Origin of the sequence: Halomonas sp. IOP_14, from assembly GCF_021021315.1 — a bacterium.
GTDB lineage: Bacteria > Pseudomonadota > Gammaproteobacteria > Pseudomonadales > Halomonadaceae > Vreelandella > Vreelandella titanicae.
The window spans coordinates 1-57,671 of record NZ_JAINWD010000028.1 but is presented as its reverse complement, the minus strand read 5'-3'; the positions used below and the strand labels follow the sequence as shown (position 1 = coordinate 57,671).

Below are 57,671 nucleotides of genomic sequence, written 5' to 3'. Positions count from 1 at the left end.
TATCTGATTGGCGATGTGGCTCCCTATGCCAAGCGACTGGTCGATAAAACCTACGAGGCCATGTGGCAAGGAATACAAGTGGTTAAGCCCGGTGCCACGTTGGGTGATGTAGGCTACGCAATTCAGCAATATGCCGAAAAACACGGATACTCTGTCGTTCGTGAGTATTGTGGCCATGGCATTGGTCGCGAAATGCATGAAGAGCCGCAGGTGCTGCATTACGGGAAGAGAGGCAGAGGCCTGGCGTTGAAAGAAGGGATGGTGTTTACCATCGAGCCTATGATTAATCAGGGCAGGGCCAAGATAAAAACCAAGCGGGATGGCTGGACGGTGGTGACCAGTGACAAGAAATTGTCTGCTCAGTGGGAGCATACGGTAGCGGTCACATCCTCTGGTTTCGAAGTGCTAACACTCCGCGATGACGAGTGCCTCCCTACTGAGATTAACCCATAACGGCCATGATCTATCCTCCTTCGTTTAAGCGCCCTGTATGTTTAAGGGCCGTAGCCTGAAATCGATCTGGCGAAGCATATCAGGTGCGTTAAGCTGAAATGGTGGATGTGGCATAGCTAGGCATGCTTTCCCTTGCATGGTGTCTATGATTCACCTATTCCATATCGCTTACCAGCTAAATGAAAAGGATGTCTACGATGGCGAAAAAACCGACAGGTAACGGAAAAGGCAGTACGCCAGCGGGTGAGTTACTCGCCACTGTTTCATGCGGCACCGATAAATTGCTATTGGCAGCCTTAGAGCGGGGCGGCAATTGCCTTGAAACCGGGCGCTTTCTGATTAGCTATCGTGAGGGGCGGGTAGAAGAGGGCATTAAGTCGCTAAAAGCCCAGAAATTTCGCATCGCTGATGCGCGGGATTTCACCGATCAAGCCGTTAGCCTGGAAGATGCCGGAGATGCTGAGGCAATGGTATTTCCGGAGATTGGAGTAGCGCTGGTAGGCGGCGATGCCCTACAGCAGCATGGCATGAGTGCGCTGGGTAAAGTAGCCGCGGATAGTCCCATCGAAATTATTGAGCCAGAGTATTTCGCCTTTTCTGAAAATTCTGAATATCTACGGGGTTTTTTGCGGGCAGGCAGCACCATCGCTCGTGATCTTGGCGTTGAGCTGGATTTGGAAGAAGGCGAAGAGAACCTTGAAGAGGACGCCCTTCGGCCAACTTGGGGGCTAAAACGCTGTAAGGTGCCGCAAAGTAGCTGGAGTGGCGCGGGTATAAAAGTCGCCGTTCTGGATACCGGGATGGATCTTGGCCACCCGGATTTCGAGGGTAGGGAGTTCGTTACCCGCTCATTCGTCGGGGAGCCGGTGCAGGATATTAACGGGCACGGTACTCACTGTATCGGCACGGCCTGTGGCCCCCAGGCGCCCGGTGAAAACACTCAGCGTTACGGGATCGCGTATGAGGCGCAGGTCTTCGTCGGCAAGGTGCTGACCAACTCGGGCAGCAGTACCGGGGCGGGCGTTCTCGCTGGCCTGAACTGGGCCATCGCCAACCGCTGTGAGGTGATCTCGATGTCGCTTGGCAGCCAGAGCCCGGTGCAGGCCGCTTACACCCATGCTGGTGAAGCGGCACTGCGTAATGGGTGTCTCGTTATCGCTGCAGCGGGTAATTCAGCTACCAATACAGGGGCGCCTGCCAACTCGCCTACCGTGATGTCGGTGGCGTCTCTCGACCCGAACCTGAAGCCTTCCAGCTTTTCCAATCATGGCAAGATCGAAATTGCCGCGCCTGGGCGCGATATCTTCTCCTCATGGCCCCGGCCCACTCGCCATAAACCGATCAGTGGCACCAGCATGGCGGCACCACACGTGGCAGGCTGCGCGGCACTGTGGGCACAGTCTGATGCCTCATTACGGGGAAGGAAACTGTGGCAACAGCTAGTGGCTTCGGTGCAAGAGCTGCCATCGCCTGAATCCCGCGTGGGAGCTGGGTTGGTACAAGCGCCTTGATGTTGGGCGACGCACTGGGCAGGCGCTCCTTTCAGGCCGCCCAGTGCACTTACTAGGGGGGTACGCCAGATGCCAGCGGTAGCGCTATGGTTGATCACTATTTCCAGCGATCAACCGATAAATGAAATGGCCACACGTCTCAGCGCTGAAGGATTAAATATCCAGGAGGTGCTGGAGGAGATCGGTTGCATTACCGGCTCGGCTGACGATGCCACGGCGGAACGGCTGAAAAAGATCAAAGGCGTAGTGGATATAGCGCCTGATATGCAGATCGATATGGGGCCACCGGGCTCTGAGGAGACTTGGTAAGCTCGGTAAATATTTCACTGGGCTTAATGACGCTATGGTTTTAGTGGAGATGTGATATGGCAACCCCCGCAAAGAACACTGTTTGCCTTTGGTACGATGGTGGTGCAGAAGAGGCAGCACGCTTTTACGCTGATACCTTTCCTGATTCGTTTGTCAGGGCGGTTCATCACGCACCGGGAGACTTTCCATCGGGTAAGCAAGGGGATGTATTGACCGTAGAGTTTACCGTGATGGGCATTCCGTGCCTTGGGCTCAACGGCGGGCCTGGGGTTACGCACAATGAGTCGTTCTCTTTTCAGGTATCAACGAATGACCAAGCCGAAACGGATCGCTATTGGAATGCCATTGTTAGCAATGGTGGCGAGGAAAGTGCCTGTGGCTGGTGCAAGGATAAATGGGGAATATCGTGGCAGATAACGCCTGCTGTACTGATTAACGCCATTACCGACCCTGACCCTGCCGCCGCTAAACGCGCATTCGACGCAATGATGCAGATGAGAAAAATCAACGTCGCGGAAATAGAGGCGGCGCTTCACGGTTGAGACAGGGTGGGTGATACTGTTTTTACGTTATTCGACCGCTTAGTGTTGGTCATTGTTGTACGTACTTCTGCCGATTGTTTGTTCAAACTCATAGAGCATCTAACACATCAAAGTGATCGCAATTAGCTATATCCACGAGCTCGACTTGGATATGGCTAGTTTTTAACGCTGCAACAAAATCGTGTGTTTGTTGGCGAAAAGCGGGCGGATCGCTTTCGGCGATCACCACTTGGCATGAGGGTAGTTTGCTGGAATCGGCAAATATAGGACTTAACGCAAGCGCTTGGGGTGGAGTGAGCTCCAGCGCTTCGTTAACGTAGGTATCCACCAATGGTGTTAGGTCATAAACGCCGCTAACCAGTATCAACTTATCAATGGATATATCACCACTGGTGGCTACCCAGTAGGCTAGCTGGGCACCGGCGCTATGGCCGCCTAATACAATAGACCACACGCCACCGTTATCCGCGAGGGCGTTGCATGCCGCCCCAATCCCCTCAATGCATTGGCTCACCATGGTGTTAATGGAGGTTTCCGGTGCTAAGCCGTAACCCAGGGAGGCGAAGGCCATACCACGGGCCAGGTAGCGTTCAGCCAGAAAGTCCGTCGCGGTGTTATCCAGCGCCTGCCAGTAGCCGCCGTGAATAAATAGCATCAGCGGCCAGGGGCCCGCGGTACTTTCCGGAACAAACAGGTTGAGGCGGGCCGCCGGATCTTCACCGTAGCGCAGGGTAATCGGCTGGTGGCGTGCCACTAGGTCACTACCTAAAGCTGCCTGACGCGTTAAAGTGGCTTCGAAATCCCGAGCGAAATGGCTCGGCGAGTAGGCGAGGTTCAGGGGTATCTCAGTCATCACGTACCTCTATTAGGTAACGGCACCACGTACATGAAACTGCGGATCCTGGTACTCACCGCTTTCCATTACCTCGCGGAAGTGCTGGGCGGCCTGCCAAACATCTTTAAAACTGAGATAGAGCGGAGTAAAACCAAAACGCATTAAGCCGGGTTCCCGGTAGTCGCCGATCACACCGCGGGCAATCAAGGCTTGAACGATAGCGTAACCGTTTTGACTATCCATCAGTGATACCTGGCTGCCGCGCTCACTGGCTGACGGGGTTATATCGTCAATATTATGAGTGGTAAAAATATCGCTTAAACACTCTCGAAACAGGTCGCTCATGGCCAGACTTTTTTCTCTCAGCGCCTGCATGTCCACCTCGCTCCATAGGGCGAGTGAGGCTTCCAGAGCGGCGTAGGCCAGTGCCGAATGGGTGCCAGTGCGAAAGCGGGAAATATCCCCCGCTGGGGTGTAATCCGCTTCAAAAGCGAAGGGCGATGCATGGCCGTGCCAGCCGGAAAGCGGCTGCCAACCTTTGTCTTGGTGATCGCTATGCACGTATAAAAAAGCTGGCGCGCCAGGGCCGCCGTTAAGGTACTTGTACGTACAGCCTACGGCGTAGCGAGCACCGCAACCGTTTAGATCAATGGGCAGTGCGCCTGCGGAATGGGCCAAATCCCAGATGACTTCCGCGCCGTGGTCGTGCACCAGTTTCGTGGTGGTGGCTATATCGCGTAATTTGCCAGTACGGTAATTAACTTGGCTCAGTACCACCACGGCTACACCGTCGAGGTGTTCGGCCAAGTTGCCTCCTTCGGGCAGGAAGCGGTGCTCGGCGCCACTCACGCGGCAATAGCCTTGGGCGATGTAGCCATCAGTCGGGAAGTTGCCGCCTTCGCTAAGAACCGCCTGGCGACCCTCCTTGCCTTGGCCGAGGATATACCCCAGCAGCTTGAAGATATTTAGCGTGATATTGTCAGTAACGCTCACCTCACCGCGTTGCGCACCAATCACCGGGGCTAGTAGATTGCCCAGGCGTTCCGGGGCATCGAACCAGCCCTGGTTCCAGCCTTTGATCAGTTGGTCGCGCCACTGATCCAGAGTCTCATCGACCGCCTGTTTGGCGGCCTTAGGTTGAGCGCCCAGTGAGTTCCCATCAAGATAAAGCACGCCTTCGGGCAGAGCGAAATGGCTTTTAAAGTCTGCCAATGGGTCTTGGCGGTCACGCTCACGAACACTATCCAGGCTTACAGGCATATGGCTGCTCCGAAAAATTGTATGTCGCTGTTTTGAATATCATGACGGTAGTTAAACTGGGTGCGCAGTAGTGCGCCAAGTGCTTATATCGTCGTCCGAACACTCCACAGTTCCGGGAAGAATTGAAGATCCAGCGCTTTGACCAGATAGTTCACCCCAGCCGTTCCCCCTGTGCCGCGTCTATAACCAATGATACGTTCGACTGTTTTCATGTGGCTGAATCGCCAGCGCTGAAAGTTGAATTCGACATCCACCAGTTTTTCAGCAAGCTCGTATAGATCCCAGTGTTGTTCGCTGTTGCGGTAGATTTCCGTCCAGACCGCTTCCACCTCGCTACTGGCGGTGTAGGGAATACTCCAATCGCGTTGGGTTTTGCTTTCCGGAATGCTGAAGCCGCGTTTGGCAAGCAGCTGCAGCACGATATCGTACAGACTGGGTGAGTGGAGGGATTCCTGAAGTTTTTGGTAGTGTTTGGGTTTTGATCGGTGGGCTTCGATTAGCTTGGCGTTCTTGTTACCCAACAGGAATTCCATTTCCCGATATTGATAGGACTGAAACCCAGAGCTTTGGCCAAGGCTGTCTCGGAAGCTGGCATAGTCGGCGGGGGTCATGGTGACCAACACTTCCCAGGCCTTGATAAGCTGTTCTTGAATTCTGGAAACCCGCGCTAGCATCTTGAAAGCAGGGCGCAGGTTATCTTCTTGAATATGCGCTGCGGCACCATGAGCTTCGTGAAGGCACAGTTTGATCCATAGCTCCGATACTTGATGGATAACGATAAAGAGTAATTCATCGTGTTCATCAGAAGCGGGATTTTGGCAAGCAAGCAAGGGTTCCAGATCCAGGTACTGGCCGTAGCTAATATCCTGATCCCAATGAATGGCTTCATTATCGACGCTGTTTTCTTCAGGAGTCGTCATTTTATTCTGCCTTGGTTGCTGTGCAATGTGTGGTTGTTGTCGTTTGTTTGCAAGCCTGTTCTTTAGGTTCACCTAAGTCCCAGAGTATACCGGCGGCGAGCTTCAGGCCCTGCTCGATAATCGTTTCGAGCAGGTACCGATACGATCACAGTGTTTTATGAGAAAGGTGATCTTGAGCAATGCTATGTCGACATTCCCTTTCTCCCTAAGCTTGCAAAGTGATGTGTGAACGTCGGATATTGAACTTGGTGGCTACTTTTTTCACTAGCTAGGCATTCATTGTCTAGCTTTTCATAGACCGGCTTTTACTGACGAATGCCTACTATAAGGAAGAACCATAGTGCTCACTATCATCATCACTGTGGCGATCATCGCCGTTATCGCGTTTTACGTCATCGGTATCTACAACCGACTTGTGTCTTTGAAAAATCGCTTTGAGAACGCCTTTGCGCAAATTGAAGTGCAACTTAAGCGTCGGCATGACCTGATTCCTAATCTGGTAGAGACCGCAAAAGGTTACCTCAGCCATGAACGGGAGACGCTGCAGTCGGTCATCGAGGCTCGTAATACAGCCGCCGCTGGGCTAAAAGCGGCCGCGGCAAACCCAGGCAGTGCCAAAGCCATGGCAGACCTGGGCGGTGCAGAGGGCGTGCTGACACAGGCGATGGGGCGGCTCAATGTGGTCATGGAAGCCTACCCGGATCTAAAAGCCTCAGAAAATATGCAGCAATTGTCAGAAGAGCTAACCAGCACTGAAAACAAAGTGGCCTTTGCGCGGCAGTCATTTAATGATGCGGTGATGCACTACAACACCTATCGGCAGAGCTTCCCGCCGGTAGCAGTGGCGGGCATGTTCGGCCATGGGCAGGATGCCTCGTTGTTAGAGTTTGAAGACAGCGCCCAGATTCAAGCGGCGCCGACGGTGTCGTTCTAAGCTCAGGGAAAACGCGACATGGATTTTTTTACCGCGCAGGATAACGCTCGTCGTAAAACCGGGCGTCTGGTCGTTTTGATGGTACTGGCAGTACTTGCCCTAATTGCTGTTACCACGCTGGCAATTACCATCGCGCTGCATTTAATGGGGGAGCAATCCGCTACACAAACCAATCTTTCTGCTCAGGGAATGTGGTCGGCACTCTCGATTGAACTGGTCACTGGCGTTGCTATTGCAGTGTTGGCCGTCGTGGTGCTGGGCGGGCTATTCAAACGCAGTCAGCTAAGGCGTGGTGGCCGGGTAGTGGCAGAAGCCCTTGGTGGACGCGAGATCAATCTTAATACCCGTGATGCTGATGAGCGGCGTATTCTCAATGTGGTCGAAGAGATGGCGATTGCCTCTGGTACGCCAGTGCCCTCCGTGTATGTGCTGGAGGAGGAGAGCATCAATGCCTTCGCCGCCGGTTATCAAACCAATGATGCAGTGATCGGGATTACTCGTGGCACGATCCGTAACCTGACGCGGGATGAGCTGCAGGGCGTCGTAGCTCATGAGTTTAGCCATATTCTGCATGGTGACATGCGGTTGAATATGCGCCTGATCAGCATACTGCATGGCATCCTAATCATTGGCTTATTGGGCGGAACAGTGCTGCGTAGTATGCGCTTTCGGCGGGTCGGCGGTGGAAAACGCGACAACTCAGGAGCAGTCGTTTTAGCGCTCGGGGCGGCGCTAATGCTGATCGGTTATGCAGGTACCTTCTTTGGTAACTTGATCAAGTCGGCGGTTAGTCGGCAGCGTGAATATCTGGCGGATGCCTCTGCGGTGCAGTTTACCCGTAACCCTAAGGGGATTGGTAATGCGCTGGTTAAAATCGGCTCGCACAGCCAGGGTTCTCACCTGCAAGCGACACAGGCGGCGGAATTCAGCCACCTGTTCTTCGGTCAAGGCGTACGGCAGGGCTTTAGCCAAATGATGGCCACCCATCCGCCGATTAAAGATCGTATCAAGCGGGTCATGCCAGACTGGAATGGCCGCTTCGAAGTCACTTGGCCCATCCAGCAAGCCGAGAATGACGCAACAGAACCAGAAGGCAACGGTGAGCGGTCTGAAGCGGAGCCCAGATTCGGCTCGGGAACAGCCACGGGAACGGGGGCAATGGCCGCTGTGTTAACCGGTGCCTCTGCTCAAACCGCCATTAACACCATGGGCCAGCCTGACCAGCGCCATCTTAACCAGGCTAGAGCGACACTAGATGCGCTACCTGAGCGGATTAAAATCGCCGCCCATGAGCCCCATACCGCTCGTGCTCTGATCCATTCACTGCTGCTTAGCCAGGATAAGACAATGCGTAGGCATCAGCTTAAGGCGTTGCATCAAGTTGCACTGCCAGATGTTTACCGAGCGCTGATGGATTATGGCCCGGAAATGTTGAGGCTGGATGTACAGTTATGCTTGCCTCTAATAGAACTGACGCTGCCAGCGTTACGGTCGCTCTCGATGGAGCAGGCCCAGCACTTTCGCCTCTGTATGGAACGGTTGATTGAGGCGGATGGTCAGGTCAGTCTGTTGGAGTGGACGCTATATCAGTTGGTGTTGAATAACATCAGCAAGCAAGGCAGTGGGCTTGCAAACCTCAAGATAAACGACCTGCAGCGGGAGTGTCAGATGCTACTGACGGTGCTTGCCACCGCCGGTCAAGATGACCCGGCTGAGATAAGCGCCGCGCTCGATGCCGCTGAGAGTGAGCTGCCGTTCTCATTGAGGGCCACTGACGATATAAGTGATATGCATGCGCTTAGCCTGGCCGTTGAGCGTTTGCGGCGCTTAAAGCCTCTGCATAAGCCTGCGCTGTTGCAAGCGATGGCGCGCTGTATTGAGCACAGTGGACGTATTCTGCCTGCCGAAGCCGAACTGTTCCGTGCCATGGCCGATATTCTCGATTGCCCCATGCCGCCACTGTTATCAGATGAAGCATAGGCAACAATTTTCGATACAGGGGAGCCTCAGCCATGGATGAAACGGAATCTTTAAATCGAGCCATCCATGAGGAGGTCGCGCTATTTCCATATGATATGGCTTGGCCAGCTCTATTCGAGAAGGAGCGAGACAGGCTGCTGGATTTATTTCCAGATGAATTTCTAGCCATTGAGCACATCGGAAGTACCGCTGTTCATGGTCTCTCGGCCAAGCCAATCATCGATATCCTGGCAGGCGTAGAGTCAATGCACCAGGCTGATGACTTGCTGGAGCCGTTGTGCCGTGCCAAATATGCGACATCATTAGCGTACAACGCTTCCTTGGTCGGGCGGCGTTGGTTAATGCGATGGGCCGAGGGGCGTAGGACGCATCATCTGCATCTTATGGTGTATGGCGGTGAAGAGTGGCATCGGCGATTGGCTTTTCGCAATAGACTGCGCGCTGATACTGAACTGGCGCAACGTTATGAGAAAAAGAAGCGTCTGTGGGCGGCGGAATTTACGTCAGACCGAGAAGCCTATACGGCGGCGAAAGGGGATTTCATTAAACAGGCGCTCAAGAATGCCTCTTAACCACAGCAGTCAATGTCGCGTCTGTTTTGCAGACCTTTCTACAGTAACGCTTAGCGCGTCAAATGAAATGGGAGGTTAAAGTGAAGACTATCAAAACATCTTTAATGTTTGTGGGGGATCAGGCCGGTAAAGCCGAAGAAGCTATCAAGTTTTACACTTCGCTATTTGAGAACTCGAAAATCATCGATATCGAGCGTGTCGAAGCTGGGGGGCATGATCCCGAAGGGGCAGTTAAGCTCGCCCGCTTCTCGATAAACGGCACTCTCTTCCTGGCAATGGATAGCTATTACGACCATCAGTTCAGTTTTACGCCAACAATGTCATTACACGTTGAGTGCGGCTCAGAGAAAGAAATAGAAGACGTATTTAAAGCATTGAGCGATGGAGGTAAGGTTTTGATGCCTCTAGATAATTACGGCTTTAGTGAAAAATTCGGATGGTTGAATGATAAATACGGCGTTTCCTGGCAGCTGAACCTTTCCAACTAGCACGTTAACATTCTTTTAGCTTGGCAAAGGAAAAATACAAGAGAGCGCTTATGTTTGAGTATACATTGCTGCACTGGATGACTTTTTTATCAGCGGCCGTGCTTTTGAACCTATCGCCGGGGCCAGATATTGCCTACATACTGGGGCAAACATTACGTAGCGGGCGACGACAAGGGTTTGCCGCTATGTTTGGGATTTGGACAGGAGCGGCGCTCCATGTAGTAATGGCTGCAGTTGGTCTTTCGGCTATTTTAGCCACCTCTGCATTGGCGTTTTCGATTGTTAAATGGGTAGGGGCCGCCTACCTGATATGGCTCGGTATTAAAATGTTGCTGTCTCAAGGGGATCAGTTTGTCGCTGCAGAAAAGCCGGGTAACAAGAACCTCTCCACTGTTTATTGGCAGGGCATGCTGGTATCTGCGCTAAACCCCAAAGTCGCTATCTTCTTTCTGGCTTTCCTGCCGCAATTTATCGTGGAAGGCGCTGGCCCAGCCGAGGCACAGCTTTTATTGCATGGCAGCCTTATTATTGCAGTTGCTGCCGTAATAGAGCCCCCTTTGGTTTTGGCTGGTGCTAAGTTGGGTGCTGACTTAAAGAGAAAACCACACGTTGGTTTATGGATGGATAGATCCCTTGGAGCACTTTTCGTCGCGTTGGGTGCACGGTTGGCTGCGAGTGCAAGGTAGGCTACGTAATGCTATTTTTGTTTTTGAAGTGCTGGGGAGGAGGTCTCTTTTCGTTTAAATGAAGGATGGTGATAATGTCTGCTTACGCCGTTGCTCTTATCCGCGAAACCCGATTCGATCCTGAAATTAAACAATATTTAGAAGGCATTGATGCAACCCTCGCGCCGTTCTCGGGCAAATACCTCGTGCATGGTGGGCCATACATTCCGCTTGAGGGAGGGTGGACAGGGGATATGGTGGTGATTGAATTTCCTTCCATGGAGCATGCGCAAGGTTGGTATGACTCGGCTGCTTATAAAGCGATCCGCCCATTGCGTACCCGGAATACAGAGGGCGATGTGCTATTAGTTCAAGGTGTACCAGAAGGGCATAAAGGAGCGGACATCCTTGGGTAGCGATAGCCGCTCCTTATACTTCAGCGTATTTACGATGAAAGACCATTAACTATAATTTAGGCCGGTTGAGGTGATGGCGTGCTTTCCAACGCTACCTGCAACTCTTCAACAAGCGTTTCAACTTTCTGTATCGCGGCAGCAACCGATTTGGCCAATACCTCGCCGCCCACTTCCTGTCCTTCGATCGCGATGTAGTGAACGCGAGTGATGCCGATAAATGCCAGTGCTGTGGCCAAGTGTGGCTCAAGGTGGTTCATATGGGCCATTTCTTCACCTGGCGCCATATTTACGCCGCCTCTAGCGGTGAGCACAACGGCATGCCTTTTTCGGTCTGTGAGCTTGGGTATGTAAGGGTCTATCGGGTTGGTGTCATCGAACTCTACCGTTCGACCGGGCCGTACTACTTGGTCGACCCACGCCTTGAGGGCGGCAGGCATACCGAAGTTGTATAGCGGCGTTCCGATTACCACAATATCAGCAGCAATTAACTCATCAATCAGATGGTCGCTCTCTGTCAGTGCGTCCTTCATCCAGCTTTCTCGGTGCTCTTCGGGGGCGAAGGCAGACGCAATCCAGTCGTGGCTGATAATCGACGGTGGGTTTTGACCAATATCGCGATAGGTAACCGTGTCTTGCGGTCGGCTTGATTGCCACTGGCTGACAAACTGATAGGTTAAATGGCGACTATGCGAGCCGTGGTTATCTGTGCCAGCAATACCGGGGCGGGCGCTAGCGTCTATATGCAGGATGTGTGTCATGGTGGCCTCCTAATCTGAGTTGAACTCATCTATGATTAACAACAGGCTTAGCTTAGACTGTGCCTTTCAGCCTGAACAAACGATCTTTTCTTGCAGCTATAGATGAGTGAAACTCATTCATGAACCATCGCCGATTACCCTCGCTTTCAGCACTACGAGCTTTCGAAGCCGCTGCCCGCCATGAAAGTGCCAAGCAGGCGGCGCAGGAATTATCCGTTACTGCCACTGCCATTAGCCATCAGGTTCGGGGTCTTGAAGAGGCGCTAGGCGTTACCCTATTTTTACGTAAACCCCGACAGTTGGCGCTGACACCTCAGGGCCGTGAGCTACTGCAGGTTCTGGAGACTGCGTTTGATAGCATTAGTCATGTTGTCGAGCGGTTGAGTGCTGTACCTGTTCGCCAAACCGTTACGCTCTCTACAACGCCAGCGGTTGCGGTGCGCTGGTTGCTGCCCTGGGTGTGTATGCTGCGTGACTCCCATCCAGATATAGATCTGCGTATTCATGCTTCGCATGAGTCGGTTCCTCTGGATGGGGTAACGGCAGACATTGCCATTCGCTATGGCGATGGCCGTTGGCCAGGGTTGGTCGCCGAGAAGCTGTTTGATAACACCTTTATCCCGACCTGTAGCCCACGCCTTGGTCTACACGAGGTAGAACAGCTACCTTTGCACCCATTGATTCACTTCAGCAGTCAGGGGGCCATATCATCACCACTGGATTGGGCGACGTGGCAGAAAGAAGCAAGGGTACCTGGGCTGGACGTGAGTGCCGGGCTGGTCTTTTCTGATGAGACCCACGCTATCTCGGCTGCCGTTGGGGAGCAGGGTGTAGCGCTGATGAGCCGCCAGTTGATTCAGGATGAGTTGGAAGAGGGGCGTTTGGTGCAACCTTTCGGCCCCGAATTTGAAGGTAAGCCGTTCTTTCTGGTCTACCCAGAAAGCCGACGGCATGACCCAACCATTCAAGCGATCAGTGATTGGGTTTTGGCGGTGCCGGGTGGGTTGTGTACGTTGATGAATTGATAGTGGAGGACTTTTATACCGTTATCTTATAGGCAAGCTACCCATCCACCTTACTGACTTGGTTAACAGGCCACGCTGCTGGATGACCTTCGAAGCTTCGCTGTTGTTCAAGGAGCTTCTAAAGTGTATCTCCGAGCTGATGCTCGTCCTACTGCAGGTGAGAAATGCTGTTCCCCTGAATTCAACTCATAGTATTTAAGAGCCGTCGCTCTGGCAATCAAGGAACGAAACGATGGAAGTAATTATTAATACTATAATATCCGAGTTTTCAGATTTTAATGACCTGAGTGAATTCATCATTGTTGTGATTCGCTTGCTATTGGCGGCTGTACTAGGCGGTCTATTGGGGCTCGAGCGAGAGCAGAGAGGCAAGGCCGCTGGAATACGCACCCATATGCTGGTCTGTATGGGGGCGGCTTTGTTTATATTTATACCTCAGCAAACGGGTATCTCTGATGCGGAAATGAGCCGGGTCATCCAAGGCGTGATTGCAGGCATCGGTTTTCTGTGTGCCGGCACCATTATCACCCGTAAAGATGAAAAAGGTACGTCCGGGCTTACCACGGCGGCAGGGGTTTGGTTAACGGCGGCAATTGGCATAGCCGTCGGCCTGGGACGCGAGCAGACGGCGGTTCTGTGTACGCTGCTGGCCTGGGTAGTCCTCTACGTAGTGCCTTTCTTTTCCGGTTCAATCAGCAACAAAAAGTCTTCGTCCTTGGGCGATGACGAAGACAATACCGATATTTGATGGGAGCCGAATGCAAAAACTAGAGGGCGTGAATGAACAGAGAGTTAAATCCTCTGGTAAGGCCTCGCCTTTTTATAATCAGGGAACTACATCCAGACGGTATAATTGTTATTTGTTGGAAGCCTTCTTTCTCCCACTGGGGCTTTTCCTTCTTGCATAGCTCTTTCTCGGCTTACCCGTGCGTTTCGGCGGGCCACCGGCCTCACCCTGGGCGGTTTGCAGGCTCTGCCTGAGCTTGGCAGCGTCACTGTGGGTGAGCAGGCCGCGTAAATCATCCAACAGCGCTTGCTGAAACGCGCCAGGGTCGTCCTGCTGTTCGGAAATTGCGCGCAGGCGCTGCTCCCATAATGCGGTGCGCTCCGGCGTGCTTACCGCGCTGGGCAGGGCGGCGATTAGGGCGCTACCCAGTTTGGTGGCACGCAGGGCTTTTTGCTGGCGTACCAGGTAGCCGCGCTGTACCAGGGTTTCGATAATGCCCGCCCGGGTGGCTTCGGTGCCCAGGCCATCGGTGTCGCGAAGCGTACGGCGCACTTCCGGGTCGTCCACGTAGCGGCCAATGTTCATCATGGCCTTGATCAGGCTGGCATCAGTGAATGGTTCCGGTGGGCGGGTTTCCTTCTCCTCTACGCCTGCTCCCAGCGCCTGGCAGGGCTCGCCTTGGGTCAGCGGCGGCAGCGGTGGTGTTTCATCCCGAGTAGTGAATAGCGGTTTCCAGCCGGGGTCGAGAATGCTTTGCCCGCGGGCGCGGAAGGCTTCATTAAGCAGCGTAAATTCGGCTTTGACTTCGAAGGTGCGCAGAGGACGGTAGAACTGCGCCATCACGTTGCGCACGATCAACCGAAACACATGGCCTTCGGTAGCGGAGAGCTGGCTGAAATCAGCGGGTTTTCCGGTCGGTGCGATTGCGTGGTGGGCACCGACCTGCTTATCGTTCCACGCCTTGGAGCGCAGGGTAAAGTCTGCTCCATTCAGCCACTGCTGAAGCGCTTCATCGTTCTGGCAGGCACTGGTGAGGCTGCGCTGAGCAAGCTGAAGATGCTCCTCGGGTAGGTAGCGGCAGTCTGAACGGGGGTAGGTGATCAACTTGTGGCGCTCGTAGAGCCGCTGGCAAATATCCAGCACCATCTGCGCAGAGAGCCCGTGGCGGCGGGCGGCGTCTACCTGAAGAGCAGAGAGCGAGTAGGGCAGTGGCGGTGCCTGGCGTTTCTCCTGCTGGTCGAGCTTGGTGAGTTGCCCTGATGCGCCGGGTAACTGAGCCGCCAGGGCATCGGCGGGCCTGCGGTCAATCAAACGGCCTTGATCGTCAAGGGGTTGGTGCTCTTTGGGCGCCCACCAGGCGCGCAGTTGACCTTGGGCAACCTTGAGATCCACCCATAGTGGATAAAACGGATGAGGCACAAAATCACGGATGGCGTTATCGCGGCGCACGATTAATCCCAGTACCGGGGTTTGCACACGGCCGACAGAAAGCACACCGTCGTGCCCCGCTTGTCGGCCGGTGAGTGTCCAGGCACGGGTTAGGTTAATGCCATACAGCCAGTCGGCGCGAGAGCGGGCCTGGGCTGCCTGAAACAGCGGCTGGTAATCGGCGTTGGAGCGTAGCTTGGCAAGCGCCCGGCTCACTGCAGGTTTATTAAGGTCGCTGATCAGCAGCCGTTGTACCGGGCCACGGTACTTCATGTACTCGATCACTTCCTGCACCAGCAGCTGACCTTCGTCGTTACTATTACAAGTACTAATTTGTGAAAAAGTGTAATTGTCTGATTTTTCGGATATTTCCAACATTTCACAATTTCCATGCTTTTTCACAAAAAAAACCATTGCCCACTGCCAGCAAAATTTTGGCGTTTACTCATTAAAATACAATACTTTAACTACAACTGTTACTCAATATAGTATTCAGACTCGCTGTGAAAATGTAAATTTAAGTGAGTTGCAAGCGAGTCGAGCTAATTTTTATTTTTAGTTATACGGTGTACATATATAGTTAATATTATGCTTGCGATAACGGGCAAAGCCATTAAAATATATTGATATTGCATGTGATTTCCCCCCTTTCTCCCCAAGCTGAGTATAAGCTCAATTATAGTCATGACTGGGTGCTATTTCTATTAATTTGTAAAATTATAGGGCTTTAAAAAAACTAGCCTAATTTATAAAGGCTGGCAGGCTTTAATTATTTTTCAAATCAGTTGATATGGCTTAATAGAGTGCTTGCTTCTTTTACTTCATCATGTGGTATCAGCAGATATCACCACTCTCTACTACCACTTGCTTGCAGGTTTTTTAAGCAATTGGGATACTAGGTATTGTAAAGTATGTAATTATATGATTTTATATTTTTCATGATTTAAGAGTTTCAATATTTACATAATCCCCTCTTAAATTTTACAAATGCCGATGCGTCAGGTTTAGCGACCGAGGCTTTGCCCAACTTCTCATTGAAATTACTCAAACAGAATATACTCACCACCATCTGCGGCTTGCTGCTGAACAAAATTCCATTTAGCAACAAATGGAGATATATCAACCTGATCTAAGGTAGAGAACAGCTTCTGAAACCAAAATGCCCACTCTTTTCGTTTTAAAGTATTAATGGAATTGGGGCGTGCTTCGTCGCTTATTCTGCTTGCAAGGTGTATTGAATCTCTTGGGCAAATTTCATCTTCAATGATAGCTTCTAAAGAGCGGAATTGACCTTCAACACGGCTGCGAATTTCGTAGATTTCATTCCATGTATTGAGTTTGTCCAATAATGCATCATTCTGTGTATTCCATTTTATCTTTATCCTTGGTTCTGGGTCACGTAAGTTTTCGATTTCAATAACAATCAGGCCTTTCGCTTCTTCATTATATGGATAAAACGCTAGGCGATTCGTTCCATTTTTATGTCTGAATAGATCTTTTGCCTTTTTTGCATCTTGATTGCATACGTCACAAAGCGGTACGAGGTTATCTGGATGTACTGAAAAAATGGGATATTTCGATTTGCATAGCTGATGATCATAATCTGCACGCCACTGGTCACCCTCCGGTATTCCTGCTCTGAACGCCGCAAGCTCTTTCATGCCGCAAGCTTTGCAGATCTTGCCGTTAACTGCCGGCGAACTGTAGGCATTGAAGTGATCAGTGATGTTTGTACCACCCGAAGCTCTAACAACAGGAGCTAAATCTTTCGTTGAGCAATACAGGTGTGTACACAATGACTTTAGGGTTACTTGGCAAGTCTCATTCATAAAATCAAACAAGTCTCTTTGGGGTGCCCAAAAAAATGCCTCTAGATTTTGATTATCCAGCACCGCTTGAAATAATTGCCGTTTTGTATCATTACCAGCAGCTTGTAGGGCGTTAAATAGCCTTTCAGATTTCTCACGAGTCGGAGAGTTTGTCCAGCAAGCCTGTCCAACAGCTCCTTGAGTGAAGAGAGCTCGACTAAAGGTATTGGTGCTAACGGATTGCTCCAGAAAATGTAAAAGCTCTTCATTAAGCAAGTTAAACACTTCAAATCTGGGCGTATTTGGGGCTAAACGAAATAACATTACTGACTTAACTTCCTTATTAAATAGGCTTTTTCGGCCGATAAGCCAAGGTTTTCTTCAATCCATTCTCTGGCATGGTCATCACCTAGTTTTAACTGCTCGCGAATTTCATCTATAACGCTTTGCGATATCAGTGAACGAAGGTCAAATAAGTCTTTAATTAACACATCAAATGACGCACCATAGGTTTCATTTTGCGCCACTTTCATATCAATTAAACCGTTATCGCCCCGGCGGAACTGGTACACATTATTTCGCTTTAGGGAAGAAACCATAAAAGGTGAATGGGTAGATATAAAAAGCTGGGCTTTCTTGTTGTCTATATCGATAGCACTTTCAACAAAGGAGTGAAAGTAGGTGCGCCACGATGGATTGAGATGGGTTTCTGGCTCATCAAGTAAAAACAATGCCCTGCTGTCTTTGTAGATTGCAGCCATAGATAGAATTTGAATCAGTTGAGCTTCGCCGTCGGATAAATCATCAAATTCAATACACTGCTGACCATCCGTTAATTTTAGCGACAGAACATGAATTGGCGATTTCCACTTTTGAGGTCTTTTGGTCGAACGGTCGAAATTGTCCTGTCTGAGTTGGCGCTTGGTTTCGCCCAGCCAAAAATCGGCAGCGAGTAGCTGCAAGCGGTAGAGTTTCTCGAACAAAACTTGTGGTGTAAAAAAGCTGCTCTCCAGAATGTTCCGCACGCGACGATCACTAAAATCTATGGTGATTTCGCCCGCTAAATAATCCAATTCAAACTGATTAAAGAACTCTTCTGAAGTTTTGCTCACCCTCGGCAACGCTTGAAAGCTACAAGTAGGTATATTAACCAAACATTCGATCAATTTGGCAATATCTAGCAAGGCGCCCGCATCATGAATGAACTTACGCAGGTCATAACGAAGTGTAACTGAGTGAATTTTATTAAAGCGCTGTTTCCCCTGCCAGATTGACTGTTGGTCTTTACCTGAAAGCATTCCCATACTCGCCAACATGAGTGCTGTCGTATCTTGATCAAAGTACTTGAGCCTTGGCAGTGATGTAGGTCTCAAACCAATATCGGCATTGTCCGAAAGTGAAGATTCTTCAGGTAGTTCCGGAAACAACGCTGGGTGACGAGTTCGATAATAGTGGTAAGCTTCATTGAATTGCCGATCAAGCAATTCGATGTCTATTTCAGTTAGACGCTTACCTTTTTCATTTCTCGCCTCATTTATCACTGCTATTCGCTGTTCCCATTGGCGCTTTACATTCATTACATCCAGATACTGGATCGTGTTTTTCATAAATGCGCGTTGTAAGTTTTCATTTAAGCCAGACGAATATCCAATGATCTGACTTGGCAGAATTTCTTCTTCAATACCTAAATGTTCACGCGCTGCAACATCGATTAAGGTGCCATCACGATAGACGGTCACAACACCCGTTTGGTCAATTTGAACAGTATATGCTTTGGTTTGATCTTCTGTATCGTAAGCTTGATTACTGTATCGAATTTCAATTACTAGATTAGGGAACCAGTTGCGACGCTTAAAGTCTCTACGCAGACGCCGTTCTAAATAGCCAAAGCATTCAGCAATCAGTTCTAACAGTTGAGATTTTCCGGAGCCATTTAAACCGATAAAGGCAATGATGTTGCCTTGCGCGGCATCAAAACTAAAGGTTTGATCCTTCAAACCTTTGTATTGCCCGCTTAGAGTGAGTGACAGCAAGCGCATTAGGCTTTTTCCCTTGCGGCTATTTTCTTTTTAGTCTGTTTTTTATTCGAAGGTGTCTCACGCCCCGCGTGAATCTTCTGCAACAATGCTACGGCGCTGTTGTCACCTTTGATTAGCTCTGGGTTTGCAATTCGCCAATCTGCTGTGAGTTCACCTCTGAATGCCTTTACTAAAATTGATTGGGTAAGGTTGTTAACCCGGGCAAGTCCTGTGATGGCTTGTTGCTCGATACGGTCGGCAAAAGCAAAGAGTTCTTCGACGCGGCGGACTATTTCCTGTTGTTCGTGAAGTGGAGGGAGCGGAAACTCCAGCGATTGGACAAAGCCTTTATTCAAGGCTTGCTGGTTGTTTCCACCACCAATTCCTCTTGTCTCTTCATATTGCTTTGTTAAATAGAAATACAAGTATTCCGAGATCACAAAGCCTTCTGGTACTCGTAAGGCAGCAGTATTTTGATTGTGGCAAGCTTCAATATCGAGGATTGCAGCTTGTCCCCTAGTTTTACCTTGACCAATCATAGCCAACATAACTGTGCCAGGAGGATGAATACTAGTGGATGTTTTCGAGAGCCCAAGCTTTGTTATGCTCTCTTTTGTCGAGTTTATTCGGCAAAAAGCAACTTCTGAGCTGCTAACCCATGGCACGTCACCATTCCAGTAATCTTCAACACTGCGACTTGGTGTTGCTCCTACATAAACATCAAAGACATAACCAATACTTGTGTTCAGCCATTTCTCAGGAGTTTGGTTCAATGAGACAGGCTGAAAAAGATCTAAACGTGCTCGCTTTTTACCTGCGTTTAGATATCTTGAAGCCCAGTAAGAATCGATTTCGGCTAGGGATATTGCCTCAAGCGGAGGTTTTTTCTCCCTCCACTCCTCCGTCAACTTGCCACTCATGGCGGCTGCTAGGATGGATTGGCGGAAATTTTTTAGAATTTCGGGGATGCGTTGGAGGCGGGCTTTGGTGTTGTCCACCTGTGCTAATAGGGTATCGAGTTTGTCTGCTATGACTTTTTGTTCGACGAAGGGGGGAATCGCAAGTACTAATTCTTCAATATCGCCTTTACGTACCGACGGAACAGTAGTTGATCGCGAAACATCGCCTAAATCGACTGTTCGCATAAAGCAATATATAAATCTGTTGGATTCTTTCATGTCTGGTAAAACAGCCATGACATTATTGTCAGCCAAACCAGGTTTCAGTATAAAAGCTCTTCGGTTTAATTTAACGGCTTCACCAATTTTTGCGAATAGGGTAGTTCCTATTGGAAAAATTTCTCCTTTTAGCTCGACAGCTTCTTTGCTATCTACGAAGTGGCCTGCGGTATTCAGATACCCATTATTTGCTGAAACTGCTTTAGATACGTCGCCAACTTTATATACAGGGTAATCCCCAGTAGATTTTCCTTGAAATTTTTTTGGGAAGCCTACACCGCTGCATACTCTAACAAGCTCACCAAGTTTTCCTTCTATCCAGCCTTCCGGTAAGTCTATTAGTTGCATTATTTAGTTCCCTCTAATGCCGCCAATAATCCATCCAGCTCACTCAGTGCCGCTTGCAGTTCTTCTTTTGCTTCCAACGCTAACACGCTTGGTTCGGGTAGGTCGGCAGCATCGATACTATCTTTGTTTTTCAGCCAAGTGATGTCTAGTGAGTCGCCTTTGGTGTTGGCAATCCAGTCACGGCTGAAGCAACGCCAGCGGCTGTGCAGTAGTTTCTCATCCACGTTTCTATTTTCTACAGCGGCTTCTTTATCTACAGCAATTTCTTCCGCTCCAAAGCTGTACTCTCCTTCGCTACGAGCGCTGGTACCATCGGCTTTGTCGCCATAGACCGCTTCAAAAGGTGCAAGGTACTCATCACAAAAGGGGGTGCGCTTTCCAAAGCTGGGCATATTAATACGTAGATCATACACCCAGACATTTTCGGTGCAATTCTCTTGCTGGTGTTTATCTTTGACCGACCCTTTGGTGAAAAACAGCACATTTGTTTTTACGCCTTGGGCGTAAAAAATACCGGTCGGCAGGCGCAAGATGGTGTGCAGGTTGCATTTGTTCATTAAGTCCCGACGTACGTCAGTGCCCACGCCTGCTTCAAACAAGACATTATCCGGCAATACCACTGCGGCACGGCCACCGGGTTTGAGGTTGCGGTAAATATGCTGCAAAAACCCCAGTTGCTTGTTACTGGTTTTATGGGTGAACTCTCTTGTTACCGACTTGTCCCCGCCTTTAGCAGTGCCAAAAGGCGGGTTGGCAAGAATTACATCCGCAGGGCGTAAACGATTACCAAATTCTTCACTGAGTGTATTGCCAAGATGTACCACACCTTCGTCATCCCCTTCCATGCCGTGTAGTAGGCAGTTCATTAACGCTAAACGGCGGGTGTTAGGTACCAGTTCTACGCCGACAAAGGCTTTATCTTTCTGGAATTCCGCGTCTTTAGCACTTAAATCCATGTAGTCATCGGTTTGTTCGCGCATGTATTGATCTGCGGCCACCAAGAAGCCAGCAGTCCCTGCTGCTGGGTCTTGGATGACTTCGCCAATTTGCGGATTGATACAGCGCACCATGCTATTGATCAGTGTACGTGGTGTGAAGTACTGCCCTGCACCGGATTTAGTCTCAGAGGCGTTCTTTTCCAGCAGGCCTTCGTATAGGTCACCAAGGCCGTCTTTGGCCGCGCTGAACCAGTCAATTTGATCGAGGGTTTTAATCATTTGCTCAAGATGTCGCGGCTCACGCAAGCGGGTTTGCGCATCAGCGTAAATGGCGCTGATCAATGGGTCTTCGTGCACTAATATGCCGTCTGCGTCCTTGCCGGTTGAAAGGCTTAATAAAATACGTTTGTAATCGTTGAGCAGGTTGATGCCCGATTTGTCATTGATGTCGGTCCAGCGGCAGCCTTCTGGCAACGGGTGCTTCTTTAACGTGCCCGCTTCAGTGTTTTCGTGCACCATTTTTATAAACAGCAGCAGCACCAGCTCAGTAACGTAATCGCTGTAGTTGATGCCATCGTCACGCAACACATCACACAGGTTCCAGAGTTTTTGAACGATGTCGTTGTTGGTCATAGTGATCTCTTCGCTAAATTCTTGTGTGCGGAGTTTTCAGGCGCTTTTCGGTGGCCAAATAGCATCGCTGAGTTCATCCAATACTGTATCTAGTTGATTACCAAGAATCTTATCTAGCTGCTTGGCTCCACCTTGCTCGGCAAAGCGGTTGTTTACAAAGTCACGGTCGATGATGACTTCGTGTATGAGTTGTTTTGCTAGGCGCTCAAGCCATTTACGCTGCGCGGGCAGCCAGTTGTGGCTTTGATAGATACGCTGCATGGCTTGCGTAACCCGTTGCTCAAAGGGAACTAGCGGCTCGCCTAGGGCGGCTCGGCGAATATGACCAATAATACTGGCAGCAATATCCTGATTGGTTTGGTTGCGCACAGCGCTTTGTAGTTTTGCCTCAGAGTAGCCTGCGCCATGTAGCAGCAGTTTGATCTCCTTTAATTGTTCTCGGGTGAGATCTCGCGGTTTATTGACAATCACTGAGAGTGCCGCGCTTTGGTTGAGCTGCTCTTTTATGAACTGGTTGAAGCTATCCAGATAGTCTTCAGGCTTTGGATGTACACCATAGCTTTGGGTACGACCACGAATTTCATCTTGATGTTCGGAAATCACCGGTTGGCGTTCACTGCCCAGTAAATTATTCACTTCAGCTAGTTGATTCAGAAGGCAGCTGTGCTGTGTGATAAAGGCGGCAGCTTGTTTAGGGCCCAGCTCGTGGAGATGTTTATGGAGGCTTTTCGGCTCGACACCCCATAAGCCTTGCAGCTCAAAGAGTTTTTGCTTGAGTGCCGGCTGATTCTCGGCCTTTTTCTCAGCTTTACGCATTACGCGCATCACTTTTTGGCTGAGCTGGCTAAGCACCAAATCGGCATGGCTTTGCTCAGGTGTATCCCCCGGGGCATTGAGTGCGCGTTCCAGTTGTTCAGGGTTGGTGATTTCGTCCACCAATTGTTCCAGTGTAATGTTCGGGTCTCTCACCAGTGGCTTCATGGTGTTGACATCGGCGAGTGCTGCGTAAATATCCACGGGGTCGTAGATGCGGAATACGGTTTTGCCGATCTCATCGCAGCGGCGGGTGGCTCGGCCAATCATTTGCTCATAAAGAATCCGTGATTTCACCCGGCGCATAAATACCAGGTTGCTGATTTTAGGCACGTCGATGCCGGTGGTCAGAAGATCAACGGTGATTGCAATGTTCGGATAGATTTCGTTTTTATATTGGCGGATAAGTTGTTCTACTTTGTCACTCTGCCCAGTAATTTTCGCAACTGCAGCCTGATTGAATTTACCGTTGTAGAGCTCCTTGAAGGCTTCATCCAGCAGACGTTTAACCATATCTGCATGCAAGTCGGTCGCGCAGAAAATTAGGGTTTTCTCGTCGCCAAAGGGGTCGAGTTCCTGTACCAATTGCTGGCAGATGACGCGGTTGAAGTTTTCGTTAATCACCCTGCGGTTAAACGCATCGACCTCAAAATTTAGTTCATCGTCTAGCTCCGCGCTTTGCACTTCACCGGTTTGCGTATTGATAGCGCTTACCGTATCGCCTTTAGCAAAGGTAATACCATTCTGGGTGAGCAGGGTTTCGTAGCGAATAGGTGGTTCGTGATCGATCAACCAGTCGTCGGCTACGGCTTCCCTGTAAGAGTAGGTGTAAACCGGTTTCCCGAAGATTTCGCTTGTGTGCTTTGCTGGAGTGGCGGTTAGTCCGATTTTTACGGCATCAAAGTATTCGAGCACGCGGCGGTAACTGGAAAGGTATTGGTTGGCATCTCGGGTTGCCATTTCGCCTTCTGTCATCTCTTGATCGAGGGTGTAACCACGGTGTGCTTCGTCGATGATGATGCAGTCGAATTGGTCTACAGACGGTGGGTTATCGCTCATGAAGATGCGCTTAACCATGGCTTGCACGGTGGCAACCTGAATACGTGTTTCTGCTTCCGCGGCCATGTCGCCGAGTTCTGCGACATTGTAGATTTTGGATAAGGTGTGGTTTTGCTCTAGGGGGGCTTCGTTGAATGCATCAATGGCTTGCTGGCCCAATGCGGTGCGATCAACCAGAAACAAAATGCGCTTAAAGCGTTCGGCTTTAAGGAAACGGTACATTAATCCAATGATGGTACGGGTTTTACCTGTACCGGTTGCCATAGCCAGAAGTGCATTGCGCACTTCGCGGGCAAGCGTGTTTTCGACTGCAATAATAGCCTGCTGTTGGTAATCACGTAGTTTCAGATATCCAAACGGCTCTGCCTTTAGTTTCTCCTGAGCGTCCTCCTTGCTGCGTTTAAGCAGGTCTAGCAAACCCTCCGGCGTATGGAAGCCAGGTAGTGCGCGTTTGGTATCAGCAGAATCACGAACATCACGAAACCAAGTTCCAGATTGTTCCGCCAGTTGCGGCACATAGGGGCGGCCATTACAGGAATATACAAATGGAACTTTGTAATGACCTTCGCTTTCATCCGGCCAGGCAACGGTCATACCTGCTAACTCCCACGCGCCTTGCATCGCTGGGGATACCTTTAATCCTTTGCTGTAGCGCTCTGCTTGAGAGATTTTACCCGCGACATTTGTGTTTTCTTTCTTCGCTTCGACAACAGCAATGGGTGTAAGGCCAGCAAATAATACGTAATCCGCTCTACCTTTCTCGTCTTTATGTTCTGTTGGCCATTCGGCAATAGCGATGTTCTTTCCTTTTTTTGCCATTGTGCCATTTTTGAAAGTGAGGGCTTCGCTATCGGCTTGCCAGCCAGCTTCTGTTAATTGCTGGTCAATCAGAATGCGAGTCAGGGCTTCATCTAACACGATGTGTTGTGTTGCGGCCTGCGTGTTACGACTCAGTTGTTGGCGGTGTGAGGCTTGATGTTTTTCATCCTGGCTGGACAGCTGAGCCTGAAGAGCCTTAATTTTGGCTTCGTAATCTTGCTGCTGTTGATTAAGGGCTTCATCATGGGCCGTAGCCAGCTGTGCCAATGCGCGGGAATCCTCGTCCATAGCATGAGCCAGTTCCTCGTATTCATCCTTTTCTTTGACGATAAGCTCATTTAGCTGCTGACTGGAACCAAGGTCTAGATTGGCCTGATGCAGTTCATTTTTAAGCTGAGTAATTTCACCTTGCAATTTGCGTAGCTGTTCACTTGGATCAGCAGGTGGGGTGAAGGGGCCGGGTTTGAAATGGGTACCTAATTTACCAAACGACTGATGAAACCAGATTGCCAGCTTGCGTGCGACTACCAAGCCGCTCATGGCTTCTTTATGCTGAGTTTTGAATTGATGTGTGGCCTTATTGCCTTCTACTCGTAGCGTATGGAAGAGCTCTCTGACTACGGCCTCCAGCTTCAGTTCTCGGTTTATTTTGTAGAGTAGGCCGGCTTGTGTAGTTTGTTCATCGAAAGAAATTCCTGCCAATGCAGCAATGTGCTGAGCGATCGCTTCACCCAATTGGCGCAGTTTGATCAGCGTTGTATTCGGGTCGCTAGCAAAGGCTCGTTCCGCTGACAGAGCTAATTCAACAAAAAGAGGATCATGTTCCGCAAGAAACCCAAAGTTACTGATTTGGTTGGGCGATGTCATTACACAGAAACTCCATTTCGTTTATCGAGCAGTGCTGCCTGGCATACTTCAAGGAAGTCGCTCGAAAAGATCACCCAGCTGGCAATCGAAGAATTCACACAATTTATCGAGCGCTTCCAGATCCACTTTCTGCGCCGTCTCTTTATAGAGCAAGGTCACCGTAGCGCGACTTAGCCCGGTTTCTCGAGCGACGTCGGCAATACGCATCTTGTGTTCGCCCATCATGCGGGCGAGATGGCAGCGGATCATGGCTGTGTCCTCAGGCTACTTCGCCAAATTAATTTTCAAGCCTACCATATATGGTCATTTCTGCTTAGATTTTGCTAGATGAACTCACATTTATGTGAGGCATGTTCGGCTTGATAGGGTCGCTCACTATCTAGTGGAATGCGCCAAATGCTGTGTCGGCCTTTGGGCAATTAATGGAAAGGGGGCCGAATGAAAAAAAGAAGGAGTGTCACATTTTTCAGTTAATGGTTTGTTAGCACGGCTTTATGGAATGGCTGACACAGTGTTGGGGTCAGGATAGGTTGGCGGCTTCGCTACGTGGAAAGAGGTCAGCGACCTCGATGCCGAGCGCGTCACTGATTTGGTAGATCTTAGTCAGAGTAATGTTCTTTTCACCGCGTTCTATGTGGCCCATGTAGCTGCGATCAACCCCGGCCAGGGCAGCCATGCCTTCCTGGGATAGCCCTCTGCTTTTACGAATTTCTCTGACTCTCTGCCCGAACGCCACCAGCTTCTCGTTCCGCATTTATCATGCTCCACCCAAAGGATGGAACTATCACGGGGCACTGGATACAATTCCACGGACTATGATTCCCATTTGGAGCGGCCTGGATGAAGTTGGAGATAATCACTAATGATGAGCAGGGCGCGCGTATCTGCGGGGAATACTGGAGGCAGTCTGAAGACGGCGAATTTGTCTTCAAAATTAGCGAGATTGCGACCGTGTATTCAATGAAAACACACGAGGTCAGTAAGTTCGTCGAACAGCATGCTTTCGTATGGCTGGAAGATATCTGCTGTGGTCGTTGCAGACAGCCATACCGCTTTGGAACTCGCAGTCAGTATCAAGACCGCCGATGGCTTCGGGATCGGGTCTGTAGTGCATGCTTGGAAGCCGAACGACAATCCATTGCTGACGAAAAGCAAGAGTTGCTTCTGAAAATGCGGCTGTCGGCGAAAAACAACGTACCAGACCTGGCAGCGCTAGACCTGACGAGCAAGGTCTATCTGCTAGCGACGATTCAGGCGTTAGGCGATGAGGAACTTGCTACCATAGTACCACTTAACGATTATCCCGCTTGCACTCTGTCGCCCGACTCTGCCTATGATCATAAGGTTCTTCAGCATTTAATTGATCATAACTTATTGTTGATTTCCCTAGATACACGTCTTGAGGTGATCGAGCTTCATGAAGATGACCAGTTGAGTATCGACCTTGGAGCATGCGCATTTAACCTTCCCTTTGATGCCGACCAAGTCACTGCACTAATCGATGAGTTTTTTGATGAAGAAGTCGCATACACCGTCAAGCAATCGCCGGAATTTAATGCGCTATGCAAGGGAGCCCAACTGAACGAGTGCATTGGTTTCTTGAAGGTTATGCTTGAAGAGCATCAGCTGTACTTGTCGCCGGGGGAGAAAAGCCGCCAGATGCTCAGCAGGTGCCTAGAGCATTTTAGCGTAGCCCAGGTCTATAACTTCATTTGGCGGGCCGCCAAGGACGCTGCTGCCTATTATATGCGTAGCTCTATCAGCAAACGGCAGGCAGCTAACTCGGTTGTTGGGAACATATCACGGAGTATGGAGCGTGCTCTCGCCAATGAATGGGAAGTGAAGCCATTTGGTAGGAACTATAACCTTCCTCAGTCCTCACTGAGTCGTGTCATCTTCAATATGATTCTGGGCACTGACGACGGCGGATTTGATTACCGTTTAGCCGACGTTTTTGAAAAGAGTGGCCTTTACGAACAGAGAGTTTGAGTAAGAATTAATATTGCTCCGGGCGTCCTTGTGTTGCACATAGGACGCCAACCAGATAAGCATTTAATCAACCGCGGTATGCGGTCTGTGCTGAGCTATTTTTTTCTAGCTGTTTTTCTTTTTCGCATCGACTTCTTGCCCATTCCACGTAGAGCCGAGAAATCACCGCTTTCTACTTCAGCTATTAGCGCTTTCAGGCCATCAGTGAGGGGCTGCATAAACTGCCCGTATCGCATCCGTTTCTCGCTGATGGCTTCAAGCTGAGACTCCCAATGTGCGGTCATATCAGGAACAACCATTCTTTTAGGCAGACTGTTAACAAGGTGCTTTCCTGCCTCTGTCGAGTGGATCTCCTTACCTTTCTTTGTCAGAAACTGCCGTTTGAACAATAACTCGATGATCCCTGCACGGGTGGCTTCCGTGCCGAGCCCGTCCGTATCCCTGAGCACTTTTTTAATTTCAGGGTCCGATACGTACCTCGCTATTCCCGTCATGGCGGAGAGTAATGTCGCATCTGTGAAACGTTTCGGGGGGCTGGTTTGTTTCTCGTCCATTTTGCCATCGATGCAAGTAACCGGATCACCAGATTTAACGTTGGGAAGAGCCACTGACGAAAATTCAGTTTCTTGCTTTGGGGTCTCTTGAGGTGGAAGCAGCGCCTTCCAGCCGTTAGAAATAACTGACTTCTGTTTGGCGATGAACAATCCGCCTTCCACCTCGCTGTCGATTTGGTGCTCTGCATACTCAAATGCTGGATAGAACTGCATCAAGTACTGGCGGGCAACTAGCTCGTAGATATTCTTCTCATCCTGAGACAGGCGATCAGCTGGGACTGCCCTGGATGTTGGTATAATTGCGTGATGCGAGCCTACTTTGGCATCGTTCCACGCCTTGCTCTTTAGGTTGAAGTCAGCCTTTTGAACGCTATCAGAAAGCGCCGCTGATGTTTTGGCTATCGATTGAGCCACTGTTTGACGTTCAGTGTAATGGCCTTTGGGTAAATACCGACAGTCTGACCGTGGGTAGGTGATCAGCTTATGTCGTTCATATAACTGTTGGCATATGTCCAGAGTCTTCTGGGCGTTTAGATTGAAACGCTTTGATGCATCAATTTGCAGTGATGAAAGACTATAGGGCAGGGGGGCAGGTTGTTTTTTCTTGTCACGTTTGACTGCGATGACGTTGCCTGCATGTCCGACTACCTTTTGAAGAACGACTTCGGCAAGCTTTCGTGAAAGCACACGGCCTTCCTCGTCCATGTAAGGCTCACAAGCAGTACTCGGCTTCCATTTTGCTGTAAAAGACTCACCCGCCACTGTCTGAAGCGTTATGAAGACCTCATAAAATGGCTTGGTTATAAAGTTTTCGATTTCTTGGTCTCGGTGAACGACCAATCCCAATACAGGCGTCTGCACTCGGCCAATCGACAAAACACCGTTGTACCCAGCGCTTTGGCCAAGAAGTGTGCAAAGGCGAGTCATATTGATACCATAGAGCCAATCGGCTCTTGCCCTTGCCAGGGCTGATGTGGCTAACGGTATGAAGTCAGTATTCTTGTGAAGATCTTTCAACGCCTTCTGGATAGCGGCAGGATTCATATCATTCACGAGACAGCGTAATGTGGCTTCGCGTTTTGCCTTATTCACACCTGAATAATTGATTACTTCATCGACCAGGATCTGACCGACGCGATCAGGGTCACCCATGTTGACCAATTGGTCAGCTTCTTTGATAAGTTTTTTGACAGCATTAAACTGTGAGCGTGTTTGGCTTTTGACTTGATGTTTCCACTCGACCGGGATAATTGGCAGGTGCTCTTTTTTCCACTTTTTGTACTCAGGGTCATAAGCATCTGGCTCAGCCTGCTCCAATAAGTGACCAATACACCAGGTTACAACATCACCATTAGCCACCCTGATAAACCCATCACCTTTCTGGTGGGGTTTGGGAAGCACATCTGCAACTGCGCGTCCGACACTCGGCTTTTCGGCAATGTATAGAATCAACTCTGTTTACCTCGCTCAAATCCAACGACTTTCACTTTGTTCAGCTCAGCCTGAAGGGCTTCTATTTCCTCAAGTGCCTCGTATAGGGAGAACTCTAAATTGGCATTTCGTGCAATAACTTGGTCACAGAATTTTTTGATATCGTCTCGTTGTGACCTGTAACGTTCTTTAAGCTCACGTTCTTTGTCTCTTTGCGCTCTAAGTCTATCTACAGATATTTTTCCTGCTTTATAAGTAGGACTTGCCTTTTTAGTTTTAAATCTATCTATTTCTTTGCGAGCCTTTTCAACAAAATCGCTGTAATAGTAAACTCCCCCTGAACTCAAGCCAGCTTCCTTGTTTATTCGACTTAAATTCAATTTTCCGTCATTGGGAGTTCTTTCAGGATTGCCATCGATTAAGCGCTGAAGAGCATCTTCAAGCCTTTGCTTGGTTATTTCACCCCGCTCAGAAGGTGTGTTTTGGATGCCCACGTTTAAAATTCCTCTTTGATAAATGCTACAAAATCGAGGTTGTGTTCTGAAAGAACTTTCTCAATAGATCGAATCTCATAATATATTTTTGACATTATGTTGGGTATATCTATACCGCTCGAATAAATTTCATTATATTTTATAATTAATTTATCTCTTACAGTAACCAATGACTTAGCTTTTTCAACCGTAACCACCTTATATTGACAAACGGTCATATCACAAATTCTATCACAATCTGGATTCGTGCAATATCCACCGGGGTGCTCAATGATAGATAGGCGTCCTTCCTCAACTTGATTGCGTATTTCTTCCTTGCTTAGATAGATTGTTGCATCTCCTTCTGTACGAAGATTTTTAATCCTCTTCCCTTCTGGGCCTGCTAACGTTTCAGCTTCATTGTAAAGGTGATAGAAAATATCAGTCATATAATTTTTGTTTTCACCTGCTATTTCGTTTTGAAGCTCGTTGTCAATCATCATGTCAAGATAAGAAGCAATGTTAGCTTGGTTTGAATACCAGGAAGTCATCGCTATATTCATATGCTTAAATTGATATTTAATATCTAGTAAAGATGAAAGTTTGTTGCGTACTAAGTAAACAGCAAATGTGCGACGGAAAGCATGAGGGTGAATATGCAGTCTCTCACCAATTTTAAGGTCGCCTTTCCTGGATGGGTTTAAAGTATTAAATTCATAAACGTCATCTTTTGTTGCAATACAATCTAGTGAGCGTATGAAGGAATTAAGCGAATGAAATATTGACTGTCTTCCAGCATTAGGCTTCTTTGCGGTTGAGTATGGCAGTGTAACAAATAAACTATCCACATCTTTTAGAAATTTCTTACGCTCATCTACGTGATTTAGATCCGACGCCTGATTTTTCCATCCTTCGCGTGCAAAACTAAAAGCATTCCATAGTAATTCAATAGCTTTTTTAACTGCAGGTATGGTTACCCATGAAGTTGGTCTTTCGACACCACCAAGGTTAGGTTTAGTATGTACTCCATTAAGCACAGACACTGTCATACCTGCGTATTTTTTTTCTTGATATGATTCTAAGTTAAATGATTTTATTTCACCGTCTCTACAGCCCGTAAATGCAGCGATAACAATATAGCAGGCTCCCCTTAGTTTTGAGAGCCAATGACCACTGTAATCAAATTCAATATCTATAGCTGACGGATCAAAATTTATTTTTTTGAGCGCATGTTTTCTGGGTGTTATGTTTGAAGTATATCGACCTTTTAGTCTTTCATACTCAGTAATGAAGTCGGCGTAAGCAGAAGATATTTCATGCCTATAGGGATAACACACTTCAACTAAGTTTAGAGACTCTCTATAGTAAATGGTGGCGATACGCTCTGGCAAACATATTGCCTGAGAAATATTATCACCACTACTTGATAAATATCTTGCTAAGTTATCAGCGCTGCCTATATTTCGGCTTATTAATTTTTCAGCATATAGATGAGAAATGAAAATTAAATTATTTTTCCATGTTTTATATTTTAGTTTTCTGTTCTTTGCTTGATCTATAACTTTTCGATAGTTTTTGTCTTCGTCAATGAATTCATATGAATAGCCATTACATGCTGTTATACATTTTTCAAAAATAACTGCCCCTTCAATGATGTTTTTAGTAGCACTTTTTTTAGATTTGAGGGTTTTGTTTGTTATAACTTTATATATAAGATGTTTGGTGGCTTTTTTGAATTCTCCTGACAGTCTGGAAAAAGAAACATCGAAGTTAAGCGACCACAAGATCCATTTTTCTGAGGAGTAGTAACTATAAGGTTGTCCGTTAGAATCATAAGAAATAACAATATCTTGAATAGGCTCTATTGATTTTAAGTTTTTAGTATTTGTTAATTCGTTCATTAGTAGATTTCCAGCATTAATTTTATATCGTTTGCATCTTTCCAAAGTGGGTGTGGAGTATCTAAGTATTTCTGATAAGCCTCAGAGTAAGCAGCCTCATGTTCAGACCTTATTCGCTCAATGATAACCTGAACGGTACTATGAACTTTATGCAGCAGGTTTGTTGGCTTTGAATTGATAGATGGCGTCGAAAGAGACTCTAAAATAACATCACTGAATGATAGTAATAACCATATATCTTCTACTTCTGCTACCACGGCATGATGCATGCAACCAAAGCACTCTAAAAACTTATGGCAAGCAACAAGATCAGATTCTTTTGCAATTCCTTCTTTAATTAATGCATTTTTCGTCTTAATTGATTTTTCTCCAAAGGCACCGCCACATCTTAAACCATTTGATAACTTTTTGTACTTAGTGTTTGCGCCGCTTTCTTTGATTGGATCATTGAAAATAAACGCACTTTCTTTTATTGCGTTATCTAATGGTACCCCTAGTGCCGTTTGCTCACGTATATATAGTGCTGAGGCTAGTGAAAGCTCAGTAGTTACTGGATCTCCATTAGCATAATGCTTAGATGCGGTTGCTACAGAATTGTTTAAACCTTGAGCAACCATAAATAGGCTTTCAGTCGCTCTCATGATAAGAGAGGCCTTGGTCTTTCTAAATCGCTGGCTACTAAAGGCAGGAATGCCAAAGTTAATGATGTATTTGTTTATTCTACTAGCGTTGCTAGTGGTCATTTTTGATAGCTTATTGTGAGAAAAATTTGGAAATATATAACCATCACTATGAGAGTTTAGCTTTTTACTAATTTTAAGCCACTTATTAAAAAAATTTTTCCCTTTTTTCGTAAAGCCGGCTTCTATTTCGTTTATTCTTCCTGATTGTCTTCCTTTAATCGTCCTAAGCTTATAGGATCTGCGATTAATGTCTTGAAAAGGCTCTTCATCTATATCTGATATTTTTAATCCCAGGAGAGGGTTGGAGTTTGCCCCAGTGTGTAAGCAGGTGATGAAATATGCAACTCTAACTAGATCGGTTTTCCATGTGCTGTCACTGTTATTAGAAGTTGTATATCTTATAGAAATTCCGTTGCTCTCAAATTTAAAAGTACCATCTTTATTTTTTGCATTATAGAGTGGGAAGATTAGCGGTGCAGTGTCGTTGTCGATATGCTTTGCGTAATCGTCAAATATGGTGTAAAGAGCTAATACTATTTTCTTAACCTCATCATCTGTGTATGGCTTTGTAGGCTCACTGTCTGATGGGAAAGCTATGAATATATTGTTACATTGGTCGTATAGCTCAATATCTAGCTCTTTTAGTAATGATTTAATAGAGTTCTGGCGAGAAGATAAGCTTTTCCCTTTTATACCTTTTTCATATAGTTTTGCTAGCTCATTAACGTACATGGATACGGAGTCATGGCAAAAAGTGTCGTTAATTCCTTTCGCGTCCATTTGTCTAATAAATGATACGGTCTCTCGAAATATATTAATCTTTGTTCTATCAGTTTTATCCATAGCGTGGATTGCATTACAGATTTTTATTGCCAGTTCTCTGCGATTGGCATCGACAAGGTCAGCCTGAGTCTTAGGCTTGTTTGTACGTTTTTCTTCCATTGAAAGAATTGGACACCCTTTATAAAGAAGGCGCTCAAAATTGGCGGTGCCGTGCCCATCAGTGATAAACCTATCCTTTAAGTTTATGCTGACTACATTTTCAAAATTTGTTTTTTGTGCTGTCGATGTTTTTCTTTTGCTTTCTTTTAAAAAAGCCATTAATGTTCACCGCTCTCAAGAATAATGTCTATAGCTATTTCATGAATTTCATTAGCTGTAACTACCTCCTCTGAAAGCTTGAGATAGCCCAGTAATGCGGATCTGCTTTTGTGCCCCATCACAGACTGAAGATAGTCGAGGGCTTTCCCTTCTTTTATTCCTGAATTCAATAATTCTTTTAATCTTTCAACAGCATAGGTCGAGCGTAAATTATGAAACTTATGGCTAAAATTTGGAAGCTCGCTTTTAATAGCATTTCTTAGCTCACCCCATCGTGCATCAATGCTTTTAGGTGAATATGGTTTGCCTAGTTGGTTTAAAAGCAGTGGGGGGCAATACTTGTCTTCAGTATTACTTTCCTCATATAGCTTTCTGCGCTGTATGTATCGGGCTGAGTTTGTGTACTCGTAGATTCGCTGCATCAATTCAGAAGTAATTTCAGCTATCCTTACCGTACCATTTTTAGTAGTCACGCCTCGCCTTTGGTCAAGGTTTAAACCATCGGCGTTGATTAGGTATTTCTTTGCCAGTTGTTCTGAGTTGGGCTTGTAGATTGCGTTTATCCGAATGCTTATGATTTCTGATCTTCTCAATCCACAGTACCGACTTAGCTCGATTGCAATTTGGAACTCCTGCGATAGTGCAACGGTCTTTGTATTATTGCTTCTATTAGAAACTCCAGTTTGAAGCTCCTTGTAGTATTTTTGTGCGACGCGCCATTCCTGATCATTTATTGGAAGCAGTTTGCGTGATAGGCCATAATAGCTCGTATCATTTGGTAGCTTTAATCTTAGATCAGTGGTGTCGACATGAATCAACTTATTTCTCATGTGCTCATGTGAGCCACTCGTACTGACTTTGACTATCTCATACTTAAACGGCGGGTGCTCAAATGGATGATTTCTAGCTAGATAGAATTTATAAAACTTGATCACTATACTCATATAGCTGCTGGCAGTTGATCTAGCTATATTTCCGTTTTTATATGCTTCACGCAAATGCTTCTTAAACCCATAGGTAGGTCTTTTTCTAAGGGCGGCAGGCATAGAGTCCCAAGCAATGCCTATATCTTCAAGGAAGGTAAAGTAGTGGAGCAATGCTTGTGCTTGAGTGTTAACCGCTTTCTTACGCAAATTGGCTTTTAAATGGATTAGCCAAATATTCGCGACTCTAATGCTGCTACCGTCTTCCTTGTATAAGAGAGGAAGTTTGCCTAGAGAATTGCCAGATCCTTCAAAGCATATTGATAGCTCTCCGGTGGACCTATTAATCTCTCGTTTAATTGGCTGATCTACAACAAAGTCAGGAATTTCCCATAGCACTATGCCCACGCAAGCCTCCATGCCGTAATTTCACGATTTCATAGATTGTAAACGTAACAATCGCTTTCAATAGAAAAATCGTAACAGTGCGCGGTCAGGGTCACCCGCGTGAACCACATCGGTGGCTTGTTTGATCAGCTTGCGAATCACCGCGAGCTGCCCACGCGCCTTGGGGCGTGGCATCAGCTTCCACTGCTGCGGCACGATAGGGAGCCGATCCAGCCGCCACTGCTTGTCAGCGGGGTCATAGGCTTCCGGTGGCGCTTGCTCTAATAAGTGCCCTAGGCACCAAGTGACCGTGGTGTCGCCACATAGCACCGCGCCCTCCTGGCGTTTGCTAGTGCCCGGTAACGCCTCGGCAATGGCTTGGGCGAGGCTGGGTTTTTCGGCAATTATCAGGCGCATAGCAGCGAAGCCTTCATCGTATCCTTTGATGGCGCCTATGGTAGCAGACGCTGGCCAGCATTGGCGCCAGAGGGGGCAGGTCAATGTAGTGATGCGATAAATTGCTGATACTGTTAAGTTGTATAAATTATGTACAAATAGTTTTGTTGGCTAGCAATCTGTTTGATAGCAATCTATTTGATGGTCAGGGCTGGTATTTAAGGGGCATCATCAATGCGTGATCGAGGTAGAACACGACGTTTAATGGGGTTGGGTGCACGCACTGGTGGAGCGCTGCTGAAAACCCGTTTAGGTGGCCAAGCGGATTGGCGAGCCCTGGGCGAAGCGCTGTTTGAGGGGCTTTCAGAGCTTAAAGGCCCGGCCATGAAGCTTGCCCAAATTATGTCCCAGTGGGACGATCTGCTACCGCCCGATCTTGCCGAGGAGCTTGCCCGCCTGCAGCGCCAGGCCGAACCGATGCCCTGGCCACGTATTCATGAAGCGCTGGTTCAGCAGTACGGCGACATTGACCACTATTTCAGCGAAGTCGAGGAGCGCCCCTTTGCCAGCGCCTCCATGGGGCAGGTTCACCGCGCGACCACTCATGAGGGCGAAACGGTCGTGCTTAAGGTGCAGTACCCCGGCCTTGCTGATGTTTTGGAGAGCGATTTAATCCAGGTGCGACGCATTATGCGTTTAGGCCGCTGGTTCAAAGTACCCCAGGCGCGTTTGGATGCCCTATTTGAAGAGCTTGCTGAAAGCCTGCGTGGGGAACTGGATTATCACGCCGAAGCTGCTGCGTTGGCCCGTTACCGTGAGCGCTATAAGGATGATCCACGGCTAGTGATTCCCGAGCCTTTGCCAGCGCTCTCCGGCCCTCATGTGCTGGCGATGCGCTACGTGGAAGGAGCGCCATTGCGCGAATTAGCCGAGGCAGATGACGAGACGCGCCAGGGCATTGCCGAGACATTAGCAGACTGGATTACCCAAGAGCTGTTTACCTACGGCGAACTACATGCCGACCCCCATGCGGGTAATTTCGCAGCCGATGCCCAAGGGCGGCTGGTGATTTACGATTTGGGCGCGGTAATTGCGGTCCCCGATGCGCGCATAAAGGCGATGATGCAACTGTTGGATGCCACCTTGAAGCATGACCCCATGGGGATGGACGAAGCCTTGATGCAAATGGGTGGCCGCCAGGGGCAGGGCGCGCCGCTGGCGCTCTATCGTGAATCCGCTGAATGTATCGCGCCACTGTTTGAGCCGGGCGAGCAGGATTTCAGCGATGTGCGGGTGCACCGTCGCCTGCGCGAGCTAACTCCTAAAGTGTGGGCGGCGATGGATCGCCTACAGCCTCCCGCAGAAACGCTGCTGCTTTCCCGGGCGCTGAACGGTCACTATTGGAATTTAGTGCGTTTGGGCGCGCGACTGAATATGCACGAGCGCACGCTTCCGCTATTACATCGAGCCTATTAATGATCAACCGATTGCCACTGCGACCATGTCGGCCTTCATGCTAAACTATGCCGCTTTTAAACAGGTCATTGTTTAATTCGATATCGTTGAACACGACATCGTTTAACAAGCTATCCTGTCACAACATGGAGACGGCAATGCTGGCGGTATGGGTCGATCAGCTGCTGGGATTCGCCTCCGGGGCACTCTCGGCAATCAGGCAACAAGAACACTATCCGGATTTTATGACCTGGGTGCGTGCCAAAGGCGCGGATTCATTTGAAGGCGATGTGTCCATGGCCCAAGCGCTGGCACCAGTGCTGTGGTCGCAAACACCGCTAGAGCGGCTCGACTTTGCCTGTGAGCCCCTCGCCACGCCGGGGCGTAATGAACCGTGCTGGTGTGACTCAGGGCGCAAATTCAAGCAGTGTTGCTATCAGATCGAGTTTCCCACTGAGATCCCCGATCAGATGATGTGGATGCTCTCGCTGCGCGAATGGAAGGGCGCGACCCTGAAAGCCGCGTTGGATAGCCGACAGGCTCCGGCTCAAGCGCTACTGGAAGCCGGGTTGATTGCTGCTGAAAGCGGTCAGACGGGCCGCGCTATGCAAATCCTTGAATCACTCTTCGATGGTAGTGACTGGTCACGGCTGCCTGAGCAGGCCGAGCCTGCCTTTGAAATCCTGCTGGATATTTATCAAGAGCGCGGTTTTAGCCGTAAACGTGCTGACCTACTTGATGATGTGATGGAGCGGGGGCCGCTGTTTTTGCGCGGCGTGGCTCTTGAGCGTTTATGCCTGATGCACTTGGATAACGATGACCTGGATAGTGCCCGCGGTGCCTTTGTGAAGGCTCAGCAGGCGCTGCCCGATTCGCCTACCTTGGCCTACATCGAAGCCATGCTGTTGCTGCATGAAGGGCACGAACAGGAAGCCAAAGAGCGCGCCAATTTCTGGTATCGTCGCCTGGTTCGCCAGGGTGACCTGGATGAAGATCAGCTGGATTTTTTAGCCGCGTTGGCGGATAACCCCGGTGCGACGCTTGCCGATCAGTTGCTGAGTGCGGAAGAGGATCTGGCAACGCCGCTGGTAGCGCTTCAGGCATTGCTGGCCGCGCTGCCCACTGCCCCCAAAATCGATGTAAGCGCCGACCCTGAAAGTGGGCGATTGCTATATAACACCAGTGCTCGTGAAGAGACTCTGTTTGCCGCTTGGCATGAGCAGTTTCAGGTGTTGGTGGATGAAGACGTAGCGTTGGGCTTCCGAGATGACCCCTGGGGCAACGCCATTGAGTGGATGTCGGCACTCTGTGCACATCCCGAGTGGCTGGACGCCCCACAGGTAGTGCAAGACTTAACGTTGGCGCTCACCAGCCGCTTTGGCAGCCTGCCGTGGATGGCCCCAAGCCTGCTGGAACCATTGGCGCTGCGCCTCTCAAGGTGGTTGGAACAAGCCCGCGCCGAAGGCGACGGCAACCTTTGCTGGGACGATGCCAACAACGCCATGCTGCTACGCACGGGGTTAGCGTTGGTGGTTGGCATGGAGCGCGGGGCGCGACAGCACTCCAGGGAGCTCGCCGAGGAGCTACTGCTGATCGACCAGGAGGATAGCTTGGGCCTGCGCGAGCTGGTACTTGACCAGCTGCTGCGCGATGATCGCAACGAGGAAGCGTTGGCACTTGCGGAAGAGAGTGACGACGACGGCTCGCTGGTACTGGGGCTTTTGATGGGTAAAGCCCTGGCACTCTATCGGTTAGAGCAGCGTGAGGCGGCAGAAGCGGCGCTAGGCGATGTGCTTGGCCATAACCGTTACGCGTTAGAGCTAATTTGTGCAGAGAGCCCGCGGCCTTCCATGCCTCACCCCGATGGTCAAGTTGACCCCGGCTCCCGGGCGGAAGCGTGGCAGTACCGCACCTTGATGCGCGATCAGTGGCGGACTACGCCAGGGGCCTTGGACTGGCTCGAAGCACACCGCTAGCCTAAACCTTCAAGCCTGCTTAAGCAGGCTTGGGGGTAGGTACTAACTGCTTGTCTCGGCTGATCCAAATTGCCAAGATAATGGCGGGAAGGCCCAATAACGTTGCGATGACAAAGAAGCTTGGGTAGCCCTGAGAGGTTACGACCAGCCCACCAAAACCGCTCAAAAACTTTCCTGGCAGCGTCATTAGTGATGAGAACAGCGCGTACTGCGTTGCAGTATAGGCGCGTGATGTGAGACTGGAAAGAAAGGCGATAAACACCGCACTGGCTAAGCCATTGGCAAGGTTATCGCCGATAATCGTCACCACCAGCATGGGCAACTGATTACCCACCACGGCAAGCACGGCAAACAGCAGGTTAGTTACCATCACCAACCCCGCGCCGAAGATCAGCAGCGGGCCAATGCCGTAGCGCGCCACGCATAGCCCGCCTAGAATTCCACCGGTAATGCTCATCGCAATGCCGAATATATTGGTCACGTTAGCAATCTCTGCCAGCGAGAAGCCCAGGTCGATATACAGCGGGTTGGCCATGGAGGCCATGGCCAAATCGCTGATTCTAAATACGGCAATAAACACCAAAATCCACAGCGCTTTCACTCCATAGCGGCGAAAAAAGTCGGTAAACGGACAGACCAGTGCACCAATGCTCCAGGCACCCAGGCGGCGTAACAGTTTGGGCTTACCGCGGCTGGCGCGAATAAACGCCCGTACCTTAGGCTCATGGATAAGTTGAATAGAAAGCGAAGCGCGCTTCGGTTCAGGGCGCAGCAGCACGGTGAGAACGCCAATGCCCATTAGCGCCGCCATGCTCATGTAGGCCACATCCCAAGAGGCAGAGGCCGCGATATACAGTGCGCCGGCACCGGCGGCAAGTAAGCCACCGCGATAGCCAATAATATAGGTCGAGGCCATGGCGGCCTGAACATCGTCATCGGCGGACTCAATGCGATAGGCATCGATAGCGATATCCTGCGTCGCTGAGCCAAACGCCACCAGCAGTGCAAAGAGGGCCACCCAGCCGAGATTACCCACCGGGCTCAAACCGGCCAGCCCCACTAACCCCGCAACGATCAACCCCTGGGCTAACAGCATCCAGCCGCGGCGTTGGCCGAAGGCGCGGGTCAAAATCGGGAGCGCTAACCGGTCTACCACCGGCGCCCAGAAAAACTTGATCGAGTAGAGCATGCCAATCCAGGCAAAAAAGCCAATTGCCGCTACCTCCACGCCGTCGCTACGCAGCCAGGCGGAGAGTGTTGAAAACACTAATAAAAAGGGTAGGCCTGCAGAAAACCCCAAAAACAGCATGGTAATAACGGGGGCACGACAATAAATAGCCAGCGCAGCAAGCCAAGTGCGCTGGGGGGTGGGGTTTAACATTAAACGCTACTCCTGGTGGAAAGACGCTGGCAACGGCCAAGTGATAAACTGAGGCAGTGTATTTATCGCAAAGTGCTATCACAAAGTTCTATCGCGAAGTTCTATCACAAAACCGACAGCTTACCGGAGAGGAGTTTTCCATGTCGATTACGGCGCATCAGGTAGTTACCTTGCACTATGTCCTCAGCGACGTGCTCAACGATGGCAGCAAGCAGGTATTGGATGACTCCCAGGCGCGCAATAAGCCGCTAGAGTATTTGCATGGCCACGACAATATCGTGCCAGGGTTGGAGAGTGCACTAGCAGGTCAAACCGTTGGTGCCGAGCTCAGCGTTCAACTAATGCCCGCGGATGCCTACGGTGTGCGTAACGAAGATTTGGTGCAAGAAGTCAGCCGTGGCTCTTTTGGTAACGCTGAGTTGGAACCGGGCAGCCGCTTTCAAACTGAGGGCGAAGCCGGGCCGCAAATTGTTACGGTACTCAAAGTCGATGGCGACCGCGTCACCGTCGATACCAATCACCCCCTGGCCGGGCGCACGCTGAACTATAAAGTCACCATTTTAGACGTACGCGAAGCTACCCGTGCAGAATTAGCTAAAGGCCATCCGTTACCACCAGGTACCGAACACAGTAAAGTCGAAGACCGCAAGGTGCTGTAGGTTAATAGCACCCAAAAATTGACCAGTATCAATTTCCTGTTTAACCGCTTACCCCCGCCTGCCGTAACTTGATCTAGGTCAGCATTCTTCTGCCGTTGAGTGGCTAGTATGAACGCATACATCACGGCGGGGGGATTCACCATGTATTGGGATGACACAGTTATTTTCGGCTTAGTGACCGTCGCGTTAGTGATCGTTTTTATGCTGGGGTGGGTGGGCTTCGTGATTCGTGATCATCTACGTAAAGATGAGCGTAAAAAGTAGCTTTCCCACCTCGTGTAAACCTTGTCAGGGGAGGGGGTTTGCTATCGCAGTAAACCTCCTGTTGCCAGCCCACCATGGGCTGGCTTTTTTTTGCCTGAAATGTGCTGAAAAGTTGCAATCGCATAGCGTGCGTTAATGAGCAATGCAAGGCGTGCTCTGGTAAAGTCCATTGAAGCAATGACTACACTAGGATGCTTTGTCATGAACGCAGTTGCCTTACACCACAGCCCGTGGGGTCGTGTACGTGATCGGTTAGCGTGCGCGTTAATTGTCGTGGGCATAATACTTCCCGCGACTGCCTTTGCCCAGGCAGTAAATATGATCAACGGCGATGTCACTCAAAAGGTCGCTTTAAGTGACTTGCACGACATGTCTGATACGACGTTTACACTCTATGACCCCTATCAAGGGCGCGATGTGGAGATGCAGGGCGTCGAGTTTCGCACCTTTCTGATTGAACAGTTTGGCGAAGTGCCCCCGGCGCTTCACTTTACCGCTTGGGACGACTACGAGGTTACCTTAGAAGGGTGGGACGACCCTAACTGGTACCTGATTAGCTCTGAGGATGGCGATCCGCTCACCATCCGTACGCGAGGCCCTGTGCGGCTGGTAGAGCGTGACTACAATAATCAGGGCAAGGGTGATCGCGACGTAGAAAACCTGCGTGAGTTCAATGACTGGATCTGGATGATTCGTAGCATAGAGGCGAAGTGGTGACATCCAAAACTAGGCCCGTCGCGCAGCCCACAGTTCGTCCCCGGCCTTTAGCTCGCCAGCACCGCTATTTTACGTGGTTATCATTGAGCTTGATGAGCTTTTTGGCACTTATGGTGTTGATTGTTTATGAATCGCGCTGGGTATACCCCGAAATACAGGCTTATTTCAGCCAGACGGGGAGCCTTACAGGTCAGCAGCTTTCTACTCGGGCACGGGTCTACCTACAAAATGCCCAATCCGAGCTATTGAGTGACCAGGCAGAGCAAGATGCGCTGGATGCCGCAGCCTTGGATATTGACCTGGCCTACGGCTTAGCCGATGTGCACATTTATCGGCGTGAATATACCTGCGTTGAGCCTAGTTTGAAGGAGTTGGATCGGCTGGTGGCGCTGCTCGCGGCGCGGGGCATTGACCGTATCGCTGCGGCGATGGCGTTGTTCGCACCGATTCAATGCTTAACCCATATTGAGATGGATCAGCTTGATCGTCGGGGCGCAGCGATTAACGATTTTTCCGAAAGCACCCGTCAGCATAGTCAGGTGCTGACCTACTCCAGTTTATTGATCTTTGTGATGGGCTTGGCGTTTTGGTGGCTCCATGAGCGCCAGCTAAGACGCACTGATCGCGCCACTCAAGAGACCTTCGAGTGGATGAAACGCGCCATGCGCGACCCGCTCACCGGGATCGGTAATCGCAGCGCTTTGCATCAGGATGTGTTGGTGCAGCAGCACCAGTCGCTGGGGCTGATTCTGGTCGATATAGACTTTTTTAAACAGTACAACGATGCCTACGGGCATCCGCAAGGCGATACCCTTTTGCGCCAATTGGCCACATTGATTGGTGAAACGCTGAATGATGAAGCGCAGCTCTACCGCTTGGGAGGCGATGAGTTCGCGGCACTACTTCACTGCCCGAACACCGACACGCTGAAGCGTTACTGCCGCCAGCTAATTGAAGGGCTGCGGGAAGCTGGTTTTGCCCACTCTGCCCATCCGGATAAAAAAGGCGTGACGTTAAGCGTTGGCGGGAGCTGTTTTGTAGCCGATGAAGCAACGTTTCCCTACGCTTACGAAGCCGCCGACAAAGCACTCTACCGGGTAAAAGCGATGGGCCGTGACGGTTGGCAGGTTACTGAAGACGCATAACGTCTGTGTACATAGGGGCGAGTCTGCCCAGCAGTTCATTACGTGCGCCAAGGGCAATACCCTCCGCCTGCATAGCCGCATCGAGATGTTCCACCAAGCGATTAAAATGTGCATCTGTTAGCCCCATATGTTGATGAGCACGATCCATCGGCGGGCCTTCATAGTGGCAGGGGCCATCGCTTACATCGCATAGCTGGCTGGCCAGGGATTCAGCAAATAAATCGATATTGGTGTTAGCAAAAAACACCACTACTTCGGGATCATCCGCAATTCGGTATAAGAGATTCTCGACCACCGTGTCGATAGTGCCCTGACCGCCAAGCCGTTCGTAAAGCGTTGTTGATTGAGTGGCTGACTGATGAGTGCAGCCTGCGAGCGTAATTGCGATTGTTGCAAAAATAACCGTTATTAAACCACGGTGTGTCCGCTTGTATTTGTGTGGAAAGCTCATAGCGCCCCGCTTAGAAAGCTGCCTGAAGTGAAAGATAGCCGCCGCGTTGGGAAGGTAGGCCGGCAATGTCGCCTAAGTTCAACCACGCGCCCGTGAGTGATAAGTGCTTATTGAAGAAGTAGGCACTGTAGAGACTTTGCCAATCATCCTCTTTAACTACGCTTAGGTTATCGGGTTTCTGGCGATACTCTGCACCGACAACCCATTGCGGGGTAATAAAAACGCCCACGCTCCCCTCGGCCATCCACGAGCGGCTACTCTGATCGCCGCCAAAGCCAAGCAGACCGCCCTGGTTGGCATTGGTATTGCGCAGGGTGGCGTTGAATAGCATATTGCGCCCGGCAACAGCGCTAAACAGCAACTTGCTGGCGCTAAGATACATATCGGTACCGCTTGTTTTATCGGCACCGAGGGCGGTGGGAATGGTGCCATCAACCAGTCGTTTATGTTGCATCCCAACACTCCAAATGCCCCAAGGGTGATAGAGCACATCACCGAGCAAGCGCACCTTAGCACCGTAAATATCCTGGCCTAGCTCGCCACCCAGGGTGTCTAGATCAAGCGTTTGACGCGCCACTGAGACTTCAATACGGTCATAAACATTCAGGCTTGCGCCGGTCACTGTTAGCCGATAATCGTCCACCCAGGCACGGGTAGCGGCGGCAGTGACGCCGATTTCCTGTTCGCTGGCGGTGCTGGCCAGCACTGCCCAAGGCGATAAGCCACCCCCCGCGGCCCCTTCAATAGCACTCACTCCGCCCGTACTTACAATACGGCTACCGGCATAGGAGGGCATGGCCGCAAGCGCTAAACAGACCGCAAGGCAGCTGAAAAAAAAGTGCCGAAAGGGTGAACTGGATGGTGAAAATATAGATTGAAATAACATCATGGCTTTCTCTGGAACGCCTTTAGTAAGGAAGACATCGGGTGGGGCAAGGAGAGCGGCGTAAAATTATCCAACCAGGCGGGGAGTTCATCAGCTGGCATTGGTTTAGCAATCCAATAGCCCTGTAAAAAGTCACAGCCAAGCTTGCTTAACAGCTCGGCGCTGGCGCGATTCTCGACGCCTTCGGCCACTAAGCGCAGTCCTAAGCTGTGGCCCATTTCGATGGTCGAGCTGACAATCGTCAAGTCATCTTTTTGGGAATCAATGGCCAACACGAACGATTTATCGATCTTGAGTTCATCCACGGGCAAGCGTTTGATTTGCGCTAGGGAAGAGTAGCCGGTGCCGTAATCGTCAATCGCGATACGCAGCCCTAGTTGGTTGAGCTCCATCAACGTGGCCATGGCGGCATCAACGTCCTGCATAACGGCACTTTCAGTGACTTCGATACTCAGGCGGGCAGGGGCAAGACGATAGCGCTCAAGCAGGCTAGCCAAATAAGCAGCTAATTGGCGATCCACCACATCACTGGCGGAGAGATTAACTGCTACCGATAAGTGGTAACCATGCTGCTGCCAAGCATGCAGTTGAGCGCAGACATTGGCTAACATCCAGTGGCTAAGCATGCTGATGCTTCCCGAACGCTCGGCCAAGCTAATAAACTCATCGGGTGGCACAAAACCTAACGACGGGTGACGCCAGCGCATCAACGCTTCGCACTGATCGACACGGCCGTTACGGGTGTCTACTTTGGGCTGGTAGGCCATCCACAGTTCACCGTTGCCCACCGCATCCTGTAGATCGCGAATCAGGGTGAGCTGGCGCAAATGGTGCTCATCCTGACCCTCCAGGTAGCGTTGGTGGTGGTGCCGGTGACGGCGTGCCATATCCAGCGCTATATCGGATCGCCGCAGCAACAATTGTGGGCTGTCGCCATGGTCGGGGTAGTTGGTTTCCCCTGCTGAAAGTGAGGGTGTGATGGGTGATTTATCAAGATCGATAGGGTGATGCAGCGTAGTGAACAGTCGGGTACGCCAGGCAAAGTCGCTTCTTGACTGCTTGACGAGTAGTAGCAGCTCATCACCATCAATCCGGTAGGCTGTGCTCTCCGAGCCATCAAAGTGCTGCAAGCGTTTGGCCAGGGTGACCAGCACGTGATCCCCCAGCGCGTAGCCGAAGGTGTCATTAATGTCGCGAAAGTTGTTAATCGCCAGGCGCAGAAGGGTAAACGGCTCGCCGCGTTTGATCAAAAGGCTGATATCTTCCTGGGCGCTGATGCGATTGGGCAGGTCGGTAAGTAAGTCGTGACGGGACTGATGATGAAGAGTGGACTCACGCTGAGCGATACCCTCCTGCATGGCCAGTAGCGTCGACGCTAAAAGCCCGGTTTCGCTGCGCTCAGTACCGATCGGTAACTCAGTGAAACGCTCTCCGCGCCCAATGCGCTGTGCCGCCTTCGCCAACTCCATTAACGGTTTGCTCATACTCCGGGCGCTCCACATCGCAATCAGCACGGTAAACAGCAGGATCAAAGCAATGATTCCCAGCAGTTGCCACTGCAGCGAGCGGTAAGCGCCAAGCAGCTCGTTGCGTGAGAGTTGTAACAACGCATAGGTCTGGTTGACGTCATCGGAATAGAGCTGAGACGCGTAGGTCAGGTACTCGGCATCCGGCGTCATCTGGCTGTGTAAGGCATATTCACCTTCGATTAGCTCATCGTCACGCCCGCTCATTAATTCCAGGGCCAGCTGCTCGGGATGAGAACTGGCAAGGTAGCTGATCTCGCCGTTGTCGCGATAGTTGACTACGCTGATGTCCAACCCGGTTAATACATTAATCTCTTCCGTGACCGCTTCATTGATTAAAAAGCCCATACCCACCCAGCCAATCAGGTTGGGGGCACGCACTGGCAGCAGGGCAAACTCGTACGGCTGCCCTTCGGCGATGACGACGCTAACAGCTTCGCCTTCTTGGCTGGCTCGATCGAACAACTGCGGGAAAGGCATTGGGCTATTTTGCGCGTGATGGCTGCTTGCCAAAATACGCCCATCCAGGCCGCTGAGTAACACGATATCCGCCTTGGCTCGATCACCATGGTTGGCCAATACGGAGTAGAGCGTATCGGTGTCCTGGGTGGAAACGGCGCTTTTAAAACCGAAGTCATCGGCAAGAATGGCGACGTTATTAGCTAACTGCTCACCGCGTGCGTCCAGCAGTTGTTCCAATACATTGGCACCCACTTCTAAACGTTGGGAGCCTTTTGCAATGACGTCGTTTTGGGTCGCACGAAGAAACGCCACCCCGGTAGCGAGTTGCGAGACAATAACCACTGTCAATAGTACGAGCATTAGGCGCGTTCTAAAGCGCATAGCAACCTCACTAAGTGGTTGAGTTCCACCTTCTGAACCCTGCTAGGGTCTTAAGTAGCATCTTTAAATCGCTGCTGAAGGGGAGAGAGGGTTGGCGCTGGAGGTGGCAGTGCGTTGAGTTCTAAATTGACTTCCAACTGGTCGCTGTCGGTAATGATACCTTCCCACCAAACTTGCTGGCTGTCATCAAGTTGCGGGTGCCACACGCGCACACGATGCTCACCAGCTGGCAGCATGGGCAGGGAAAGCATGCCTTCGGCGCCCGTTATCGCCGAGTAGGGGGCATCGCTGACTACAATAAACGCCTGCATATGGTCGTGAATATTACACCCTAAGACGACAACCCCTGCTTGGTCGAAGTGAACCGGTGGCGGTGTTTCTTGCAAGTAGAGGTTTAAATCAAAGGTTTTGGCCGGTGAAAAAGAGTAGACGTGGTGGCGGGTGGTGTCTTGGTTGGGAAATGCCACATAGCTGCCGGTCGGTACGGCGAGTACCTTGGGGTGAAAGGCAGCACCCCGCTGATAGATGCTCTCTTCCTGAGGAGGATTGGCCGCCGCCGAATCGTAGTAAACCTCAACAACTGCATCCGCAAGGGGTTGGCCATCACTACTGCTGACGGTTATCTGAGCGGCATTAGCGGTGGGGATAAGTAGGCTGATAACCGCCAGTGCCAATAGCGGGAGTGGGTATACACTGACAAAACCCATAAAAGGGTGACGCAGTCGTGTTGGCTTTGGCATTGAGGTCGGCATCCCGTATTAAGCTGGCTCTTAGTTAGCCCGTGCAGTATTAAACTTAATAGTGGATGGATTATGCAAGAAAGTCATGTGTTTGGCTTAACGGTAGGCCAACACTTAACGCAATGCTGCCTGACGCCAGGTACTCCGCTATGCTTGCAATACCCGCTCCGGGTACCACGTTTCGCCCAAACTGCCATCGCAGTCGTTGCGGCAACGGCTGAGCGGCCACTGGGCTTGTGGTGACAAGTCCAGCGCCGCTCGGCAAGACTCCGCAAAGCGTTGCGGTCTTAGCTACTCGCTTTCTCACGCAAAAAATCGATGATGTGATCTGCAGGCACCATGGTGGCTTCGCTATCCCGACGTCCTTTATATTCCAGTTCGCTGTTGTCCAGGCCGCGGTCGCCGATTACCAGGCGGTGAGGAACGCCCATCAGCTCCAAGTCGGCAAATTTAACGCCGGGCCGGGTGTCTCGGTCATCCAGCAAGACGTCTAAGCCAGCGGCGGTGAGTGCTTGGTAAAGACGTTCAGACTCTTCGCGAACACGCTGGGATTTGTGTGCATTCATCGGCACCAGTGCCACCTGGAAGGGCGCAATAGCGTTAGGCCAGATAATGCCGGATTCATCGTGGTTCTGCTCAATGGCCGCGGCGACCACACGGGTCACGCCGATGCCGTAGCAACCCATCCAAGGATGGCTGGTTTTGCCGTTGTCGCCCAGTACGTTGGCGTTCATGGCCTGGGAGTACTTTTGGCCAAGCTGGAAGACGTGGCCAACCTCGATGCCGCGCTTGATAGAGAGCGTGCCTTGACCGTCGGGAGAAGGGTCGCCTTCCACCACATTGCGTAGGTCGGCCACCTCGGGAAGGGCAACATCACGCTCCCAGTTAATGCCGAAATAGTGTTTGCCTTCAATATTGGCACCCGCGCCAAAGTCGCTCATCAGGGCAACGCTGCGGTCGGCAATAATGGGCATATCAAGGTTCACCGGGCCAAGCGAGCCAAAGCCTGCACCAACTGCTGCGCGAATTTCTTCTTCGCTGCCCATGGTCAGCGGGGCCGCCACTTGGGGAAGGTTCTCTGCTTTTACCTCGTTCAGCTCATGATCACCGCGCACCAATAGGGCAATCAGGCCACCTTCAGCGGCACGTACGATGAGGGTCTTGACCGTTTTCTCGATCGGCAGATCAAACTGCTCAACCAGGGCGGCAATGGTCTTGGCATTAGGTGTATCTACCAGATGCATCTCTTGGGTAGGTGCTTCGCGCTGTATATCGCTGCCCACTGGGGCAGGCAAGGCTTCGGCCTTTTCCATGTTTGCGGCGTACTCGGAGGCGTTGGAGAATACGATATCGTCTTCGCCCGAGTCGGCCAGTACGTGGAATTCATGGGAGCCGGTGCCGCCGATAGAGCCGTTGTCGGCAATTACCGGGCGAAAGTCGAGGCCCAGCCGCGTGAAAATGCGTGTGTAGGCGTCGTACATATCCTGGTAGGTCTGCTTCAGCGAGGCTTCATCCAGGTGGAAGGAGTAAGCATCCTTCATGATGAACTCGCGGGAGCGCATTACCCCAAAGCGTGGGCGAATCTCGTCACGGAACTTGGTCTGAATCTGATAGAAATTGACCGGCAGCTGTTTATAGCTGGCAATCTCTTTGCGCACCAGGTCGGTGATCACTTCTTCGTGGGTCGGGCCGACGCAGTAGTCGCGGTCGTGGCGATCTTTCAGGCGTAACAGCTCGGGGCCATACTGCTCCCAACGGCCAGACTCCTGCCAAAGCTCAGCGGGCTGCACGGCGGGCATCAGTACCTCTTGAGCACCGGCACGGTTCATCTCTTCGCGCACAATGGCTTCCACCTTGCGCAGTGTGCGCAGGCCAAGGGGCAGCCAAGTGTATAGCCCTGAGGTTAAACGGCGAATCATCCCGGCACGGAGCATTAGCTGGTGGCTAATGACTTCGGCGTCAGCCGGAGTTTCTTTGAGTGTGGCAATCAGTAATTGGCTGGCGCGCATGGGCGTGAGCATTCCTTAAGTTTTTTTAAGACTGGTTTTTGAAACTGAATTCTTGAAAAAGTGCTTGGAGGCGTTGAATGGGGCCATTGTACGGCCTAGCGGTTAAAGCGGCAAAATAGTGCTTATGTTCAATTGATCTATGCTTTTGGATGGTTGTGCTAGACTGAGCAAGTTTTATGGCGCGATAGTCGGCAAAAAACGAAAGCTCAATATGCTATTTCGACTATCGTTACTATTTTGTTTGAGGGAACCTTCATGCATCAAGCAGTTCGTCGCTGGTTGACCGGCGCCGTGGTTGGCGTTTCCATCGTGTCATTGAGTGGTTGTGGTACGCTTTTTCACCCTGAGCGTAAAGGGCAATTGAGCGGTGATATTGATCCGGTTATTGCTGTCGCCAATGGTGTCGGCTTGCTGTTTTTTATTGTACCCGGAGTAATTGCCTACGCCGTGGATTTCTCTAATGGCACCATCTATTTGCCGGGCCGCAACAGCGCCTCAGTAGATGTTCACCAATTAGACGACGCTATGGATATAGCCTCTCTTGAAAAACTGCTCTCTGAAACAGCCGGTCAGCCGGTGAGTTTGGAGAGCGAGTTAGTGATGATCGAAGAGATGGGCAGCTTGGACGAAGCGCTGGCTATGGTGCGTATGTCTGGCGTGTTAGACCAAGAGAAACTCTCGGCGATGTAATGCTCCTAATTGACCGCTAAAGCCCAGCCGAGCGTTATGCTTGGCTGAGCTTTTTCATGCGGCTCAGTTTATGCAGCCCAGCTGTCAAGCATACTGGGCGGGGTTGGGGACGCTGGGAAAGCGTGGTGGGTGCGCTTCCATGTAGGCGTGGCAGGCACGCAGTACCCGCACATCATCATACTTGCCACCCGCAAGCTGAAAACCCACCGGTAAACCGTTATCGGTAAAACCACAGGGCACTGACGCGGCGGGCTGCTGGCTAAGGTTAAAAGGATAGCTAAAGGGCGCCCACTCTTCCCAGTCCCGCATATCGCTGCTGAGGGGAACTTCCTGGTTAATTTCAAACGGCGGTATCGCCACCGAGGGGGTCATCAGTAGATGATACTCTTGGTTAAAGTGCTCCAGGAGCTGGGTTAACTCCGCACGATCTGCCAAGGCACGAAACAGTTCAACGGCTTTCCAGGGTTCGGCCTCACGGGCATTGGCCACCATGCCGGGATCCAGCAGCGTACGCTGGTGATCATCCATTTGTGACCACTGCTCTAAAGAGGCGGTAAACCACAGCTTACGGAAGGTATCCAGCGGTGACGAAAAGCCGGGATGCACTTCGACGATTTCAGCGCCCAACGCCTCCAGTCTGCCGGCTGCTTCTCGCACGCGTTCGGCAACCTGTGGATCTACCTTGGCGTAGCCAAGATCGGCCGAGTAGCCAATCCGTAGTCCGGTTAAACCTTTATCCAAATCCATCCCCCAGCACTCGGGCTGCCCGCGGGTGGCGTAAGGGTCACGGTAGTCGTAACGGCCCATCACATTGAGCATGCTAACCGCATCCCGCACGGTGCGCGTTAACGGCCCCAGGTGCGATAGGCTGGGTTCTTTAGCTGGAGGCCATTGGGGCGTCCAGCCAAATGTGGGTTTGAAGCCAAAAACACCGGTGAACGCCGCGGGGATACGTATGGATCCGCCGGAGTCGCCGCCCTGGTGCAGTACCCCCATATTGAGTGCCGCAGCAGCGGCGGCCCCGCCGGAAGAACCGCCGGGGGTTAACCGAGTATCCCAGGGGTTAGCCGTGGCACCGAAGACACGGTTATCGGTCACGGCTTTCCAGCCAAATTCGGGCGTGTTGGTTTTACCTAAAATGACGGCGCCTGCTTCACGCAGCATGCGTGCGGGTGGCGCATCGGTGTCACATAGCGCTTCAGAAGAGGTTAGCGAGCCTTCTCGGCAGGGCATGCCCGCCACTTGGGTCAGGTCTTTAAGCGATACCGGCACCCCGTCGATGGGGCTTAGCGGCTTGCCTTGCCCCCAGCGCCGCGCCGAGGCTTTGGCCGCCGATTCCGCACCTTCAGCATCTACATACACATAGGCGTTAACGTCTGGGTTGAAGCGCTCGATTCGATCAAGAGCGGCACGAGTCGCTTCTAGCGGGGAGGCCTCTCGGCTTGCAAACAAGTGAGCTAGGGTCTGGGCATCTAAACTGCCAAGATCGGTATCGCTCATTGCACACTCCTTACGTAGGCTGGGGCTTGGGTAAAGGAGTTTAAGCGTAGGCAAGCATTACCGGGCGTGCAAAAACCGCTGAATCGTAGGCTGACTCTTTGTATCCACTTCAGGAGGCTTGAGCGCGTAGCCAAGCTATTTCATCGGCCCATATCTCGGGTTCGATGGTCTCCAGTATCATTGGAATGCCGTTAATCCGTGGTTCCTGCATGATGGTGGTAAAGGCAGGTAGGCCAATATTGCCTTTACCCAGGCTATGGTGGCGATCCACGCGGCTGGCAAGGTTGCTTTTGGCATCGTTTAAATGCATACCGCGCAGATACTCAAAGCCGACCACGCTGTCTAGCTCATCAAGCGTTGCTTGGGTGGCCTCTGTCGTGCGTAGATCATAGCCCGCCGCAAAGGCGTGGCAGGTGTCAATACACACCCCCACGCGAGTTTTATCGTCCACGTGGGCAATGATTTCGGCCAAATGCTCGAAGCGCCAACCCAGGTTAGTGCCTTGGCCAGCGGTATTTTCAATGACTGCGGTAACGCCTTGGGTATGCGTTAGCGCTTCGTTAACGGATTCTGCAATACGCTTTAAGCAGTCGCTTTCGCTGATTTTGTTCAAATGGCTGCCAGGGTGAAAATTAAGCAGCGTCAGCCCCAACTGCTCGCAGCGCTGCATCTCATCCAGAAACGCATCGCGGGATTTGCGCAGCCCTTCCTGCTCGGGGTGACCTAGATTAATCAGATAGCTGTCGTGGGGCAAAATCTGCTCTGCAGAAAAGTTGTGCTCGGCACAGGCATCGCGAAAGGCTTGAATCGCCTCATCGGTGAGCGGTTTACCTTTCCATTGACGCTGATTTTTGGTGAATAGCGCAAACGCATCCGCACCGATTTCCACTGCTCGCTGCACGGCTTGGTCTGCGCCGCCAGCGGCGCTCACATGGGCTCCTAGGTACTTCATGGTGGACTCCTTGTCAGTGTGTGAACTTATAAGTTGTTAGAGTTTATCAATGGCTGTCTAAAAAGCGCTTGAACGCGGCGGGTTCATCGGTGATGACACTGCCGATGCCCCACTCCCAGCGGCTATGAAAGGCACTGGGGTCATTGGCGGTATAGCACAATATTTGATAGCCATCGCGCTGCATAGCGTCGGCTTGGGCGCGCTTCAAACGCGGCCAGTGGGGGTGCACGCTAAAAGCCTCAATGGCCTCGCACTGCTCACGCCAACTTTTGGGCACGCTACCGAACAGCACACCCAGGGCCAGCCGTTCTTTGCTGGCAAATTGACGGCAGTGGCCAAGAGCCGCGGCATTGAAGGAGGAGATAATCAAGCGCTCGGGGGGGAGAGTGTCGAGCATTTCCGGCAGCGCGCGTTCCACCAGCGCGATGGGGTCGCGGCCTTTGTTGACCTTGATTTCCATATTGGCGCCCATTTCCAGCTCGTTAAGCAGTGCCAACATCTCGCTGAGGCTAGGCATCTTCTCACCCGCAAAACGATCGTCAAACCAAGCCCCGGCATCCAGGGTTTGCGCCTTCGCCCAGCTCATGGAGGCGAGTCCGCCCCGTCCGTTTGAGCAGCGTGCTACATCGCCGTCGTGCCAAATCACCGGGGTGCCATCACCCAGTAGCTGCACATCCAGCTCTACCCATGTGGCTCCCGCTTCATAGGCGGCGCGCACCGCGGCGAGGGTGTTTTCAGGGGCAGCGGCGGAGTAGCCGCGGTGGGCAATCAGCGCGGGGAGTTGAATAGCAGGATGCGTCATGACAAATCTCTAAGCCTTAGACGATAAAGAAGCGCTAATACTAGCATGGGCGCATGACAGCAGGATTGCATTGCCTCGCGTTCTAGTGGGTAAAAATACGCTAGCGTGCTAGCTTGATTTAAATGCCATGACGCGCTTGTATAGCAGCACCTGTTGCCATGCTTAGCATTATTCAGAGATGGCGTATCAACTCGAATAATAGCCGAATTACACAATAAGGAGTCCTAATGTCTCAGCGTATTCAATTTGCCCGCACCGGCGGTTCTGAGGTACTTGAACTGGTCGACGTTACCCCTGCTGAACCTGGCCAGGGTGAAGTACGTATTGCTAATAAAGCCGTTGGCCTTAATTTTATCGACATCTATTTTCGTACCGGGCTCTATCCAACCCCTTCCATGCCTTCTGGTCTAGGCACCGAAGGTGCAGGCGTGGTCGATGCGGTTGGCGAAGGAGTCACACACCTTCAGGTTGGCGATCGCGTGGCCTATGCCCAAGGCCCGTTGGGCGCCTATGCTGAACTGCATACGCTGCCAGCGGCTAAAGTGGTCAAGCTACCCGACTTCGTTGATTTCGACACCGCAGCGGCGAGTATGCTCAAGGGCCTTACCGTGCAGTATCTGCTTCGCCAAACCTATGAACTAAAAGGTGGCGAAACCATTCTATTTCACGCCGCAGCGGGCGGGGTAGGTTCGATTGCCTGCCAGTGGGCGAAGTCGTTAGGCGTTAAGCTGATCGGCACAGTCAGTTCACAGGAAAAAGCGGATCTAGCCATGGCCAACGGTGCCTGGGCGACAATTAATTACAGCGAAGAGAACGTGGTAGAGCGCGTACGCGAGCTTACCAACGGCGATATGTGCGATGTGGTGTATGACTCGGTGGGTAAAGACACCTGGGAAATGTCACTGGACTGCCTGAAGCCCCGTGGTCTGATGGTCAGCTTTGGCAACGCGTCTGGCCCGGTGGAGGGCGTTAATATCGGCATTCTGAATCAGAAGGGCGCACTTTACGTGACCCGCCCCAGCCTGAATGGCTACGCCGACACCCGCGAGCGTTTGGAGATGATGTGCGAAGAGTTTTTCGCCATGATTGAAAGCGGTAAGGTCAACATTGATATCGCCAACCGCTACCCACTTGCAGAAGCTGGCAAAGCCCAAGACGCCCTGCAAAGCCGCAAGACCACGGGCTCAACTATTCTTTTGCCGTAGCGAATTCGTTTTATCCGACGATAGAGCTTTGAGAGCAGCAGCAGGGGCAGCCTGAAGCGGTTGGCCAGGGCCCCGTGAAGTTTCCTATATCTCAAAGGCTGCACGCATCGCTATAAGATTGTTGATGCTCACATTATTGTTGAGCGCCAAAAGTAAGCGCTTTTATTAGCCCGCTTTACCCTTCATTACACTACCGATATGAAGCTCGGCTTTGCCGAGCTTTTGTCCCTTTTGGCTATGTGTTTATAGGCTTTGCGTATGCAGGGTCTATACCTCTGTATAGTAAACGTCTAATGTGCAGAAGAAATAGTCATGTTAAAGCGTGTTTTGCATCAATCGCATGGTGAACTTTCAAACGCCAGCAAGGGAGTGGGAAAAGGATGTCGGCTGAGGACATAAGTGTTGAGGGCTCAAGCGCTGAGGGCTCCGGTATTGAAAACGTAAGTATTGAAGCATTGGATCTTGGCGGGTTAACGCTTACACCTAGCACACTGGTGTTTATCGTACTTGGGCTAACGCTCGCCGCGTTTATATGGGGACGCTTTCGTTATGACTTAGTGGCGCTGGCAGCGTTGTTGGGTTCGGTCATGCTGGGGCTTGTGCCGGCCGAAAGCGCTTTCGCCGGTTTCGGCCATCCGGCGGTGATTACCGTGGCCGCTGTACTGGTGCTTAGCCGAGGGTTTGAGCGCTCGGGCGTGGTCGATATTATTGCCAACCAAGTGCTTAAAGTGGGGGAAAACCTGCTGCTCCAACTCCTGGTGCTGGTGGGTACCATTGTTGTGCTGTCAGGTATTATGAATAATGTGGGCGCCCTGGCACTGCTGCTACCGGTAGCTATGCGGCTTGCCCGCGAACACAACACCTCGCCTTCCTTACTGCTTATGCCCCTGGCGTTTGGCTCTCTGCTCGGCGGCCTGACCACGATGATTGGTACCCCACCCAATATCATTATTTCCAGTTATCGCCGTGATGTGACAGATGAAGCATTTAGTATGTTTAGCTTCTCGCCTGTAGGCATCGTAGTTGCGCTGGCGGGGCTGGCCTTTATTGTTCTGGTGGGCTGGCGCTTGACGCCCAAGCGTAGCGGCCAGGCCTCTACGGATGAAATGTTCGATACCGCCAACTATTTAGTCGAATTGAAAGTAGGCGAAGAGTCGAAGGCCAAGGGGCTAACGCTACAACAGTTGCGCGACGAACTGGACGAAACCATTCCCGTGTTAGCGGTGGTGCGTGATGACAACCGCCGTGCAGGCTATAACTTCCACGGCGCACTGGAAGAGGGCGATATTCTGCTATTAGAAGCAGGGCCTGATGAGCTTCAAATGCTGGAAGACAAAGTAGGGCTAAGCGCGATTGCAGAGTTGGAGGAAGACCCTGAGGCGGAGGATGCTGAGCCTACGGAGAGTGATAAGGATCCTGTGAATAAGAAAGATTCTGCGCAGGATCGACAGCCCGTGGATACCGAGGGCCTGCAACTGATCGAGGCCGTGGTGCGTAACGACTCAATGATGATTAACCGCAGCGTACGCCAGCTACGCTTAAACCATCAGTTTGGCCTGCACTTGGTGGCTGTCGCACGGGATGGCGGGCGCTTGAAGCAGCGGTTGCGGGATATTCGTTTTAAAAACGGTGATGTTTTGCTCCTCCAGGGCAGTGAAAACGAGATGTCAGATAGCCTGGCCTCGCTTGGGTGTCTACCCCTGGCTAGCCGTGAACTGCATCTGGGGCAGCCACGCAAACTTGCTATGTCGATTGCTATTTTTGCCTTGGCAATCGTCGCCATGCTGTTTGATCTACTCCCCGCAGCGGTGGCCATGAGTAGTGCGGCACTGATTTCGCTCCTGATTGGCGTGTTACCACTCCGGGAAGGGTATCAGGCCATTGATGGCCCCGTCATAGTGCTGCTCGCGGCGATGATTCCCGTGGGCGAAGCATTAGAAACCAGTGGAGGTGCAGATTTGATTGCTAACGCGCTGCTCAGTTTTGGCAGCGATTGGCCGGTGGTGGTGACCATGATAGGGCTGTTTTTACTCTCTATGCTGCTCTCCAATGTGGTTAACAATGCGGCGGCTGCGCTACTGATGGCACCGATTGCGGTGAGCTTAGCCAATGGCTTTGACGTCTCACTGGATCCGTTTTTGATGGTCGTAGCTGTTAGCGCTTCCTGTGCGTTTTTAACCCCTATTGGGCACCAATCCAATACGCTGGTGCTTGGGCCTGGCGGCTACCGCTTTGGTGATTATTGGAAACTGGGCTTGCCGCTATCACTGGTGGTGCTGGTGGTTGCTATCCCAATGATCCTATGGGTGTGGCCGCTTTAATAGGCGAGGTCGCCGCTTGGTCTGTCGGTTTGGCACCTGCGGAATTGTATGAATAGTGCTATTAGGTTTCGAAAATTTTGCTAGATTATGTTCAGATATCAATAAAAATCGAACAGGCCGGGCTTATGAATCAACAATTTCGTCAGGATGCCATTGTCGAGCTGGTTCGTCAGCACGGCTATATGAGTATTGAGCAGCTCACCGATCATTTTGCCGTGACACCACAAACCATCCGTCGCGATTTAAATACCCTGGCCAATGAGGGCCGGGTGAGGCGGGTGCATGGCGGAGTAGGAATCGAGTCGAGTACAGTCAATACCGCCTACAGCACGCGCAAGACACTGCATCTGGAAGAAAAGGAGCGCATTGCCCGCTGTTTAGCACAGCACATCCCGAATCACTCCTCTCTGTTTATTAATATCGGCACCAGCAATGAAGTGATTGCTCAAGCGCTGTTAGAGCACCAGGGCCTTGAGATCATTACCAATAATTTAAATGTTGCCGCTATCCTGCAACATAAAGAGGATTTCACCGTGATTATCGCCGGCGGTCAGGTGCGCTCCCGGGACGGCGGCATTATCGGTGAAGCAACGATCGACTTTATCAATCAGTTCAAAGTGGACTACGGCATTATCGGCATCAGCGGTATCGATGAGGATGGCTCACTGCTGGAGTTTGATTACCAGGAAGTGCGCGTTGCTCAGGCGATTATCGCCAATTCCAGGCGCATCTATCTGGCGGCGGACTACTCTAAATTTCACCGTAACCCGGTTGTTCGGCAAGGTAACCTGGAACAGCTGGATGCGCTATTTACCGACCGCAAACCCCCAGACGCGATTCAGCGCTTGCTGACGCAACACGATGTGGCGCTCTACATTGCTTAATGAGGTAGTTTCAGCCTTGAGCATTTTGGGCGGCTAGAGTAGCCTTGGATGATAATAAAGCGAAAACGTGGAAACCTCTGATTAACTATTGCGCTTGGCCATACAGCGTTAAAAATCGCCTCA

Annotated in this window: 49 protein-coding genes and 1 pseudogene (1 of these 50 running past the window's edge); 23 read left to right on the top strand and 27 right to left on the bottom strand. The window is 50.7% G+C overall.

All coding sequences use genetic code 11. From position 1 onward, the window contains the following. From map to K7H09_RS16905, 4 genes are all read left to right on the top strand, one after another. Nucleotides 1-453, top strand: partial view of a type I methionyl aminopeptidase gene (gene map, locus K7H09_RS16920; protein WP_230805272.1) — the 3' portion only. Its footprint begins 339 nt before the window's first position; only the last 453 of its 792 coding nucleotides appear in the window; the start codon falls outside the window, past its left edge; the stop codon is at nt 451-453. A 197-nt stretch (nt 454-650) separates the two neighbouring features. Continuing rightward, nucleotides 651-1,964 (top strand): S8 family serine peptidase, encoded by a 1,314-nt coding sequence (locus K7H09_RS16915; protein ID WP_230805270.1) that lies wholly within the window; start codon nt 651-653, stop codon nt 1,962-1,964. 69 nt (nt 1,965-2,033) lie between these two features. Further along, nucleotides 2,034-2,273, top strand: coding sequence for a hypothetical protein (locus tag K7H09_RS16910; RefSeq protein ID WP_027959201.1), 240 nt, complete (start codon nt 2,034-2,036; stop codon nt 2,271-2,273). Nucleotides 2,274-2,329: 56 nt separating this feature from the next. Next, nucleotides 2,330-2,815 carry a VOC family protein gene (locus K7H09_RS16905; RefSeq protein WP_230805268.1) on the top strand — a complete coding sequence of 162 codons (486 nt, stop codon included), beginning with the start codon at nt 2,330-2,332 and terminating at the stop codon, nt 2,813-2,815. An 88-nt stretch (nt 2,816-2,903) separates the two neighbouring features. Here the strand turns inward: K7H09_RS16905 and K7H09_RS16900 are convergent, their stop codons facing one another. The 3 genes from K7H09_RS16900 to kynA all read right to left on the bottom strand — a co-directional run bounded on the left by K7H09_RS16900 (nt 2,904) and on the right by kynA (nt 5,830). Continuing rightward, the gene (locus K7H09_RS16900) at nt 2,904-3,668 is read right to left on the bottom strand and encodes an alpha/beta hydrolase (protein WP_230805266.1); all 765 of its coding nucleotides are present in this window, start codon (nt 3,666-3,668) and stop codon (nt 2,904-2,906) included. A 12-nt stretch (nt 3,669-3,680) separates the two neighbouring features. Next, a complete protein-coding gene (kynU, locus tag K7H09_RS16895) occupies nt 3,681-4,910 on the bottom strand; it encodes a kynureninase (protein ID WP_022523744.1) in 1,230 nt (409 codons plus the stop codon). An 83-nt stretch (nt 4,911-4,993) separates the two neighbouring features. Continuing rightward, entirely contained in the window at nt 4,994-5,830 is an 837-nt protein-coding gene (gene kynA / locus K7H09_RS16890) for a tryptophan 2,3-dioxygenase (RefSeq protein WP_022523743.1), read from the bottom strand. A gap of 337 nt (nt 5,831-6,167) precedes the next feature. Between kynA and K7H09_RS16885 the strand changes: the two genes are divergently transcribed. The 6 genes from K7H09_RS16885 to K7H09_RS16860 all read left to right on the top strand — a co-directional run bounded on the left by K7H09_RS16885 (nt 6,168) and on the right by K7H09_RS16860 (nt 10,885). Beyond that, nucleotides 6,168-6,764 (top strand): LemA family protein, encoded by a 597-nt coding sequence (locus tag K7H09_RS16885; RefSeq protein WP_170834116.1) that lies wholly within the window; start codon nt 6,168-6,170, stop codon nt 6,762-6,764. An 18-nt stretch (nt 6,765-6,782) separates the two neighbouring features. After that, nucleotides 6,783-8,744, top strand: a complete 1,962-nt coding sequence (locus tag K7H09_RS16880) for a M48 family metallopeptidase (protein WP_230805264.1) — start codon at nt 6,783-6,785, stop codon at nt 8,742-8,744. A 32-nt stretch (nt 8,745-8,776) separates the two neighbouring features. Further along, complete coding sequence (locus K7H09_RS16875; protein ID WP_138800281.1) at nt 8,777-9,316, top strand: GrpB family protein; 540 nt, start codon at nt 8,777-8,779, stop codon at nt 9,314-9,316. Between the two features lie 80 nt (nt 9,317-9,396). Next, the gene (locus K7H09_RS16870) at nt 9,397-9,804 is read left to right on the top strand and encodes a VOC family protein (protein ID WP_022523739.1); all 408 of its coding nucleotides are present in this window, start codon (nt 9,397-9,399) and stop codon (nt 9,802-9,804) included. A gap of 50 nt (nt 9,805-9,854) precedes the next feature. Continuing rightward, nucleotides 9,855-10,490, top strand: a complete 636-nt coding sequence (locus K7H09_RS16865) for a LysE family translocator (protein WP_230805262.1) — start codon at nt 9,855-9,857, stop codon at nt 10,488-10,490. Between the two features lie 74 nt (nt 10,491-10,564). Beyond that, nucleotides 10,565-10,885, top strand: a complete 321-nt coding sequence (locus K7H09_RS16860; RefSeq protein ID WP_022523737.1) for a DUF1330 domain-containing protein — start codon at nt 10,565-10,567, stop codon at nt 10,883-10,885. A 56-nt stretch (nt 10,886-10,941) separates the two neighbouring features. On the opposite strand, the gene K7H09_RS16855 is transcribed toward K7H09_RS16860, so the two are convergent. Continuing rightward, nucleotides 10,942-11,643, bottom strand: a complete 702-nt coding sequence (locus K7H09_RS16855; RefSeq protein ID WP_022523736.1) for an FMN-dependent NADH-azoreductase — start codon at nt 11,641-11,643, stop codon at nt 10,942-10,944. A 119-nt stretch (nt 11,644-11,762) separates the two neighbouring features. On the opposite strand from K7H09_RS16855, the gene K7H09_RS16850 reads away from it, so the two are divergent. Together K7H09_RS16850 and K7H09_RS16845 are read left to right on the top strand one after the other, a co-directional pair. Then, nucleotides 11,763-12,668 (top strand): LysR substrate-binding domain-containing protein, encoded by a 906-nt coding sequence (locus K7H09_RS16850; RefSeq protein WP_022523735.1) that lies wholly within the window; start codon nt 11,763-11,765, stop codon nt 12,666-12,668. Between the two features lie 232 nt (nt 12,669-12,900). Next, complete coding sequence (locus tag K7H09_RS16845) at nt 12,901-13,416, top strand: MgtC/SapB family protein (RefSeq protein WP_022523734.1); 516 nt, start codon at nt 12,901-12,903, stop codon at nt 13,414-13,416. Between the two features lie 108 nt (nt 13,417-13,524). Here K7H09_RS16845 and K7H09_RS16840 read toward each other — a convergent pair whose 3' ends face one another. From K7H09_RS16840 to K7H09_RS16805, 8 genes are all read right to left on the bottom strand, one after another. Next, nucleotides 13,525-15,201, bottom strand: a complete 1,677-nt coding sequence (locus tag K7H09_RS16840) for a DNA topoisomerase (protein WP_230805260.1) — start codon at nt 15,199-15,201, stop codon at nt 13,525-13,527. A gap of 662 nt (nt 15,202-15,863) precedes the next feature. Further along, entirely contained in the window at nt 15,864-16,955 is a 1,092-nt protein-coding gene (locus tag K7H09_RS16835; RefSeq protein WP_230805259.1) for a hypothetical protein, read from the bottom strand. Beyond that, nucleotides 16,955-18,670, bottom strand: coding sequence for an AAA family ATPase (locus K7H09_RS16830; RefSeq protein WP_230805257.1), 1,716 nt, complete (start codon nt 18,668-18,670; stop codon nt 16,955-16,957). Before K7H09_RS16830 ends, K7H09_RS16835 begins: the two co-directional genes overlap by 1 nt. Beyond that, entirely contained in the window at nt 18,670-20,175 is a 1,506-nt protein-coding gene (locus K7H09_RS16825) for a restriction endonuclease subunit S (protein ID WP_230805255.1), read from the bottom strand. Before K7H09_RS16825 ends, K7H09_RS16830 begins: the two co-directional genes overlap by 1 nt. Further along, a complete protein-coding gene (locus K7H09_RS16820; protein ID WP_230805253.1) occupies nt 20,175-21,746 on the bottom strand; it encodes a class I SAM-dependent DNA methyltransferase in 1,572 nt (523 codons plus the stop codon). The genes K7H09_RS16825 and K7H09_RS16820 overlap by 1 nt, the downstream gene beginning before the upstream one ends. A 36-nt stretch (nt 21,747-21,782) precedes the next feature. Then, on the bottom strand, nt 21,783-25,304 hold the full coding sequence (gene hsdR / locus K7H09_RS16815; RefSeq protein WP_230805251.1) for a type I restriction-modification system endonuclease: 3,522 nt from the start codon (nt 25,302-25,304) through the stop codon (nt 21,783-21,785). 48 nt (nt 25,305-25,352) lie between these two features. After that, entirely contained in the window at nt 25,353-25,553 is a 201-nt protein-coding gene (locus K7H09_RS16810) for a helix-turn-helix domain-containing protein (RefSeq protein ID WP_230805249.1), read from the bottom strand. A gap of 271 nt (nt 25,554-25,824) precedes the next feature. Further along, complete coding sequence (locus tag K7H09_RS16805) at nt 25,825-26,058, bottom strand: helix-turn-helix domain-containing protein (protein WP_230805247.1); 234 nt, start codon at nt 26,056-26,058, stop codon at nt 25,825-25,827. An 86-nt stretch (nt 26,059-26,144) separates the two neighbouring features. Between K7H09_RS16805 and K7H09_RS16800 the strand changes: the two genes are divergently transcribed. Then, nucleotides 26,145-27,293 (top strand): hypothetical protein, encoded by a 1,149-nt coding sequence (locus K7H09_RS16800; RefSeq protein WP_230805245.1) that lies wholly within the window; start codon nt 26,145-26,147, stop codon nt 27,291-27,293. A 95-nt stretch (nt 27,294-27,388) separates the two neighbouring features. Here K7H09_RS16800 and K7H09_RS16795 read toward each other — a convergent pair whose 3' ends face one another. The 6 genes and pseudogenes from K7H09_RS16795 to K7H09_RS16770 form a co-directional block, all read right to left on the bottom strand. Then, nucleotides 27,389-29,299, bottom strand: a complete 1,911-nt coding sequence (locus K7H09_RS16795; RefSeq protein ID WP_230805243.1) for a DNA topoisomerase III — start codon at nt 29,297-29,299, stop codon at nt 27,389-27,391. Further along, nucleotides 29,296-29,772 (bottom strand): hypothetical protein, encoded by a 477-nt coding sequence (locus K7H09_RS16790; RefSeq protein ID WP_230805241.1) that lies wholly within the window; start codon nt 29,770-29,772, stop codon nt 29,296-29,298. Before K7H09_RS16790 ends, K7H09_RS16795 begins: the two co-directional genes overlap by 4 nt. Before the next feature lie 2 nt (nt 29,773-29,774). Beyond that, nucleotides 29,775-31,652 carry a hypothetical protein gene (locus tag K7H09_RS16785; protein WP_230805239.1) on the bottom strand — a complete coding sequence of 626 codons (1,878 nt, stop codon included), beginning with the start codon at nt 31,650-31,652 and terminating at the stop codon, nt 29,775-29,777. Beyond that, nucleotides 31,652-33,436, bottom strand: coding sequence for a hypothetical protein (locus K7H09_RS16780; RefSeq protein WP_230805237.1), 1,785 nt, complete (start codon nt 33,434-33,436; stop codon nt 31,652-31,654). The genes K7H09_RS16785 and K7H09_RS16780 overlap by 1 nt, the downstream gene beginning before the upstream one ends. Continuing rightward, entirely contained in the window at nt 33,436-34,767 is a 1,332-nt protein-coding gene (locus K7H09_RS24565; protein WP_230805236.1) for a tyrosine-type recombinase/integrase, read from the bottom strand. The genes K7H09_RS16780 and K7H09_RS24565 overlap by 1 nt, the downstream gene beginning before the upstream one ends. A gap of 81 nt (nt 34,768-34,848) precedes the next feature. Next, nucleotides 34,849-35,163 (bottom strand): annotated as a pseudogene (locus tag K7H09_RS16770) (toprim domain-containing protein); the annotation flags it as partial. A gap of 213 nt (nt 35,164-35,376) precedes the next feature. On the opposite strand from K7H09_RS16770, the gene K7H09_RS16765 reads away from it, so the two are divergent. Further along, on the top strand, nt 35,377-36,618 hold the full coding sequence (locus K7H09_RS16765) for an ABC1 kinase family protein (RefSeq protein ID WP_159176714.1): 1,242 nt from the start codon (nt 35,377-35,379) through the stop codon (nt 36,616-36,618). Between the two features lie 137 nt (nt 36,619-36,755). Beyond that, a complete protein-coding gene (locus K7H09_RS16760; RefSeq protein WP_022523731.1) occupies nt 36,756-38,573 on the top strand; it encodes an SEC-C domain-containing protein in 1,818 nt (605 codons plus the stop codon). 19 nt (nt 38,574-38,592) lie between these two features. Here the strand turns inward: K7H09_RS16760 and K7H09_RS16755 are convergent, their stop codons facing one another. After that, complete coding sequence (locus K7H09_RS16755; RefSeq protein ID WP_009286498.1) at nt 38,593-39,954, bottom strand: AmpG family muropeptide MFS transporter; 1,362 nt, start codon at nt 39,952-39,954, stop codon at nt 38,593-38,595. 140 nt (nt 39,955-40,094) lie between these two features. Here K7H09_RS16755 and K7H09_RS16750 point away from each other — a divergent pair, with 140 nt between their 5' ends. From K7H09_RS16750 to K7H09_RS16735, 4 genes are all read left to right on the top strand, one after another. Next, nucleotides 40,095-40,613, top strand: a complete 519-nt coding sequence (locus K7H09_RS16750) for an FKBP-type peptidyl-prolyl cis-trans isomerase (RefSeq protein ID WP_022523729.1) — start codon at nt 40,095-40,097, stop codon at nt 40,611-40,613. A gap of 108 nt (nt 40,614-40,721) precedes the next feature. Next, nucleotides 40,722-40,877, top strand: coding sequence for a cytochrome c oxidase subunit CcoM (gene ccoM, locus K7H09_RS16745; RefSeq protein ID WP_022523728.1), 156 nt, complete (start codon nt 40,722-40,724; stop codon nt 40,875-40,877). A 201-nt stretch (nt 40,878-41,078) separates the two neighbouring features. Further along, nucleotides 41,079-41,594 (top strand): hypothetical protein, encoded by a 516-nt coding sequence (locus tag K7H09_RS16740; protein WP_022523727.1) that lies wholly within the window; start codon nt 41,079-41,081, stop codon nt 41,592-41,594. Between the two features lie 92 nt (nt 41,595-41,686). Continuing rightward, entirely contained in the window at nt 41,687-42,739 is a 1,053-nt protein-coding gene (locus tag K7H09_RS16735; RefSeq protein WP_171051138.1) for a GGDEF domain-containing protein, read from the top strand. Here K7H09_RS16735 and K7H09_RS16730 read toward each other — a convergent pair. The 5 genes from K7H09_RS16730 to K7H09_RS16710 all read right to left on the bottom strand — a co-directional run bounded on the left by K7H09_RS16730 (nt 42,723) and on the right by K7H09_RS16710 (nt 49,194). Next, complete coding sequence (locus K7H09_RS16730; RefSeq protein WP_022523725.1) at nt 42,723-43,190, bottom strand: group I truncated hemoglobin; 468 nt, start codon at nt 43,188-43,190, stop codon at nt 42,723-42,725. The genes K7H09_RS16735 and K7H09_RS16730 overlap by 17 nt on opposite strands. Before the next feature lie 10 nt (nt 43,191-43,200). Next, nucleotides 43,201-43,986 carry a DUF3034 family protein gene (locus K7H09_RS16725; protein ID WP_230805234.1) on the bottom strand — a complete coding sequence of 262 codons (786 nt, stop codon included), beginning with the start codon at nt 43,984-43,986 and terminating at the stop codon, nt 43,201-43,203. Nucleotides 43,987-44,075: 89 nt separating this feature from the next. Then, nucleotides 44,076-46,445 carry a bifunctional diguanylate cyclase/phosphodiesterase gene (locus K7H09_RS16720; protein ID WP_022523723.1) on the bottom strand — a complete coding sequence of 790 codons (2,370 nt, stop codon included), beginning with the start codon at nt 46,443-46,445 and terminating at the stop codon, nt 44,076-44,078. Between the two features lie 50 nt (nt 46,446-46,495). Beyond that, nucleotides 46,496-47,185: a hypothetical protein gene (locus K7H09_RS16715; RefSeq protein WP_022523722.1), complete on the bottom strand. Its 690-nt coding sequence runs from the start codon at nt 47,183-47,185 to the stop codon at nt 46,496-46,498. A gap of 287 nt (nt 47,186-47,472) precedes the next feature. Continuing rightward, nucleotides 47,473-49,194, bottom strand: coding sequence for a proline--tRNA ligase (locus K7H09_RS16710; protein ID WP_022523721.1), 1,722 nt, complete (start codon nt 49,192-49,194; stop codon nt 47,473-47,475). Between the two features lie 255 nt (nt 49,195-49,449). Here K7H09_RS16710 and K7H09_RS16705 point away from each other — a divergent pair, with 255 nt between their 5' ends. Beyond that, complete coding sequence (locus tag K7H09_RS16705; RefSeq protein ID WP_022523720.1) at nt 49,450-49,884, top strand: hypothetical protein; 435 nt, start codon at nt 49,450-49,452, stop codon at nt 49,882-49,884. Between the two features lie 84 nt (nt 49,885-49,968). On the opposite strand, the gene K7H09_RS16700 is transcribed toward K7H09_RS16705, so the two are convergent. The 3 genes from K7H09_RS16700 to K7H09_RS16690 form a co-directional block, all read right to left on the bottom strand. Continuing rightward, nucleotides 49,969-51,384: an amidase gene (locus tag K7H09_RS16700; protein ID WP_230805232.1), complete on the bottom strand. Its 1,416-nt coding sequence runs from the start codon at nt 51,382-51,384 to the stop codon at nt 49,969-49,971. A 109-nt stretch (nt 51,385-51,493) separates the two neighbouring features. Continuing rightward, the gene (gene nfo / locus K7H09_RS16695; protein ID WP_009286506.1) at nt 51,494-52,336 is read right to left on the bottom strand and encodes a deoxyribonuclease IV; all 843 of its coding nucleotides are present in this window, start codon (nt 52,334-52,336) and stop codon (nt 51,494-51,496) included. 46 nt (nt 52,337-52,382) lie between these two features. Beyond that, complete coding sequence (locus K7H09_RS16690) at nt 52,383-53,138, bottom strand: glycerophosphodiester phosphodiesterase family protein (RefSeq protein ID WP_009286507.1); 756 nt, start codon at nt 53,136-53,138, stop codon at nt 52,383-52,385. Between the two features lie 227 nt (nt 53,139-53,365). On the opposite strand from K7H09_RS16690, the gene K7H09_RS16685 reads away from it, so the two are divergent. The 3 genes from K7H09_RS16685 (at nt 53,366) to K7H09_RS16675 (ending at nt 57,548) form a co-directional block, all read left to right on the top strand. Then, nucleotides 53,366-54,343, top strand: coding sequence for an NADPH:quinone reductase (locus tag K7H09_RS16685; protein ID WP_009286508.1), 978 nt, complete (start codon nt 53,366-53,368; stop codon nt 54,341-54,343). Nucleotides 54,344-54,723: 380 nt separating this feature from the next. Continuing rightward, the gene (locus K7H09_RS16680; RefSeq protein ID WP_022523715.1) at nt 54,724-56,664 is read left to right on the top strand and encodes an SLC13 family permease; all 1,941 of its coding nucleotides are present in this window, start codon (nt 54,724-54,726) and stop codon (nt 56,662-56,664) included. Between the two features lie 125 nt (nt 56,665-56,789). Further along, complete coding sequence (locus K7H09_RS16675; RefSeq protein WP_022523714.1) at nt 56,790-57,548, top strand: DeoR/GlpR family transcriptional regulator; 759 nt, start codon at nt 56,790-56,792, stop codon at nt 57,546-57,548. Nucleotides 57,549-57,671: the final 123 nt, after the last annotated feature.

What these genes read in the sequence shown, in the direction of transcription:
- K7H09_RS16725 (WP_230805234.1), bottom strand. Translation starts at nt 43,986, where the DNA reads ATGCCCTCCTATGCCGGTAGCCGTATTGTAAGTACGGGCGGAGTGAGT.
- K7H09_RS16705 (WP_022523720.1), top strand. Translation starts at nt 49,450, where the DNA reads ATGCATCAAGCAGTTCGTCGCTGGTTGACCGGCGCCGTGGTTGGCGTT.
- K7H09_RS16785 (WP_230805239.1), bottom strand. Translation starts at nt 31,652, where the DNA reads ATGAACGAATTAACAAATACTAAAAACTTAAAATCAATAGAGCCTATT.
- K7H09_RS16690 (WP_009286507.1), bottom strand. Translation starts at nt 53,138, where the DNA reads ATGACGCATCCTGCTATTCAACTCCCCGCGCTGATTGCCCACCGCGGC.
- K7H09_RS16860 (WP_022523737.1), top strand. Translation starts at nt 10,565, where the DNA reads ATGTCTGCTTACGCCGTTGCTCTTATCCGCGAAACCCGATTCGATCCT.
- K7H09_RS16810 (WP_230805249.1), bottom strand. Translation starts at nt 25,553, where the DNA reads ATGATCCGCTGCCATCTCGCCCGCATGATGGGCGAACACAAGATGCGT.
- kynA (WP_022523743.1), bottom strand. Translation starts at nt 5,830, where the DNA reads ATGACGACTCCTGAAGAAAACAGCGTCGATAATGAAGCCATTCATTGG.
- K7H09_RS16820 (WP_230805253.1), bottom strand. Translation starts at nt 21,746, where the DNA reads ATGACCAACAACGACATCGTTCAAAAACTCTGGAACCTGTGTGATGTG.
- K7H09_RS16720 (WP_022523723.1), bottom strand. Translation starts at nt 46,445, where the DNA reads ATGCGCTTTAGAACGCGCCTAATGCTCGTACTATTGACAGTGGTTATT.
- K7H09_RS16765 (WP_159176714.1), top strand. Translation starts at nt 35,377, where the DNA reads ATGCGTGATCGAGGTAGAACACGACGTTTAATGGGGTTGGGTGCACGC.
- K7H09_RS16905 (WP_230805268.1), top strand. Translation starts at nt 2,330, where the DNA reads ATGGCAACCCCCGCAAAGAACACTGTTTGCCTTTGGTACGATGGTGGT.
- kynU (WP_022523744.1), bottom strand. Translation starts at nt 4,910, where the DNA reads ATGCCTGTAAGCCTGGATAGTGTTCGTGAGCGTGACCGCCAAGACCCA.
- K7H09_RS16915 (WP_230805270.1), top strand. Translation starts at nt 651, where the DNA reads ATGGCGAAAAAACCGACAGGTAACGGAAAAGGCAGTACGCCAGCGGGT.
- K7H09_RS16840 (WP_230805260.1), bottom strand. Translation starts at nt 15,201, where the DNA reads ATGTTGGAAATATCCGAAAAATCAGACAATTACACTTTTTCACAAATT.
- K7H09_RS16755 (WP_009286498.1), bottom strand. Translation starts at nt 39,954, where the DNA reads ATGTTAAACCCCACCCCCCAGCGCACTTGGCTTGCTGCGCTGGCTATT.
- K7H09_RS16830 (WP_230805257.1), bottom strand. Translation starts at nt 18,670, where the DNA reads ATGCGCTTGCTGTCACTCACTCTAAGCGGGCAATACAAAGGTTTGAAG.
- K7H09_RS16740 (WP_022523727.1), top strand. Translation starts at nt 41,079, where the DNA reads ATGAACGCAGTTGCCTTACACCACAGCCCGTGGGGTCGTGTACGTGAT.
- K7H09_RS16760 (WP_022523731.1), top strand. Translation starts at nt 36,756, where the DNA reads ATGCTGGCGGTATGGGTCGATCAGCTGCTGGGATTCGCCTCCGGGGCA.
- K7H09_RS16825 (WP_230805255.1), bottom strand. Translation starts at nt 20,175, where the DNA reads ATGCAACTAATAGACTTACCGGAAGGCTGGATAGAAGGAAAACTTGGT.
- K7H09_RS16850 (WP_022523735.1), top strand. Translation starts at nt 11,763, where the DNA reads ATGAACCATCGCCGATTACCCTCGCTTTCAGCACTACGAGCTTTCGAA.
- K7H09_RS16805 (WP_230805247.1), bottom strand. Translation starts at nt 26,058, where the DNA reads ATGCGGAACGAGAAGCTGGTGGCGTTCGGGCAGAGAGTCAGAGAAATT.
- hsdR (WP_230805251.1), bottom strand. Translation starts at nt 25,304, where the DNA reads ATGACATCGCCCAACCAAATCAGTAACTTTGGGTTTCTTGCGGAACAT.
- K7H09_RS16910 (WP_027959201.1), top strand. Translation starts at nt 2,034, where the DNA reads ATGCCAGCGGTAGCGCTATGGTTGATCACTATTTCCAGCGATCAACCG.
- ccoM (WP_022523728.1), top strand. Translation starts at nt 40,722, where the DNA reads ATGAACGCATACATCACGGCGGGGGGATTCACCATGTATTGGGATGAC.
- K7H09_RS16855 (WP_022523736.1), bottom strand. Translation starts at nt 11,643, where the DNA reads ATGACACACATCCTGCATATAGACGCTAGCGCCCGCCCCGGTATTGCT.
- K7H09_RS16675 (WP_022523714.1), top strand. Translation starts at nt 56,790, where the DNA reads ATGAATCAACAATTTCGTCAGGATGCCATTGTCGAGCTGGTTCGTCAG.
- K7H09_RS16685 (WP_009286508.1), top strand. Translation starts at nt 53,366, where the DNA reads ATGTCTCAGCGTATTCAATTTGCCCGCACCGGCGGTTCTGAGGTACTT.
- K7H09_RS16680 (WP_022523715.1), top strand. Translation starts at nt 54,724, where the DNA reads ATGTCGGCTGAGGACATAAGTGTTGAGGGCTCAAGCGCTGAGGGCTCC.
- K7H09_RS16710 (WP_022523721.1), bottom strand. Translation starts at nt 49,194, where the DNA reads ATGCGCGCCAGCCAATTACTGATTGCCACACTCAAAGAAACTCCGGCT.
- K7H09_RS16865 (WP_230805262.1), top strand. Translation starts at nt 9,855, where the DNA reads ATGTTTGAGTATACATTGCTGCACTGGATGACTTTTTTATCAGCGGCC.
- K7H09_RS16780 (WP_230805237.1), bottom strand. Translation starts at nt 33,436, where the DNA reads ATGGCTTTTTTAAAAGAAAGCAAAAGAAAAACATCGACAGCACAAAAA.
- K7H09_RS16715 (WP_022523722.1), bottom strand. Translation starts at nt 47,185, where the DNA reads ATGCCAAAGCCAACACGACTGCGTCACCCTTTTATGGGTTTTGTCAGT.
- K7H09_RS16750 (WP_022523729.1), top strand. Translation starts at nt 40,095, where the DNA reads ATGTCGATTACGGCGCATCAGGTAGTTACCTTGCACTATGTCCTCAGC.
- K7H09_RS16880 (WP_230805264.1), top strand. Translation starts at nt 6,783, where the DNA reads ATGGATTTTTTTACCGCGCAGGATAACGCTCGTCGTAAAACCGGGCGT.
- K7H09_RS16875 (WP_138800281.1), top strand. Translation starts at nt 8,777, where the DNA reads ATGGATGAAACGGAATCTTTAAATCGAGCCATCCATGAGGAGGTCGCG.
- K7H09_RS16835 (WP_230805259.1), bottom strand. Translation starts at nt 16,955, where the DNA reads ATGTTATTTCGTTTAGCCCCAAATACGCCCAGATTTGAAGTGTTTAAC.
- K7H09_RS16700 (WP_230805232.1), bottom strand. Translation starts at nt 51,384, where the DNA reads ATGAGCGATACCGATCTTGGCAGTTTAGATGCCCAGACCCTAGCTCAC.
- K7H09_RS16735 (WP_171051138.1), top strand. Translation starts at nt 41,687, where the DNA reads ATGAGCTTTTTGGCACTTATGGTGTTGATTGTTTATGAATCGCGCTGG.
- K7H09_RS16845 (WP_022523734.1), top strand. Translation starts at nt 12,901, where the DNA reads ATGGAAGTAATTATTAATACTATAATATCCGAGTTTTCAGATTTTAAT.
- K7H09_RS16800 (WP_230805245.1), top strand. Translation starts at nt 26,145, where the DNA reads ATGAAGTTGGAGATAATCACTAATGATGAGCAGGGCGCGCGTATCTGC.
- nfo (WP_009286506.1), bottom strand. Translation starts at nt 52,336, where the DNA reads ATGAAGTACCTAGGAGCCCATGTGAGCGCCGCTGGCGGCGCAGACCAA.
- K7H09_RS16900 (WP_230805266.1), bottom strand. Translation starts at nt 3,668, where the DNA reads ATGACTGAGATACCCCTGAACCTCGCCTACTCGCCGAGCCATTTCGCT.
- K7H09_RS16730 (WP_022523725.1), bottom strand. Translation starts at nt 43,190, where the DNA reads ATGAGCTTTCCACACAAATACAAGCGGACACACCGTGGTTTAATAACG.